Genomic DNA, 57,671 nt, shown 5'->3' with positions numbered 1-57,671 from the left:
TTTGCTTAACTCAAGCCAAATGGAATTGTCATTTGGCCTTAGTTTGCTGAACTCGCGACAAATGGAATCGCCATTCGTCTTTAGTTTGCCTAACTCGCGACAAATGGAATCGCCATTCGTCCTTAGTTTGCTGAACTCGCGACAAATGGAGTTGTCATTCGTCTTTAGTTTTCCTAACTCAAGCCAAATGGAAATGTCATTCGTCTTTAGTTTGCTTAACTCAAGCCAAATGGAGTTGTCATTCGTCTTTAGTTTGGCCAACTCGAGTCAAATGACAGACACATTTGTCTCAAGTTCACATTTTAAATGAGTTGGTTTTGAATATGATATAATTAATTCGCGAGAACAAAGAATTCAAATACAAAGGAGTCGAATTATGACAACTAAAGCTAAAGAATTACTAGCTGAAATAAAGCCGGATACGAAACTAGGCGACTTAAGAAAAATAGCCAAAGAAATTAAAAAAAATCATGATTTAGCACTAGAATTATGGGAGAGTGAAGAGTTTAAGCCAAGACTTTTAGCCATCCTCATTATGGATAAAAAAGAACTTTCAGAAGAAGTCCTGGATGCTCTATGTCTAGATATGGCGATACAAACTTATGATGAGCGTAATAATTTAATGGACTGGCTAATGACAAATCACTTAACAAAAACTAAGCGAGAAAAAGCCATCTTAGAATCTTGGAAAGACAGTTCGATTGTCTTGCAACGCCGCGCTTTCTGGAGTTATCAAGGGCGTCTACGCTGGACAGGAAAGAATATGACGGATGATACTGAAGCGCTGCTAGAAGATATCGAAGAAAGAATTATGGACGAAGATCCAGAAGTTCAGTGGGCGATGAATTTTACTGCAGGTTGGATTGGTGTTTATGATGAAACCTTGCGCGACCGTTGTGTTTCTCTAGGTGAGGAGACAGAATTATACAAAGGTGATTTTGTTTCAAAAGGGTGTACACCAAATTACTTACCTGAATTTATTCGTATTGAAACGGATAAACGTGCAACGAAGTAAACGTCCAATCAAATTAAAGCTTTAAAAATTTATCAATTGAAAATCATATTATTCGAAATACAATAAAACAATTATCGAAAAAATATAATCGAAGTTACTGGTAAAGGTCGATCAACTCGGTATATTTTAAAGTTATCATCAACTGAACAATCATTTGGGATGAAAAAAGTATTGAGATCACTAGAAGGTAATATTCTTTATCAAGACTCAGCTGACTTAAGACTTGAGATAGAGGAATTACTCCAGACAATACTTCAAAAATCTTTAGCAACATGGGCCAGCCAAAATGCCCAGAACTATCTCGAATACATTGATATCGAAGATGAGAGTTTAAAAGACAGCATCATCACAGAAGCAAGTAAAGTGTTAGAAGAACGAATCGAAGCCAAGTTAAGTGCGCATCAACTGCGTCAGACAGGCTTTCTCGCTAACAAGCTAGGCCAACAGTCCATTAATGACATCAGCAAGTTTTCAGTCAATGTCTTTGCTCAAGCCGTGGCAACCGGACATATGCGAGGACACGCGATAGTCTCTTCAGATTATGCGATTAAAGTAGTCAATATTCTCTATCTCCATGATGAACAAGCTGCCATTAACGAAATCATTTTGATAAATCTTTTTACAGGCAAGATCTCTAGAAGGGGTTTTTTATTATTTTCAAACAATCCATTCACATGTTTGGAGGTTAATTGCGCTCAATGATATACTTTTAACTGAAAGGGGCGTTTCATGATGCAAGTTAAAGCAGAACAAGAAATGTTTTTAAGAAGTGGCATAACCTTGGATGTGAAATTTAGAATTAGACAATTAAAACGATTAAAAGAGGCAATTAAGGCGCATGATGTTTTGATTTATGATGCGCTGAAAAAGGATTTAAATAAACCCGTCTTTGAAAGTTATGTGACAGAGTTAGGCTCGGTCTATGGTGAAATTGATTATATGATTAAACATGTAAAAGAATGGGCTAAACCTAAACGCGTTCCAACGTCGTTGGCGCATTTTTATTCTAAAAGCCATATATATCAAGAACCATATGGGCGTGTCTTAATTATTGCACCATGGAATTTTCCTATTCAGTTAAGTTTTGTACCACTTGTTGGGGCGATTGCGGCAGGGAATTGTGTCGTATTAAAGCCTTCCGAATTGGCACCATATACAGCTAGAGTAATTCAACAAATTATTGAATCAGTGTTCGCACGTGAATATGTTGCAGTTGAGCAAGGTGATGGAAAAGTATCTCAGCAATTGCTAAAAGATGACGTCGATTATTGTTTCTTTACTGGAAGTACTCAAGTTGGAAAAGCAATTATGGAGACAGCGAGTCAGACTTTAACGCCAGTAACTCTAGAACTTGGTGGGAAAAGTCCAGTTATTGTTGCAAAAGACACCAATATCAAGCATGCAGCCCAACGGGTTGTTTGGGGGAAATTTACCAATGCTGGTCAGACTTGCATCGCGCCCGATTACCTTCTGGTTGATGAAGTGATTCGTGATGACTTGATCAGCGCCATCATTGAAGTCCTTGAAGAATATTACACGAAGAAACCTTTAGAGAATTCACATTATTCTAAGATGATTAATAAAAGACACTTCAAGCGTGTGAAGAAATTAATGAAAAATCAAAGTGTTATTTATGGCGGAGGCAGTAATAAGGAGATGCTAACTATTGAACCCACGCTGGTCTTGGAACCGGAACTCGATACAGAATTAATGCAAGAAGAGATCTTTGGTCCGATATTACCGATATTAACTTATAGAGAAGTGAGTCAAGCAGTTGAATTTATTCGTTCGAAAGACAAACCGCTTGCTTTATATTTATTTACGCAGGATAAAGCTTTGAAAGAGTATATAATAAATAATCTATCTTTTGGTGGCGCAGCGATAAATGACACGCTGATTCATCAAAGTAATTACAATCTCCCATTTGGTGGAGTTGGTGCGAGTGGGATGGGGCAATATCACGGCAAATATAGTCTCGAAACCTTCTCACATCCAAAAAGCGTCATCGAGAAGACTGACTTGTTTGATATTAAATTACGCTACCCGCCCTATAAAGAGTGGGCCCTAAAATTTATTAAAAAAATTATGTAAACAGGAGTCCAAACGATGCACCATGTACTATTTACTCAGAGGAATCAATATTGGTGGTAAGATTCGAGTGGTGATGGCGTAACTAAGAGAAAACCTAGAAGCGCTTGGATTTACCCAAGTGACTTCTTATATCAATAGCGGGAATCTTTTCTTTAATAGCGATGAAGATATCAATTCGATTAGAGAAAAAGTTCAAACTCATTTAAAAGAGGCATAGGATTATGATTTACTTTCAATCATTATTTGTGCTAAAACTAACAAAGCAGATTACTTAAATTTATGACTGGGTGGAATGAAGAAATTCATTTTGGTGAGTTAGCAGTTTATTTGGGGAAATACGACGAAGCCAATTACAAAAGACGGCGTATGCAAGATACTTAGTGAAGTCTCCATGTTATAAGCAAATGACTGTTCGAAATACAAAAACATACGAAAAGATTTATCAAAAACGAATGGAAAATTAAAGAAAGCAGGTACAAAATGAAATTATTAGTATTAGGTGGAACCAATTTCTTTGGAATGAAGGCAGTACAACAATTATTAGATAGCGGTCATGATGTGACGATAGCAACACGTGGAAATAAACCCAATCCCTTTGAAGGAAAAGCTATGCACATTACTCTAGATGCACGCGATGCGAGCCACGAAGGATGGGCTGAAGTGACTGAGCAAACTTGGGATGCAGTCTTTGACAATATTTGTTACACGGCAGATGATGCGCGAATTATTATGGATAAATTCAAGGATTCTATAGATCATCTTTACTTTACTTCGTCTATGGCGGTTTACAGTGGGGATATTGATGGCTACACTGAAGTGGACTTTGATCCTTTAAATTATCATATTGACCCAAATATTGAAGTAAATTATGGCGAAGGTAAAAGGCAAGTTGAACAAGTATTATTTAATGAAGCACCGTTCAAACTTACAGCATTTCGCTTCCCAATTGTCCTGGATTTAGATGATTATACTGAGCGTCTGCATTTTTATGTTGAGAAAGTAATGAATGACGAAGTTGTTTACTTTACAGATCCAGAAATTAAAGTAAATTACGTCAAAGGAACGAAAGCAGCAGAGTCGATTGTGTGGGCGATTGAGAACCAAAAAGAAGGCATCTATAATATTAGTTCACGCAACGCAATTACTGTCGAAACTTTTATAGCTTGGTTAGAAGAGATGACTGGAAAACAAGTAAAGGTTGAGTATACGAATGACCGGTCACATGAATCGCCATTTAGCACCGTTCATGACCAATATTTGCGTTCAGATAAGATTGAAGCTGAAGGCTTTGAATTAAACAATCTCGAAGACTGGCTGAAACCACTAATACAAGATATTGCACAAGAAGGATAAAGTTGCATGACAATTACAATTAATATTTATTACACAGGCAAGGAAGGCAATGCTTTAAAATTTGCGAAAGAGATGATGTCAAAAGGCGTCGTTGAAAGAATCCAGGCGTCGAAGCCGTTCTATCTGAGAAATTGCCTTTCCTTGAAGGCTTTGGTGCGCCAATCATTGCGAGTGTGGCAGGGTCAACCGAGGAAGATTACATCGAGATGTGCCGTCAGATCTCTACGGCACCTAATGTCAAGGCAATTGAATTAAATATCTCCTGCCCGAATGTTAAAGAAGGCGGTGTAGCTTTTGGTACGAATTCAGAAGTGGCGGCACGCTTAACTAAAGCATGTAAATCTGTGACCAGTCTACCTATCTATGTGAAGTTAACGCCCAACGTAACGGATATTGTAGAAATTGCCCAAGCGGTAGAGGCAGCGGGAGCCGATGCCATCTCAATGATTAATACGATAACAAGTATGGCCTTTGACTTAACGACTGGCCAGCCTATCTTAGGGGGGATCACAGGTGGTTTATCAGGTACCGCACTCAAACACGTTGCCTTAAGAATGGTCTATCAAGTTGCGAAAGCCGTGACTATACCGATTATTGGTATTGGCGGCATCAAGACGGTTGATGACGTGTTAGAAATGTATATGGCGGGTGCTACAGCCGTTCAAATAGGAACAGAGAATTACAATAATCCGATGGTTTGTCCAGAAATTATTCGTGACTTACCAGCAAGAATGGATGAATCGGGGATTGAGTCAATTCAAGCTCTTATTGATCAAGTTAAAAGTAACCGCGCTTCTAATAAATAGGAAAAACAATCATTTGAGTGAATTCAAGCAAAATGGGCATGTCGTTTGTCTTTAGTTGTCCAAACTCAAGCCAAATGGAATCACCGTTTGTCTTTAGTTTAGCGAACTCAAGCCAAATGGAATCGCCGTTTGTGATAAAGCCCATATAATTGTGTAAAAGTAAAAAACCATAATAATCTCTTTGGTACAATGTAGTTGACAGACAAACATTGAAAGGAAGATTATTATGGCTCAATTAAATATTACCTTAAATTTAGAAGAATTAACAGAGGCAGTCATGAATAGCGATATGAATGCGATGATGAAATCATTAGCTGTCACTGTCTTTAACGCTTATATGGAAGTTGAACGTGATCGCTACATTAAAGCAGAGAACTATGAACGGACTTCGGAACGAAAAGATCAGCGGAATGGCTATTACGAACGGGACCTCATGCTAAATATCGGGAGCATCAACTTAAAAGTACCACGGACGAGATCAGGCGAGTTTAAAACAGACGTGTTTAACAGCTACCAGCGGATGGATAAAGCGTTTGTCCTTGGGATGATTGAGATGGTCATTATGGGTGTTTCTACTCGAAAAGTCACGAAAATAGTGGAACAGCTCTGTGGCGAAAATGTATCCAAGTCCTTTGTCTCAGACATCATGCAGGAATTAGATCCACAAATTGAAGCGTTTAAACAACGGTCGTTATCGCACTCTAAATTTCGTTACTTATATGTAGACGCAATGTATATCAAAGTGAGAGAGGACAATCGCGTCGTGTCTAAAGCTGTTTATATCGCCCAAGGTGTTAATGATATAAATAAACGAGAAATCGTCGGTTTTATGGTCTCAGAAGAAGAAACCGAAGCAGCCTGGTCACGCTTCTTTCTAGATTTACGCTCGCGTGGACTACAGACACCAACCATGGTTATTTCTGATGCCCATGCTGGACTGAAAAAAGCGATTCGTAAAGTCTTTGTAGGGACTATTTGGCAACGCTATACATTTCACTTTATTAGAAACATTATTGATGTAATGCCTAAAAAGAACAGTAAAGAAGAAAGAAAAATACTTAGAAAGATCCTCCAAGCACCAACACAACAACATGCGCGTGAGTTGAAACAAGCCTATGAATCGCAACTTAAAGATAATCCCAAGTATACTGAAGCCTTAAAGATTTTAGATAATGGTTTTGAGGATGCCATTCAATATATGTTAGAACCCGAAGCTTTTCATGTTTCGTTGCGCACAACCAATTCAGTTGAGCGTCTGAATCGTGAAATTAGACGGCGAGACAGAGTGATTGGAATTTATCCAAACATAGCCTCTGCAGAGCGTTTAATCGGTTCGATATTAATTGATTTCCACGAAAATTGGGAAAATAACGCTCGGACATTCTTACAAGTGTGATGTGCATGATGACCAGATGATATAACTACATTGAGACTTTTACACAAGATTATGGACTTGACACCGTTTGTCTTTAGTTGCCCAAACTCAAGCCAAATGGAATTGCCGTTTGTCCTTAGTTGTCCGAACTCAGGACAAATGGAACTGCGGTTCGTCCTTAGTTGATCGAACTCAAGCCGAATGGAATCGCCATTTGTCTTTAGTTGCCCGAACTCAAGCCAAATGGAATCGCCGTTTGTCTTTAGTTTAGCGAACTCAAGCCAAATGAAACCACCGTTTGTCCTTAGTTGTCCAAACTCAAGCCAAATGGAATCGCCATTTGTCTTTAGTTGCCCGAACTCAAGCCAAATGACATCGCCGTTTGTCTCAAGTTAACGCACAATCACATATCCCACTGGCAATTTTTTATATCCAAATGTGTTAGATTTTTAACTCAACGCCTTCATTAAGTGACAAGTCCTTTTGATCACGGAAAGTTGGCACGGGTCTGTCGGCATGATTCACCACGCGGTGGCAAGGGTAAGCACCATAGTACCAGCTTGGCTGAGTATCTTTCCGACAAGACGAGCATTTTTCGGACGGTCAATGAGTTTGGCAACTTGTCCCTATGATGCGATTTTTCCTTTCGGTATCTCATCTACAACGGATAGTATTGCATAGATTAAATTTTCTGAAAATTTTGCGACCATGGAAAGTCCTCAGACTATTTATTTTATATCTAAAATAACATAGAGGTTATTTTGTATTTTTAGCAGTTTAAGTTACAATAATAAGGAGAATATAAATCAGTCATTATAGAACACCTACGAAAGGGTGATGACATGATTGAAATTGCTAAGAAATATGGGATTCATTTAAATGAGGATACTTTAGAAGAAGTTAATATTGATTTGGACTTTAAAGTTGTGATTGCTAAAGACGCGAATGGACAAAAGTGGATATTACGCGTACCAAGACGACTTGTGGCCAAAAGAGACCGGCTTTATTCATGGTGATTTGTATCCAGGTCATATGTTGATTGATTCCAATTCAAAAGTCATCGGAATTATTGACTGGACTGAGGCGAAGCATACGGATGTTTCCAATGACTTTACAGCGCATTACTTATTGTTTGGAGAGGCTGAGTTGGAGAATTTAATTCAGGAATATCAAGCAGCGGGCGGATATACATGACCAAAGATGAAAGAGCATATTATTGAAGTTCTATCAACGCAAGCCATTACGATTGCGGAGTTTGCGGAATCGTCTGGAAGTGAAGATTATAAAAAAGCGGCTCAAGATAAGTTGAGTCAAGGCTAAGTTACAATAGAAAGAGTGAATAAATGCAAGAGTATATTAGAATGATAGAGATGATCGGTATCTTATTTATTGGTTTAATGAATGTGTACACGTGTTATCTTTACTACCGTGATAAACAATATTCACGAACTGGACAATACCGAATTTCAGAAAGAAAATTACTACAAGCGAGTTTTCTGTTTGGAGGTCTAGGTGCTTTCTTAGGTATGCGTTTCTTTAGACATAAGACGAAGCATCGTAAGTTTCAATTTTGGATTCCAATTACTGCAGTGTTCACTGTAGGAGTGTGGGCTTGGCTCGTTTCGGAAGTATTACAGTCTATATAAGTATGTAAAAAAACGCCCTTCTTTCAGTGACAAGCACTGAAAGAAGGGCGTTTAATTTTATTTTTAAGATTCTGTATCTGTTGAATCTAGACCCATTTGTTGTTTAAGACGAGATAATTCATCTTCAACAGCAGCGGAAGTATTTGAAGCGTATTTTTCTTCTAAAGCTTTGGCTTCGTCAATCGGTTCCGTATTTAATTCTGACATAGCATTTGCTTCGTCTAGCATACGGTTTGCTTTGTCTTCCATTCTTTCGAAGTTTCCAATCGCATTCTCAGATTGAGTAACGTTACCTGTGGCATCATTAATTGTTTTTTGAGTATTTGCCACTGACATTTTACCTTTAATCATTGCACGACGGTGTTTCAATGTATCGATATCCTTCGCCAATTTGTCATGCATTTGACGCATTTTAACGGCATTTTCATGTGCGGCAGCGTAAGCTGTTGCGTAACCGGCACCGACATTTTCAACTTCTTGTTTCTTAGATAAGAAGATACGTGCGTCGTCTTCGTTATTAGCTTCAAGCGCTTTTTTAGCTAATTCTTCGAATTTCTTAACTTCAGCTTCATTCTCATCGACTTTACGTTTGCTGCGAGTTTCTTCAGCCATCACACTTGCGGTACTTTCTTTTACTTCAGCTAAGTCTTCTAACATATCACGTAAGTATTGGTCGATCATTTTCTCAGGATCTTCCATGCGGTCAATGGTGGAGTTGATATTTGCACTAATAATGTCTTTAAATCTATTTAGTATAGCCATAATGTAATTCCTCCAAATTGTATATTATTTGTCTTCGTATTTTTTTGCTAAATCGTCTGCTTCAGAACTTTTTCCAAAAATGTCTATCGGTTTACTTAACATATCTTCGGTACGTTTGGCTTCAATCGCTTCTTGTTCCTTACGCTTACGCCACCATAAGAATAGGATTCCAACGAGAATCACGCCACCTATTACTAGTAGGACAGGTATCCAAGGTGAAGTTGTTACGTCCATAATTCGATCAGCTGCATCACGGAATGACTTGCTAAAGAATTCAGAAGTGTTGAGATTCATGTCATAGTAATATCGGTCAATGTAATCTAATAGTATGTCCGCCGCTTCTCTATCAATCACTTGGTCAGCTTGGGAACCCGTGACATAATAGGTTGTGTAATTACTTGGTGTACCTTCATAAAACATTAACAATAAGTGAGCTTCATCGGTAAATAATTCATCGTAAAGTTCATTGGTATACTCCTCAACTTCCGACATTGAAGCGTTGCTTGAACCATTAATTTCAGTTGTAATATAGACATGAGGTTGCACACCTGTTTTTTCATAGAAATGACGTAAACCGTCATTCATAACTGTTTGGTTTTCAACCCAGTTGGCGTCATCGGTATAATAATCTGTTTCATTGACTGATCCTGCAGGAAGTGGCTCACGTTCAATGGTTGAGCGCGTTACAGAAGTTTCAGAGTTTGATGAATTATTATTCGAACTCCCCCCCATACCACCAAATATCATTGGTAATATGAACATGATGATTACACCAATAATAATCATTGAGAGGAGTGTGCTTGAACAGCCACCGCCACCTCCGCCTCCGTAAGGGCCACCACCAAAGGAACTTCTTCTACGACGAGAACCCCATGAGGTAAAGATTGGTCCGGTTCGAATGACTGGACGAGAATTGTAACCTCCACCGCCCCAAGAACCGCCACCACCCCAAGAGCCTCCGCCACGACTCCCACCGAATGATCCGCCACCGCGTCCACCAGAACTACTGCGACCACCGCCACCACGAGACCCACCGAAGCCGCCGCTGCGACCACCGCCGCCACCTCCGCGGCCTCCTCCTCTTGCCATAGACATCCCTCTCTTCCATATTTTCCGTCTTCGTTGTCTTGAATTAAATATATCATAAATCGCAATCATCAATCAATTTTGAACCCTTTTATAAAGAAATTATCACAATGTTTGACCATCCAAGCAGTTAAATATAAAATGAATAAGAATAAATAAAGTATACGAGGAGAATGACAGTGAAATTAATTTCATGGAATATCGATTCACTTAACGCAGCTTTAACTAGTGACTCAGCGAGAGCAGAATTATCAAGAGCTGTACTAAAGACAATTAAAGATGAAGACCCAGATGTAATAGCGATTCAAGAAACTAAATTATCAAGTAAAGGACCAACTAAAAAGCATTTAGAAATCTTGCAAGAAGACGTGCCAGATTACACCATCGCTTGGAATAGTTCAAAAGAACCTGCCCGTAAAAGTTATGCCGGGACAATGTTCTTATTCAAAAACTTCCTTTCACCTAATGTTACATATCCAGAAATTGGTGCACCAAGTACCATGGATGCGGAAGGGCGTATTATTACACTTGAATTTGATGATTTCTTTATTACACAAGTATATACACCGAATGCTGGTTCGGGCTTAGTTCGTTTAGAAGAGCGTCAACAATGGGATATTAAATATGCGGATTACTTAGCGAGCCTTGATAAAGAGAAACCTGTGATTGCAACAGGTGACTATAACGTCGCTCACAAAGAAATTGACTTGAAGAATCCTAAGAGTAACCGTCGATCAGCTGGCTTTACGGACGAAGAGCGTGAAGGGTTCACAAATCTATTAGCTCGCGGCTTTACAGATACATTCCGTTATATTCACGGAGATGTGGAAGGCGTTTATTCATGGTGGAATCAACGCGCAAAGACTAGTAAAATCAACAACTCAGGGTGGAGAATTGACTACTGGTTAGTAAGTGATCGAATTGCGGATAAAGTTCAAAAATCTGAAATGATTGATTCAGGAACTCGTCAAGACCACACCCCAACCTTGTTGGAAATTGATATTTAAAATGTATTATAATGACACATCAGTTTGTTTTATAATGGCTGGTGTGTTTTAGTTTAAAATCTTATTGAAAAAGGTTGTCTTACTGAGAAAATTTGAGATAATAGATGAGTAATCTTAATGAAGGAGCTTAAATTAATGAAATTTAAAACTAAATGGCGTTATTTTTTAATGACAGTGGTTGTCTTGATAACTTTACCCGTTAAAAACATTGGAGCGATTGAGTTGATTGATACCGAACTCATTGAACCATTTAAATCTGATTTAACTGTAGAAGAATTAGTTGAAGCCTTGCCAGAGGATGCATCTTTAGATGATCCAGCACTAATGTTGATCAACCGAGAAAACCGTTTGGAAGCAGATTTAGATATGGAATTTGCTTGGACAGGGACGGGGCATGCCTACAACGCAAATATTTTCGAAGAGTTTAATGCTTTAATTACTGCAGCAGAACAAGCAGGATACTACTTTGAAACTGTCTCTGCTCACCGAACAATTGCCTATCAAGCAATGAACTTTGATAGTCGTTATAATATGTATATTGCGGATGGTTATAGTGATGCGGATGCCTTTTATATGACGGACATGTTTATTGCCCCAGCAGATGCGACTGAACATTCGACTGGATTGGCTTTTGATTTACTTGGAACGGATTGGCAAGAATACGGACGTGATTTACACCAAGCCTACGGACAATACGGTTCTGCGATTTGGTTAGCAGAGAATGGCCATGATTATGGCTTTATCTTACGCTACTTAGAAGGAAAAGCACACATCACTGGTTACGAATACGAACCTTGGCATATTCGATATGTAGGAAAAGACCACGCGTCATTTATGTATGAACATGGTTTGACACTTGAAGAGTACTTAGCTTTAATCAATTTAAGAGATACAGCTGAGGTATAATTATTTTCAATAAAAAATAAGGAGGTGCAGAATGGAAAACGTACCTAATTGCCCACAATGTCAGTCGGAATACACGTATGAAGATGGTGCATTATTCGTCTGTCCTGAATGTGCTTACGAATGGACTGCAACTGAACAAGCAGACATCGAGGCTAGCGAAACAATTACAGATTCGAATGGGAATGAGCTTGCGGACGGTGACACAGTTATCGTTGTCAAAGATTTGAAAGTAAAAGGCTTCAAATCAGCGATTAAGCAAGGAACGAAAGTAAAAAATATTAAGTTAATTATTGATCCAGTTGATAGACATGATATTGATTGTAAGATTGATGGTTTCGGAGCGATGAAGTTAAAGTCTGAATTCGTTAAAAAAGCATAAACAATTAAATTTTACCTCACTGAATAAAGTGGGGTATTTAACAAAAATGAAGAGGTGGGCAAGTTGTTCAAGAAAATATCGTTACTAGCTTCCTTGTTTTTATTGGTGGCGTGTAGTACAACTGAAGAATCCGTGCCAGTCATTGAAGAAGAAGAGAAGACTCAAAATGAGTCTGTTATGAGTGAGACAGAGGAGTCTGTGACTGAAGAATTATCACAAGACTATAGTCAATTCACCTCTATGGAAGAATTAGTGACTGCAACAATCCAAGAATTCGGTTTGAATCCAGAGGCTGTTTCAGTTGCCTATCATAATTACCAGACTGACACAGATTTTTTCTATAACGAGCGATTCCCTATGCTTGTCGGAAGTGTGACGAAAGTAGGTGTTGCTAGACTTTACGCTGATTTAATTGCCGATGGTGTGATGACTTTTGAGACAGAGTTACCTTATAATGACGCTTTATTCGAGGCAGGTGCCGGTCCAGTGACGAATGGTGAGAAAAAGGCGTCATATCCTTTATATGAGTTGTTTTACAATTCATTAGCTCTGTCTGATAACACCGCTTTTAATATGCTTTTCTCTTATTACCAGCAAATTTATGGAAATATACAAGAGTCACTTTTAAATTTAAGCGGGCTGTCGTTTGATCAAGCTGAGTATACAACGAATAATATGGCTGACGCCCAGATGATTTTGAATATTTTACTCCCGGTCGCTACCGAAGATAAATACAGTTATATTTTAACTTCACTTAGTGGGAATACCGAAGCAGAATATTTTAAAAAATATATCCAAGAAGGCATGTTCACAAAATATGGTAGTATTGGCGGGTCTCTTCACGATTCTGGCATTTATATGGAGGACGGCGAACCGGTCTATGCTTTAGTTGTCTTAACCAATGGCCAAGGGACGGTGGATGAATTTTTAGCGACGATGAATCTTCGAATGAATGAGTGGAGCAAATTCCAAAAACAAAACACACAAACAGATTAGAATTATGTTAAAATACTATTAAAATTTTAAAACCAGAGGGGGATTTTGTTTTGGATAAAGTTAATTTAATTGTCGCAATGTTAATTGTAGGGTCAATCGGGATTTTTGTTCATTTTATTCCGCTGCCATCTGCGGTGATAGCAATGTTTAGAGCCGTTATTGGAACACTTTTCCTCCTCGGTGTCATGATTTTTAAACAAACTAACATCGATTGGGCTGTCGTTAAGAAAAATGCGAAATACTTAATTATTTCAGGAACTGCGATTGGTTTTAATTGGATTTTCCTATTTGAGGCGTATCAGTATACAAGCGTGGCTGTTGCAACTTTGTGCTATTATATGGCACCAGCCTTTGTGGTATTGCTAGCACCTTTTGTTTTAAATGAAAAAATGACGATTTATAATCTCTTCAGTACCATTTCTGCCTTGTTCGGAGCTGTTTTAATTTCAGGTGTGTTTGGTGGGGTGCAAGTTAACTTAATCGGTGTCGGGTACGGAATCGGTGCAGCTGTACTGTATGCATGGATCATGATTTTAAATAAAAAGACTAAAGGCTTACCAGGATTGGAATTAACTTTCTTCCAATTATTGGTCTCAGCAGTGGTGATGGTTCCATATGTATTCCTGACCGAGGATTTAAGTGGGTTGAGCTTCACACCTTCAGTGCTTGGCCTTTTACTGATTGTCGGAGTTGTTCACACAGGATGGGTTTACCAACTCTTCTTTGAAGCTTTGAATAAATTACCAGCTCAGACGTCCTCACTCTTGAGCTACATTGATCCAGTTACAGCTATTATCCTATCAGCAGTATTGCTACACCAACCTTTAAGCACGATACAAATGGTTGGGACGCTGTTTATTCTAGGCTCAGCGGTTATGAATGAAGTGTTTAACTATAGAAAGCGGTCTGAAGTTGTATTATAGAAGTTGATTAACACTATTCTTGAATGGATAGTGTTTTTTTGCTTAGGGAGCGTCGTGAATTGGCACGACGCCCCGTATTTTCGTTTGCGGATCGTCGTGAAGACTCACGACACTCCGTATCTTCATTTGCGGTCCATCGTGCTGACTCACGACGCCCCGCAAAGTCAAAATTTCACTCGATTCTCCAGTTTCAACTACTGACTATTCTTACAACGAAAACTAGTATTATTTAATTTGTCAATTAAATGATACATGGGAAACACAATATATAAAGATAAAGAATTTTAGAGTTTACAAATGCAAGGGGCACACTAATACATAGTGATGAAGATAATGAATAAATCCATAAAAATAACCGAGTCAGTCACTTTATAATGTGATCTGACTCAGTTATTACTTGTTATATATTATAGTGATTTAACAGCGTCATTCACGGCTTTGTCGCCAGCTAACACTTCAAATTCTTTCTTAATCGTGTTGTCGTTTTCTAATACGGCAACCAGTGTGCGAGCAACATCTTCACGTGGAATCTCATTGATTTCAAAGTCTGTTCCTACTTTGATCTTTCCAGTACCGCTTTCGTCTACAAGAATACCTGGGTGAACGATAGTCCAGTCTAATTCTGTACGGTTTTTCAACCATTCATCTGCATAGTTTTTAGCGATGGTGTATACTTGCAGAGAATTTTCTTTTTCCATTTCTTCGCGTCCAGTACGGAATGTACTTACCATCACGAATCGTTTAACACCGGCATGTTCAGCAGCTGTCATTGCTTTAATTGCGCCGTCTAAGTCAATTTTCACTGTCTTGTCTAAGCCTTTTCCTCCAGCACCTGCACTGAATATTACTGCATCCATGCCTCTAGCTGCTTCGGCTAATTCATCGATGGAGTTCTTAGCTAAGTCGAGTAATACTGTTTCGATACCTCGTTCGCTAAAGAAACTTTCTTGTTCAGCCTTACGTATCATAGCTTTTTCTTGAATGCTTTCATGGTCTTTGACTATTTCAGCAAAGTGTCTAGCAACTTTACCATTTGCTCCTACTACTAATACTTTCATTAAAAAACTCCTTTCAAAAGCTTTTAATCTAACTGTATTTTCTATCTCATCTTAACAACAATCCCCTTTGTTTACAAAGAATCGGCTTGTGTGAAGCAGTTTATTTATGCTGATGAAAGAGAGAATGATTCGGTGACCGCATATTTACGTTCACTCAGCGAATTCATTGTAGCCATGGGACCGTATCTAGTCGTTTACAAAAATACGGTAGAACGTCCTTAGTAATAGCATATGAAAGTGAGAATGGTGAGGTACAGTAGTATTAGGACGATTTTGCGTACTTCAAGCCATAGGAGCGGTAGCGACATATAGATTAAGTAGCAAAGCGAGACGAAAGCTCAATCACAAGGTTTAAGCCGAGGTGATTGACTTAAGGTGATCCACTACGGTGACCGAATCATTCTAGATGAAATAAGTACACTATATCCGAGAACACCCTCATGTTCTAAATAATTCAGTTGTATGTTAAACTATTTAAGGATAAAAAATGATTTTAAAAGAAAGGGCGTATTTTGTGCAGTTAGAAGCATCATTACAGGAGCATTTTGGGTATTCTTCCTTTCGCCCTGGACAAAAGAAAATAATAAATACAATATTATCTGGGCAAGACACAATAGGGATTCTACCAACCGGGGGAGGTAAGTCAGTTTGTTACCAACTCCCGGCTTTAATGTTACCTGGCTTAACCGTAGTAATATCACCATTGATTTCCTTGATGAAAGATCAAGTGGATACGTTGACGCAACTAGGAGTACAAGCAGCTTATTTGAACTCGACTATCAGTAGTGAAGAGTTTCAAGATATCATACAACAACTGCGCCAAAGAACATTGAAGTTGTTATATGTGGCACCTGAACGGTTAGAGCATCCAAGTTTCCAGGAATTTTTAAGTAAACAAAATATCTCACTATTTGCTGTGGATGAGGCGCACTGTGTGTCTCAATGGGGCTTTGATTTCAGACCAAGCTACCGAAACATTACACAATTTATTAACCAATTGCCTCAAAGACCGAGGATGGCAGCCTTTACCGCAACAGCAACGAAACGTGTTCAAGACGATATTGTGGCTCAATTAGAATTAGAAGATCCAGGCATCTTCATAAATTCCTTTGACCGACCAAATATCAAATTCTCAGTCATCGAACCTAACAATCGTCTAGTGACTTTGCATAGTTTAATTAACCATGATGAAGCAATTATTATTTATGCCAACACGCGTAAACAAGTCGACAAGTTGCATTTAGAGTTGAAGCAACAAGGCTATGCCGTGAATAAGTATCATGCTGGGATGGAACACGACCAAAGACAACAATCTCAGTCTGAGTTCATTAATGATGAGTGTAATATAATTGTCGCTACAAATGCTTTTGGAATGGGAATTGATAAGACTGACGTTCGGAAAGTGATTCACTTTAACTTGCCGAAAGATTTAGAAAGTTATTACCAAGAAGCGGGCCGTGCGGGACGTGATTCCCTTGATGCGGAAGCGATTCTTTTATATCACTCTCAAGATATTATGACGAACAAGTTCTTAATTGCGCAAAGTAATGATGAATTGGCTCACCGCCGGTTAGAGATGATGATTCAGTACGCAAGCTTCACGGGTTGTTTGCGGAATTTTATCTTAAGATATTTTGGTGAATTCCCTAATGAAGCTTGTGGAAATTGCTCAAATTGTATGGGTGAGATGCGTCAAATCGATGTGACAAAAGAAGCACAGATGATCTTATCGTGTATGCTTCGAATGAAGCACCAATTTGGGATGACGATGATTATTGATGTCTTGCGTGGAAGTCAGAATCAGCGAGTTCTAGATAACCGCTTTGACGAGCTGTCGACTTACGGCATTATGAAAACTTATTCTGTTCAACAAATCCGCGACATCATTTCAGCATTATTAGCCTATCAGTATATTGGCGTGACGGAACACCGCGGTTTATATGCGACGGAAGCATCTAAGATGCTTTTAATGGGTAAGACGACTTTAACAATTAAAGAACGTAAATACCTTAAAGCTTCAAACAGTCAAAAACGCACAGTATCTAAAGATGTTAATGCGGATCTGTATGAACAATTACGTCAAGTTCGGGCACAACTGGCCAAAGAAGAGGGGATGCCGGCTTATATTATCTTCTCTAATAAATCCTTGGAAGATATGGCGAGTCGTATGCCGAATACTTATGAAGAATTCCTTGATGTTGAAGGGGTTGGATCGGTTAAAGCAGAGAAGTATGCGGGCTATTTCTTACCTGCGATTCAAGAATATTCTTCTTCGAATCCGAATACGACAGTCGAAGCCGAACCACACAGTGAAACTGGTGATCTACAAAGTAGTGGTGAACAATCAAGTTATTATATTAGTGCTCAGTATGCAGAACGTGGCCTGACGCCATTGGAGATTGCGATTGAACGTAATATGACTGAAGCCACTATCTTGTCGCATCTGACACAAGCTGCGGAGCAAGGGGATTTAGAAGTATTTGACGCGGATGTGTCATCATATATTAAGAACCAAATCAAGCAAGCGATTCGAAAAGTTGGGACCGACTCACTGAAAGCGATTAAAGAAGCTTTGCCTGAAAAGATTAGTTATGATGATATAAAATACGTCCTGATTGATTATTTAGTAAATAATATTTAATAATAAGCACGCATCTAAGGAGAAGTAAAGCCTTTAGATGCGTGCTTTTATTTATCAGGCGTTAATTTTTAATAGGTACAAAGAGTTTGTAGGTCGTATTGAAATCATGCATACTATTAAAACGTTGAATCATACTAATGTGAGATGGGGCTGCTTCTTGGCGAGCGATTTTTAAGAAACGGGCGTAATCGGTATTTTAGGCTTCTTCCATTTCGATGAGTTGTCCAGAGTAATTAAATTCAGGGACAAATAAATTAGGAACACCCACTATAAAAAAAGAGGCTGATAGTGCGATTTACGGGCTGGAGTATACCGGGCTATCTTATCTAAGGTACTGATTTAGTGTGAACAGTTGAAATGCTTGGCTCGTTGGTTTCGAATCTTATCGTTGGCGACGTAGTGTGGGTAGACACATCAAATCCATTGAGCTACGGGACTGTTGCTGAATATATTGTTGTTCCAGCAAGAAGTTTAAGAAAATTAAGTGCGGATAAAGCACTGGAAAATGCTGCTTACCAAGTGCCGGCGTTGTTGCATACCAAAATACTCAGTTGTTGAAGCACGTCGAACCAGGAAAGTCAGCCCAAGTTATCGGTGCGAGTGCTCACACAAGGGCTAAACTTATCTAAACTTTGGAACCGAAAAATTCGACCAGTTATTGATCGTGTGATACCATTTGAGAAAGTCGTTGATGGCTTGAAAGTTTTAGAAGGCGGACAAGTCTTAGGAAAGATTACTGTGCAAATGAAATTAATAAAAGAGGCATGAGCCTCTTTTTTTAATTATTCGGAATTACCGCAAAAACTTCAGCTGGGAAACCAGGTGAGTCTTTAATATGTGGAACAGTAACAAAGATAATGCTACCAACGGCAGGGACTTGGTCAAGATTAGCTAATAATTCTACTTGGAATTTATCTTCGGCCAACCAATAGTATTGTGCATCTAAGAAGCCTTGTTCAGCTGCGTCGACACCACTATCCGTGTTTAATGTCTCATGACCGATGGCAGTGACTTTACGTGTGCGACTTAAGAATTCTAAAGCCGGAATTGACCATCCTGGTGTATGCTCAACTCCTTCTTTGTCTTTATTTACGAAAGCATCAGGGTCGTCAAAGCGTTTATACCAACCACTTGAGAAAGCCACAAAGCTGCCTTCAGGAATTTGACCGTATGTTTCTTCAAAGTCTTTAATATCTTCGACAGTCACTGCGTACCCTGGATCGTCTTTAACTTTGTCTTCTAGATGAATGACAAAAAGAGGTAAGAAGCGTTCATTTTGTGGGATATCTTCTAAAGTTCTTTTCCCTTCAACAAAATGACTTGGCGCGTCAATATGAGTTCCATGAGAAGAACCGATAGTATACTCAAGTGAGTGCACGCGGTCTTGTTCCATTTTTGAAATTTGTTTCTCTTGAAGTGGATTAAATGTATGATAAATTGGAATTTGATCATTCACTTCATGAGTTAGGTTCACCCATTTGTAACCTTTTAAATCTTTTAGTAATTGATGTAATGCATGCATTTGTATCACTCCTGTAAATGTTATTTACTTAATTTTACTTATTAACTAAGATTAAAGCAACGCAAACCACTATTGTAGAGAATTGTAAGAAGGGAGGGACTTTAGTATGTCCTATTTAAAAGTTGAAATATTTATACCAGCAGAAAATACGGATGATTTAATCGCTGCCTTGAATGAGGCAGAACTTTTGAAAGACGGTAATTACGATTATTGTTATTCAGCCACTCCTATAAAAGGCCACTTTAGACCCCTAGATGGGGCGAACCCATTTATAGGTGAGGTTGGCGAGATTGAAGAAGTAGATGAGTTGAAAGTTGAGTTCAGGATAAAAGCAGCAGATAGAAAACTTGCCGAGGCGATTATCTTTGAGAAACATCCATATGAAACGCCGGTAGTTAACTTTATTAGGTTGGTTTAAAGGATATTAAGAATATATTCGGGTTTCGTGTCCCTGAGAAAATCTCACGGCCACGAAAAAGCTCAACAACTTGGAACAATCTCCAAAATTGCTGAGCTTTTTTTATATCATTATTTAAATACGTAAGCCAATACTTCCACAGCTTGGGGCAATGTCTCGACTGTCACATTCACTTTATTTGATAACTCTTTAAGAGCTTGAATTAATTCAGTTGGATGTACAATAATCAGTGGCTTGTTTTGGTTTATGGCAGTTGTTGCGTCCATTGCTGTATTCCATTGACGATATTGGTCGCCGAACAGTGCTATAATCCGACTTATTCATCGGCATTTGAGTGCGAAAATTATTAATATCAGAGAACATCATCACGTTAATAGTTATTCGATTGCTCACCTAGGAATTTTTCGCCATAAGAAAGAGGATCCAGGCTGTTTGAAGTTGGTAAAAAAACATATGGACTGTTTAATAAAAGCTGATCTAATACTAGGGGGGTACTGTCACAATCAGGAGAACTCTTAACAAGGATGATATCTCAAATCATGCGGATATAGCGTTATTCACGATGTCCAAAATATTAGACACACGTATATTACTTGGTTATATGTGGCGTGATGAGACGAGGAAACGATTTGCTTTAGGAGCAACGCTACTTTACTTAGTGAATGCTACCTACTTTCATTTTGACATTGTTAGTGAAACACATCTAGCTTTAATGCATTTAGATGAGCAATTTGGCGAAACAGTTCATTTAAAACTATATCCAGATAATTAAATCTTTTATATTAATAAAATTACTAATCCAGCAGATTTGAAGGGGCAAGTGGAAGATTCTGAAAAAATGCTATGCTATTGATGACCGTGAATCAGAGGAAGATGTCTTTTGTGTAGGTGTATCAATAGTGAATCTAATTGACCGCACTCATTATGCGTTCAGTATTAGTATTTCTTATTATCGTCTGACTAATTAAATAAAGATAGAAACTGTACAAAAGTTGTACAGTTTTTTGAGTCGTAATTACCTATTCGGTAAGCACATGCATATGAATGGTAATTTGGACCTATATTTTATAAAATATATTCTGAAGTAATCTGTTTATTGAAGTGCAATTTTTTGAAAAAATGATGTTACTTCCATGTAGGACATAGCTAAGATATAAAAAATCAACAGTGATAGGGGAGGAGACATGATGAGTCGCAGAGAAAATATTAGTTCGATTTTATTTGGCTGCTTTCTAGTTATTTTTGGACTTGCGCTTGTGTTTTTTAGAGCTTCATTTGTTCTCCTATTGGCTGAAATTATTCAATTCATTTTAATTATCATAGGTCTTTGGAAATTATTCTATACCTTAGTACTCAAACGAGGAGAAGATGAGATTCTACCTAGGCTAATGGCATTAGGAAAGGCATTGTTGTATGTAATCTTCGGTTTAATTTTGGCTAATCGAGTTGAATTTACAACCGGTTGGCTAATCTTCTTTATTGGTTTGTATCAGTTTACGGTCGGTATTATTGGTTTCACTTCCTATATTTTATTAGCGCGAGATAAAGTGAGAGATATAAAGAGTCAATTATTTATTTCATTGATCCATTTTCTATTTGGCATCACGAGTATGTTTGGTTCGGAGCGTATTACCAACACGTTATTTCGACTTGGTGTCTACTTAGTGTTTATCGGTTTTACTTATGTTAATGACGGAAGGCAATTAATTACACGCAATGAAAAAGCCAGGAAACTAAGAAATCGCATACGGATACCTTTACCAGTCTTTATTGATGCGATTATTCCGAATAACGTGTTGATTAAATTTAATGAAATGCTGGTAGGTAATGAAGATGCGGTTTCGGAAAGATTTTCTAATAAACTGCCAGCTAAAAATTACGATGAAGATTCAATTGTCCATATTTTAATTCATGTTGGAAAGACTGGCTTTGATAGGATAGGACACGTGGACGTCAGTTATAAAGGGAAAGTGTACTCTTACGGAAATCATGATATTGAAGCTCATATTGCTGCTGGGGCAATAGGGGATGGTGTTCTCGTCGTTGCGGATGAAAAACCCTACTTAGATTTTCTAAAGACTAGAGGAACGAGTGTGTTTCGCTTTGGAATTGGTCTGACAGAAAAAGAGTTAGAAGAGTTAAAATACGAACTCGAGCATATTCTAAAAGATGTGACGCCTTGGGAAGCAACCACTGAAAAACAAAAGAAAAGTTATATCGGAAAAGTGCTTGAAGCGACGAAAGGGCAAGCCTTTAAATTTAAGCGCGGACGTTATAAAACTTATTTTGTTTTAGGAACCAATTGCGTGTTGCTGGCAGATGAATTACTTGGAAACAATGGAATTAATCTGATAAATGTCACAGGAATTTTATCTCCAGGAACTTATTATGACTACTTTAATAAGCAATTCCATACATATGGGTCGAATGTCATATCGAAAATGTTAGTCCATCCACAATTTCAAGAACCATTGGTTGAGGTTAAACCGGTTACAGAAATAGAAAAACGCGCTTAGAAGAGTGAGGGAAGCCTCCGTTTCTAAGCGCATTTTTTATCTTCTAGAGTCGTCATACTCAACAAAATTCAAATAATTGGCTTTAGCGGGTTGGTCTTTATACTCACTAAAGGGCACAGATTGGTGATAGAAGAGCCTACCGTTATCGTAAAAGACAAAGCTAACTTCTTGAGCTCCTGTTGATGGATGAATTGTCGGAATGGCAAGTTGATATCGGTCACTTGGAGTGCCCCAAAATTGAGATACCGCGATGATATTCGGGTTCAATTCAACAAATTGGTTGACTGAATTATATTGATAAAAGTCATAGTCAATTGGTTTAAACATCTCAGGCGTAACTTCATAGAAAATCAAAGTTGCTCCCATCGCATAAATATCATAGATAGGGTAAGACACTTGCATGAATGGTTCTGTTCCATTCGGTCTGTAATAAGGATACGAAATAATATAATTATTACGATGATCCAGTTTAAGCTGCTCAGAAACCGTATAATCAGAGCGATCAATCATTGCTTGAAGATCAGAGGTCTTTGTTCCATCACTACCATTACCAAAGACAGCATTCTCAACAACATATCTAAAATCAGCATAAGCTTCTAAAGCCTCGGGAGAGGTAATCCAATTGAATGCTTCAAATGCTTGGTGAAGCTCAATGACATTTTGATAACTTGATGGTTGACTTGTTGATTCCGCTGACAACTTTTGAAATCGCGTCAAGTTTACATTAAAAGTGATATCATCCATTGAATTACTTTGTGTCTCATGAAAGCTAACTAAATCATAGGAATCTTGGACGTCGTTATAATAAAAATATAGACTGGTGCCTAATTTAATCATATTTGATTGTTCACCAATGTTGCTTTGATATTGGTACGATGCGTATCCCAGACCTTCAGTTCCTTGGTGATCGACACTTCCATCACGATTAAAAGTTAGTTGATGGGAAGTATCAGGTTTGAATGAATCTGAAACAGTGACTTTATTTGAAAGATAGAACACTAAACTTTCCTCTGACCTTTCCAGATAATTATCGTAAGGCATAGTTACGTTTTGTAAACTAATGCTTTGAACTGCAGCAGTAGATTGATAATTCCCAATAAAATCCTGATAAGTTAAGGATTCTGCGCTGGCATTCGAAGCACTATTTCCAGCAGGACTAGCAAAGTGGGCTAAGTATCCCCGGGCATATTCTGTTAAGGACATCTCTGTTGCATGGTCAATCCACCCTGGATAACTATCTTCCAAACTATAAATGATATCTCGAATTTGAGTATCACTTAAAGTCGTTCCACTGATAGCAGAGTTGAATAATGCCTCATCAAAATCATCCATATATTGTCCGCCATCTACCCAACCATTGCCAGATGATAGGGAAGAGCTTAAATAATCAATGAACTCTTGTCGTCCCATCAGGCCTTGTGCCGTGCTAGATTGAAAGCTAAATAATGAGAATGAAGACACAAGTAATAAGCTAACTTTTAAAAATTTATTCATAAAAGGCTCCTATTATTTGATTAGTAAATAGCCAGTTTGAACTCACAGAAACTAGCCAAAGAATCGCTTGATTTCAATTTCAGCAGCTTCAGGTGAGTCTGATCCATGAATCGTATTATAAGTTAAATCAGTCGCAAAGTCTCCGCGTATTGTTCCCGGCATAGCTTCAAAGATATTAGTTGGACCCATCAATGTCCGCATACCTTGAATAGTTTCTTCACCTTCAACAATCATTGCAAATACTGATCCGGATAACATATAAGCTTCCAGTTTAGGATAGAAATTCTGTTCTAATAAATGAACATAATGATTCGCAATTGTCTTTGAATCAAGATTCATCAGCTTTTCTTGAAGGATCTGGTAGCCTTTTCTTTCAATTCGACTAATAATTTCACCCATTAATTGGCGTTGAATAGCGTCAGGCTTCAGCATGATGTAGGTCTGTTCTACCGCCATGTTCTCACACTCCTAAAATATTGGTACTCTCATTATACTTGAATCTTTAAATAATTGTTTTATAACTCACCAGAATCATTATATTTGTCTCTCGTCTTGGATAGCTTTCATACCACCTTCGATAATGATATGTTGAAATCCTAGTGTCTCAAGGTATGAAGCAGCTGCTGTTCCTCGGTTTCCAGAACCGCATAAAGTATAGATGTGTTTAGTGTTATTAAGGGATTGAAGAGACGTAGGTAAATCTTCAAACGGAATGGATTTTAGATTATTTTTAGGTGCGATACGTGTAATTTCGGACGGATTTCTAACATCAAGAAGAGTATAATCGCCTTCAAGGTTTAAGAAAGCCTTAGCAGAGATTGAATCACTTTGTCTAAGTTGCGAATTAGGGATTTCCTCAAACAAAATATAACCAGACAACTCTGTAAAGCCTAATTCTTTTGCTAATAATTGAAGGTTGTCTTAGTGTTGTTAACTGTTATCATCAGTGACAAAGACCATGGGCTCATTAATCGGATAATTGTTGCATGCGTACTTTTTAAAGTTAGCTAAATTAAGATTCAGTGCCTAGCAATGTGGCCAGCTTGAAATGAATGTAGCGAACGTGTATCAATGATGTGTTGCCCATTAAGTGAGCTGTAAACTAATTTTTGCATATAATCATCCTCCGATTATTCTAATTATAGTAAGTATATGGTATAAAAATTAGCGAAGCAAAGGATTATTGATATTTAAAAACAATGCATGAATACTTAATATTTCGAGGGTTAAAAATTTACACAAATTTTACGTAAACTTTACATTAAAACTGCCAAATTTACATCAAATTTACATTACATTGCTATAATAATTCTTGTAATACAATACAAATAATTTATGGAATAGGGGAATTTTGAAAAAATGAAGAAATCTCTTTTAGTATCATTATGTGCTTCTGTATTATTATCAGTCGTATCACCTACATTTGTTTCTGCAAGACAAGAAGAAGGTCAATTTGCTGATCTACCAGTTGTTACTTTAGAAGAAGGTCGCGCTTTAACTGAAGATTTATCACTAGTAAACGAAAACCAAGCAAAATACGTATTCTTATTCATCGGTGACGGAATGGGGAACATCCCTGTATCTGCGGCAGAATATTACTTAGGCCCAGATAATGGTAATGAAGGAAATGGTGTAGCGCAAGCACAACCTTTAAACTTCTCACAATTTCCAGTAATTGGTTTACAAAACCCAACGGATGCTGACCACTATGTGCCAGACTCAGCAGCAACAGCAACTTCATTCGGTAACGGTGTAAAAATTGATTCAAACGTGATTGGTTTAACTCCTGGCTTCACTGAACAAACAGAATCAGTAGCTGAAAAAGCAAAAGCTGAAGGTAAATCAATTGGTATTCTTTCAACAGTTACATTAAACCACGCAACACCAGCAGCATTCTACTCAAACGTTGAGCACCGTAATAACTATTACGAAATCGGTGAACAAATGGCTTTATCTGACTTCGATTATTTCGCTGGGGGATCTCTAGGGGGTCGTACGGGTGAAGAAGGTCAACCTGACTTATACGAAGTAATGGAAGAAAATGGCTATACAGTTGCAGATACACAAGAAGAATTTGATGCAATTACTGCAGAATCAGGTAAAGTATATGCTCCAGCAGCTGTATTATCTGAAGCAGATGGTTCTTCAATGAAATACGCAATGGACCGTGACGAAGGTGAGCAATCATTAGCAGACATGGTTTCTAAAGGGATTGAAGTATTAGGTTCAAACGAAGAAGGATTCTTCATGATGACTGAATCTGGTAAGATTGACTGGGCAGAGCATGCGAATGATGCAGCTGCTACAGTTCACGAAATTATTGACTTCCAAAATGCTATCCAAGAAGCAATTAACTTCTACTATGAGCATCCAGAAGAAACTTTAATCGTTGTTACAGCTGACCACCCAACTGGTGGATTTACAGTAGGTAACTCAGAAACAGGATACAACAGTTACTTCCACTTAATCGATAACCAAGCTGTATCTCAAGAAGAGTTCGATGTTATCTTTGCTGAAGCATTAGAAGAAAATCCAGAAATGACTTTCGAAGATTTTGTTCCAATACTAGAAGAAAACTTTGGTTTCATCATTGATTTAGAAGCAACTGAAGAAGTATTAACACAAGCAGAAGCAAGTGAAGCAGAACCAGAAGAAACTGATTTAATGGCAGTTTCTGCATTAGATTTAGAAGAATTACGCTATGCATTTGAGCAATCTAAATTAGAGTATGATGACCGTAACGCTGGTCAAGCTGACGTTATCAAAGGCTACCACTCTTACTTACCAATCTCTATTGCATCAACTCGTTTAGTAGCTCGTAAAGCTGGTTTTGGATTTACAACGGTTGACCACTCTCCAGAGCGTGTTCCAGTTTATGCAATCGGATCAGGAGCTGCAATGTTCGAAGGAAACTTTGAAAATAACGACATTGCATACAAATTATTAGCAGCAATGGGTATGTACGAAGGTGGCGACACAGCAATTGCACCAATCGAAGTAACTGGTAAAGCATCTGCTGATGAAGCAACTGAAGAAGAGTCAACAGAAGAAACAACTGAAGAGTCTGCAGAAGAAACTTCAGAAGAAACTTCAGAAGAATCAGCTGAATAATCTCTGAGGAATTTAATTAAACAATTTCTTAACGCAGCGTTATTTATTTAACGTTGCGCTTTTGAATTTTAGGAGACATTTATGAAAAGAAATTTATTATTATTTATTGGACTGTTTTTCACTTTAATTGGCCCTAAGAGTAGTGTACTGGCTCAAGTTGAGGAACTAACTTTGTCTGATGTACCTTTTGTAGGGTATTATATAGCACCAGAAGATCATGCGATAGAGGGCTTATTATTCGAAGAAAATCAACTTTTAATTTATATTAAAGACCAACACGATTTAACTAACGAAGCAACTGGGCTAGAAAAGAGTCAATGGTTAGCTGACTTTCATTCTTTTCCATATCCAGATTTATCAAACTATTCTGAAAATGTTCGTGAGCGTTACTTAAGTGAAGATAATTTACCATATGATTTACAAGCGGATTATAAAGAAATTGTCTCTATGATTACACCTGAGATGACACAATTGGACATTTTAAATTTAATCAATAACCGTATTCCGGGCATTTACTATACGGAGAAAGATGGGTATGCTTATTATACAATCGCAAGTCCGACTGTGCTTGAAGAAGAGGATGCGTGGAACATTCAACTATTCGGTGAAGAATTATTCGTACTTGAAGAAGTTGATGGAAAGTTACAAGATCAAGATGGAATCACTTATAAGTATCTTGCCGGAATTACGCCAAATTAATTAATAATTGAAAGGATCAGAAGCCATTGAAAAAATGTTTGACACTACTTTTAACAACTACTTTGTTACTATCACTGAATTCAGTGATGATTTTGGCAGAAGAAGATCATGACCATGATGCGACTGAAACTTTAGCAGCAGATCATCATCATGAACATGGAACGAATTATGCCAATTTCATACCAGCTAATATACTAAATCCAGATGATAGCGTCTATGAAGCGCCAGATGATACCGAAGATTACGTTGGTCTTTATACTGCTCAAACTAGAGTAGAGGATTTGGATGCAGACTTAGAATTAATTCTATCGATTGGCGATGACGGCTTGTTCAACTTAGCTTATTATTTTGTCAATAGTCCGGAACAACAGGGTGTTAGATTTTATGCAAATGAAGAGGCTGAAGTTGAAAGTACTGAAGCAATCTATCAAGATTTGGTCATTCTTACTGGTGCTTTAAGAGAGGGCGAAGGTGGTTTGGGTACAGGCTTAATTGGTAAAACTATTTCACCCGTCGTTCTTTTAGATAAAGATGGGGAAGCTGATCGCTTATATCCATATATGAATTTAGCTTATGATTTGAGAGAGAATCATCAGAACTCACGTGTATACCAAAATGTTGGCCTATACTTAGCTGATGATGTGGTTGCTGTAGATGTGAATCATTTAATCGGACTAGATAGTGAAGAGCAGATTGTGACGCAGTTTTCATCGGTTGAAGAAGGGCATGAAGATGAATTCTTAGTAGAAAGCCACACATATGAATTACTGCAAGAGAGTTTTGATACAGATTTAATAGAGCATAATGATTTCAAGATGGATTACCAATCTGAGAATGAATTCATGCAGCTTGTCCTAGCCATGCATCTGAGAACTAACACAAGTTTTCCACAGGATACCGAAGTTGAATTGATTGACCCTGAAAGTGTTCAACTTAATGATGACTTGGATGCTCAATATGCGATGTTAATTAATGACTCTGTCCTATATGTTTTTGATGGAGAAAGCTTGTTTATGGCCGAAGATGTTGAAGAAATTGATGGTGAATATTCTGCTGAAAATTGGGTAACAAATTAATTAATCGCCTGGAGGTGAATTTTGATGACATTTGAAAAAAATTCTGAAAAAGAAGTGAAACGCAAAGTTTATAACGACCCGCATCACCCAGACCATCCACGTAACCGTGATAAAGATTGCTCAGATAAGCAAGAAGAAGAAAAGCTTGAAGAGTCTCGCGAACAAACCTATGGTGGCGACCCACATCATCCGGATCATCCGAGAAATCGTAAGTAAACAAAATGCAAGGGAAGAACCTGATAAGAAATGGGATTAGGTTCTTTTTTTGTTGGCTAAAGCCAAACCACAATCCCATTTGTCTCAAGTAACCTCAACTCAAGCCAAACCACAATCCCATTTGTCTCCAGTTGCTTCAACTCAAGCCAAACCGCAACCTCATTCGTCTCAAGTTGCCTCAACTCAAGCCAAACGACAATCCCATTCGTCTCAAGTTGCCTCAACTCAAGCCAAACCGCAACCTCATTTGTCTTAAGTTCCATCCCCACAACAAATAATCGCTAAAAAAAGCCTAACCAAACAAAATTTGGTTAGGCTTTTTCGCTTTTACTTATTACTGCGAAAAACAGCTTCTAAACGGTAAATACGATTACCTCTAGATGAGAATTTTTCTTCATATTCTGTCATGACGTTGCCTTCGAAATCTGACTTGTGTAAATCAAGCCAAACTTGCTTAAAGTACATACCATATTCAGACATACTTTCAAGCGAGTGTTCAAACAGACCTTGGTTATCAGTCTTGAAGTGAACTTCTCCGTTTTCAGGCAGGATGCCTTCATATTGTTTTAAAAATAATGGTGAAGTAAGACGTCTTTTAGCGTGACGTGTTTTTGGCCATGGATCACTAAAGTTTAAGTAAAGTAAGCTGATTTCTGCAGGTGCGAAATATTCACTTAAATCACTGCCGTCACCATGTAGGATTTGTACATTTGGTAGAGCTTCTTCAATTTGTTTCTCCAAGATTGATACAATCACACTTGTTTGGATTTCAACGGCAATATAATTTATTTCTGGATGGGCTTTTGCCATATTCATAATGAATTGTCCTTTTCCTGATCCAACTTCAATATGGATAGGTTGCTCTTTTTCAAAGCGGGACTGCCATTTACCTTTATACTTAGTCGGGTCAGTTGGTACGTATTGCGGATATTCATTTAATTTGTCTTGTGCCCAAGGTTTGTTACGTAAACGCATAATTTAATTGCTCCTTAATTGGTTGAATCTTCATAGATAGTTTTAAGTAAAATAATGTATTCATTGGTTTTGTGTTGACGGCCTTCAAGATAATATTGCTTAATTAAATAAAGACAATTCATCATACTATACCAGCGAACGCGTTTGTAGAAAGAATTGTTTATGGGATAGTTATACAATTCAAACCAATCCATCCACTCACTCGGGGCAAAATAATGTACAAGTATCATTGTGATGTCACTTAAAGGATCAGCAACCTTAACACTTTCCCAATCAACGAGATAGAGATGGTCATCATGGCTCTTCAAAAAGTTATTATGATTTAAATCTCCATGGCATACTGTCCGGCGCACATCATAAAAATCTTTGTCAATGGCATCTTCCATATGTCGAATCACTTCGTTTAATAAATGATTTTCTGCAAGTGTAGGTGCCAAGCCAACAAAGTATTGTTCTATAAAGTCCAGCGGATAAAAGTTATGCTCGCCCATTCGCTTGAGCATCAATAATAAACTATCCGATTCATGTATTTGTCGGATTAATTCAATGACTTCCGGAGATCCCATATCTTCTTTCTTTAATAGACGTCCATCTTTCCATTCTTGAGCGGTAATAGTATCGCCAGAGAAGGTTCTTTGCGTCCACATTAATTTGGGAGCAATGCCTTCAGCAGATAATGCTGCGATAAAAGGAGAAGTATTTCGTTTAAAGAATACTTTCTCGTCTGATTTTATGCCCATATAAGCATCACCAGATGCACCTGCAAGTGGGTGAAGCTCCCAATCGCCTTGTTGGTCATACATAGATTATTCTGCCTCCCCCAAAATTAACTTAAAAAAATCACAATATCAAATATTTTACCATGATAAGAATTAGGGTCAATCTTTTTTTAGTTATTTTGATTAATTAAATAATAATCGATAAGTTCACCCGTATAAATATCACTTGCGAATTGATATTGTAAACGACCTTCAGCATTTTCTACAGTGACGCCACCAATGTAAACAAGGGGCTTGTCTTCAAATAAATCATATTCAATTGAATCGTAATCGATCCAAGAACCAACAACGTTGCCATTTTGTCCGAGGCGGTTTTTTGCTGTCTCTAAGACAAGACCTGCTTTTTTAGGACGGTTTTCTTTAATTAGTAACGTAGCTGCTGATCCGATGAGGACACCGGTTGCTAAAAGTAGTCCACCTAAGAGACCGTTATTATCATAATTGTAGTTTTGATTTTTATTGTTTTTATTTTCACGCATGTACTTTCACTCCTAATTTTAGATTCTTAAACTAGTTTAACACGTTGTCTGTTTCATGGCTAAAGAAAACCTTGGAAACCATTATATAAAATGTGTATAATACAAGTTTTGATGAGAGAATTCTCAGTGTAATAATAGTTACTAATAAATTGCATTTTGACGCGATTTGTGCAACAATTAAAGGGATTGTTTACAGATAAATTATATTAGAAGGAGGCAGTTTAACTGCATGACTATTAATGATAATCAATTTAAACGAATTAAAGAATTAACTGAATTACAAGGAATTTCCGGTAATGAGGGCGAAGTAAGAGCTTACCTCAAAGAGAAATTAACACCACTTGTTGATGAAGTTGAGATAAGTGGCTTAGGAAATATCTTTGGAATAAAAAAATCATCAACAGAAGATGCACCTAAATTAATGGTAGCAGCTCATATGGATGAAGTAGGTTTCATGGTAAGCCAAATAAACGAAAACGGAACATTCAAAGTGACACCAATCGGTGGCTGGAATGTTTACGCTGTATCCGCACAACGTTTTACTTTACAAACCAAGCAAGGTAACTATCCTTGTGTCTCAAGTGCAGTAGCGCCTCACTTATTACGTGGAAGCAAAGCTCAATCACTCAAACCATCAGATATTTTATTTGATGCTGGTTTTACTTCCAAAGAAGAAGCAATGTCTTACGGCGTTCGTCCAGGCGATAGTTTAGTCCCAGATGTAGAGACGATTCGGACAGCGAATAATGAATCAATCATTAGTAAAGCTTGGGATAACCGTTACGGAAGTGCTGTAATCTTAGATACATTAGAAAAAATCCAAGGTCAATCGCTTAAGTCAGAATTAATTATGGGCGCATCTGTTCAAGAGGAAGTGGGCTTACGTGGTATTCGTGGAGCAGTTCACCGTTATCAACCCGATCTATTCTTAGCGGTTGATTGCTCACCAGCTGCTGATGCTGAAGGCAAGAAAGATGTTCAAGGTCGCTTAGGCGAAGGCTTCTTACTACGCGTTCAAGATCCAGGAATGATTACTCACAAAGGTTTACGTGAATATTTATTAGATACGGCAGAGACAAACAATATTCCGTATCAATATTTCTTCTCAAAAGGTGGAACTGACGCAGGTGCTGCTCACACGATGAATGAAGGTGTCATCAGTGGAGTTATTGGTGTGCCAGCGAGATATATTCATGGACATCAATCACTCTTTAGAATTTCTGACTATGAAGCTGCACAAGCAATGTTAGAAGCTGTCGTCACAACATTTGATCGTACGACTTACGAAACGTTAGTTCAAAATACTTAATATCGGCTGAAAGAAAGGATATAATAATTATGTGGATTGCATTTTACAATGAGCAAGGTGTTGGAGATGTCTTAATGTTAACTCGTGGGAAAGCCAACGAGAATCATTTATCAACAGAATCAAATAATGGTGTGACAATTGTGAGAGATAGCACTCAAGATAACCAAGTAATGTCAATTAATTTATTTAATATTTCTGAAATATTTAAACCAAATGGTCATGGGAATGTTGATTTAACTGAAGAACAAGTGTCTCAAGTTAATGACAAGATTAAAGAAGCAGGTTTTGACATTGAAGTAGAAGTTGACTCAAAACCTAAATTCGTAGTAGGATACGTTGAATCATGTAAAAAACACGAGGATAGCGACCACTTATCAGTCACACAAACTAATATAGGTGGAGAAGTTTTACAAATTGTTTGTGGTGCAGACAATATCGCTGAAGATATGAACGTACTTGTCGCTCGCCCAGGCGCTATGATGCCAAACGGTATGATTATTTGGCCAGGTGAATTACGTGGTGTTGAAAGTTTTGGTATGATTTGTTCAACCCGTGAATTAGGTTTATCTGATATCGAAGATTTACCAGGTATTTGGGAGTTGAAAGATTCTTTTGAGCCAGGAATGAGCCTAGAAGAAGTTGTCGCATCATACAAGTAATAAAAGTTGATTAAACTAGTAGTCAAGGATGTGTAATAATGAAAAAATACGAAGGACCCGCATTTAACAACCGAAGTGGTCAGTCAGATAAAAGACGCTTCGCTCATCCAACTCAAGGAATGGATTCTGGTAAATCTAAGTTTGAACCAGCCTATCTGAATCAACAAAAGAAAAAGCAACAACCCAAAGATAATCAGCTGGTTGAAGCGAAAGAAACAAAAGAGGACTCACTTCGTGAACCAAAACAGACAACTCAACAAAGTGGACTGGAACATTATGAGATTCCTTTTTTGAAGAAGCAAAATAAACAGACGACATCGTTAAATACACAACAGAGCTTAGAAGAAATTCAATCAAGCGATGATGAAACATCAACGGTAGTCAGTGACTGGGATGCAACTAAACCGTCTCTGAGGTCCAATTATGAACCTTCATTTAAGAAACAAGTGGCAAATACTCATGAAGTTCAAGATGAAGAAGAACAAATTCAAGACAATTCATTTGAAGAGCGACCTTTCAAAGCGACTGAATTACCAAAACCATATAAGAAACCAAAATTAAGCAACCGAAAAGTAGACGAGAATACAAGATTACTAGCTAAAAGATTGCAAAAATCTAAAAACAACTTCTTATTGTTTGAGGACTAGGAGGCAATAAAATATATGAATATGATTAATAAAGAACATAAATATCATTTTGTTGGAATAAAAGGGTCTGGAATGAGTGCATTAGCACTGATTCTTCACGGCGAAGGCTTTGAAGTTCAAGGAAGTGATGTAGGGAAATATTTCTTTACACAACAAGAATTAGAAAACCAAAATATTACGATTCTAGAATTTGATGCTGACAATATTACTGAGGATTTAACAATTATTGCAGGGAATGCATTTAATGATGATCATCCAGAATTAGTTAAAGCCAGAGAATTAGGACTAGAAATTTATCGTTACCATGACTTTATTGGTGGCTTGATTCAAAACTATACAAGTATTGCAGTGACAGGTTCACATGGTAAGACGTCAACAACCGGCTTGCTATCACACACTTTGAAAAACCTAGCACCGACAAGTTATTTAATTGGTGACGGAACTGGATTTGGGGATGAGACAGCGACATACTTTGCACTAGAAGCATGTGAATACCGCCGACATTTTTTAGCTTACAAACCGGATTATACTATTGTTACTAACGTTGATTTTGATCATCCAGATTACTACCGCTCAATTGAGGATGTATTTGAAGCGATTCAAACGTTCTCTAATCAAGCGAATAAAGCAATTATTGCTTGTGGGGATGACGAATATTTATCGCAATTAAAGGCAGAAGTGCCTATTTATTACTATGGACTGACTGAAGATTCACAAGTACATGCAAAAAATATCGACCGTACTGTTGAAGGTTCGGAATTCGACGTTGTGATTGACGGAGAAGTCTTTGGAAGATTTGCGATTCCAATATTTGGTGAGCACAATATCTTAAATGCCTTAGCAGTTATCACTGTGCTTTACTTAGAAGGTTTCAAAGCAGAAGAGATTAAAGAGCATATCGCTACTTTTGGTGGGGTTAAACGCCGTTTCTCTGCGCGTCAAATTCAAGATTTAACTATCATTGATGACTACGCACATCATCCATCTGAGATAACTGCAACCATTGATGCAGCGAAACAACGCTACCCAAATCGTGAAATTGTCGCAATCTTCCAACCGCATACGTTCTCTAGAACAGTGGCGATGTTAAATGAGTTTGCAGAGTCCTTGTCATTAGCGGACAAAGTATATCTTGTAGAGATATTTAACTCAGCGCGTGAAGCGAATGGGGAAGTAACCATTGAAGACCTTGCGAAACTAATCCATCAAAATGTTGAAATCATCTCAACTGATCATTTATCACCTTTAATGGATTATAAAGATGCAGTATTTCTGTTCATGGGCGCAGGAGACATTGATGAACTTTCTCGTCAATTTGAGAAAGCATATGCTAACTTAAGCCCGAACCGATTATAGAATAGATACAACAAGCGGCCAACGAGTTAGAATTCGTTGGCTGTTTGTGCTTAATAATTAAAGATGGAGGAATATTCAATGAGTCAACGTAAAATTATGTTAATTGACGGAAGTAGTCTTGCCTTTCGAGCTTTTTATTCGATCTTAGATTTAGACCGTTTCAAGAACAAATCGGGTTTGCACACGAATGCCCTTTACAGCTTTCATCGAATGTTAGACAGTGTCATGGAAAAATTTCAACCGACACATATTTTAGTCGCATTTGATAAAAGTGAAGTGACTTTCAGAACGGACATGTTTAAAGAATACAAAGGCGGGCGACAAAAAACGCCAAGTGAATTCAAAGAACAAATGCCTTATCTTAAAGTCTTACTCGATGCATATGGAATGAAACACTATGATATCTTGCATTATGAAGCGGATGATGTGATTGGAACACTCGCTCATCAAGCAGATTCGGATGATGAAGTCATTGTTATTTCAGGTGATAAAGACTTAATCCAACTCGCAACAGACAACGTCACGGTGTATATTACTCGTAAAGGTGTGAGCCAATTAGAAGCTTATACGCCAGAGACAGTGATGGAAACATACGGAGTGACGCCAAAGCAGTTTATTGAGCTAAAAGGTTTAATGGGAGATCCATCGGATAATTACCCAGGTGTCACACGCATTGGTGAGAAGACGGCCATTAAATTGATCAAAGAATATCATTCTGTCGAAGAATTGTATGAGCGTCTAGATGAATTAAAACCATCTAAGATGAAAGAAAATTTAACCAATGAAAAAGAAGAAGCGTTCATGAGTAGAGAGTTAGCTGAAATCCTACTGGATGCTCCAATTGAAATTGAGATTGATGACATCACTTATGAAGGAAAAAATATGGAAGAGCTAGTGGAATTTTACCGCCAAATGGAATTCAATAGTTTTCTAAATGAACTTCAAGCGACTTCAGATATTGTTATCACAGCGATAGAGTCAGATGAACCACAACTTGAATATGACGTAAAGTTCGTGGGCGAAATCACTGAAAGCATCTTACCAAAACAGACAGCTTTATACCTTGAAACAGTTGGTGATAATTATCATTTTGATGATGTCTTATATGTTTCCTGGTACGATCAAGTTGAAAATACGGTCTATGTTGCTGAAGCATCTGTGGCTTTAAATGATACTAACTTTAAAGCGTGGCTAGAAGATGAGTCTGTTGATAAAATCTTATTCGATTCTAAACGTGATGAAGTCTTAACAAGTCATTACGACATTCAATTAAAAGGTATTATCTTCGATACATTAATTGCAGCTTACCTCGTTGAAGCGAATCATATGGATGAGATTGCGAACGTCGTCAGAGCTTTAGAAGTGCCAGTGAACGTTGAGTTAGACGAGATAATATATGGAAAAGGCGCGAAACGAAAATTAGCAGAAGACACAGAGGTAACGGTAAATCATGTTGCAAGTAAAGCTATGGCATTGGATGCGTTAGTAGAGCCATTACGTACTCGTCTAGTTGATTTAGAGATGGATGATCTATACGAAGACATCGAAGTGCCAGTGGCACGTGTTCTAGCTCGAATGGAAATCGCTGGAATTAAAGTAGACGGCGCAACATTAGAAGAGAAGAACGAAGAATTAATCGAACGATTAAAACAAATGGAAGCACGTATTCACGAATACGCGGGTGAAGAATTTAACGTGAATTCACCAAAACAGTTAGGTGAAATTCTATTCGATAAGATGGGCTTGCCAGTCATTAAAAAGACTAAAACAGGTTACAGTACAGCTGCCAACGTTCTTGAAAAACTGTTAGATAAGCATCCCATTATTCAAGAAATTCTTGATTACCGTTCTATCAGTAAACTTCAAGGAACTTACTTAGCTGGCCTACCAGGATATATTAAAGAAGATGGGAAGATCCATACGAAATTCGTCCAAACTTTAACGCAAACGGGTCGTTTAAGTAGTGCGGATCCAAACTTACAAAATATTCCGGTACGTTTAGAAGAAGGCCGTAAAATTCGTCAAGCCTTCGTTCCTTCAGAAGAAGGTTGGCAATTATTTGGCGCCGACTATTCGCAAATTGAACTTCGTGTGCTTGCACACATCAGTCAAGAAGAGCATATGACGAATGACTTTATTGCGGGTGAAGATATTCACTCGGCTACTGCAAGACGTGTATTCAATTTAGAATCGACGTCAGATGTTGATAGTAACTTACGTCGCCAAGCTAAAGCTGTAAACTTCGGAATTGTATATGGAATTAGTGATTACGGATTGTCACAAAACTTAAATATTCCAAGACCTGAAGCAAAAGAATTCATTGAACGTTACTTTGAAATGTACCCAGGTGTTCAGAAATTTATGGATGACATTGTTGAAAAAGCTCGAGAAGATGGCTACGTCAGCACATTATTCCATCGCCGCCGATACTTACCTGACATTAAGGCAAGTAACTTCAATATTCGTTCATTTGCAGAACGTACAGCGATGAACTCGCCAATTCAAGGGACAGCAGCGGATATCTTGAAAATCGCGATGATTCGTCTACAAAAAGCTATTGACGATGAAGGACTTCAAGCAAGAATCTTACTACAAGTGCATGATGAGTTGATCTTAGAAGCACCAGCAGAGGAGATGGAACGCTTAAGTGAGCTCGTACCTGAAATCATGGAACACGCCGCTAACTTAGACGTACCTTTAGAAGTTGACTATAACCAAGGGATTAATTGGTACGAACTATAATATTGAATACTTGACTCTCACTCTTAATAGGGTGGGGGTCTTTTGGTGTTTATATGAGTGGTTAACTGGAAGAATAGTAACAAATTGTTCCAGCTACAGCGGTTAACAGGAGGAATAATAAATAATTGTTCCAGTTGTGGTGTTTAACTGGAAGAATAAAAAATAATTGTTCCAGTTGTGGTGTTTAACTGGAAGAATAAAAAATAATTGCTCCAGTTGAGGTGTTTAACTGGGAGAATACTAACAAATTGTTCCAGCTACGCCATTTAACTAGTACAAGCAAAATTTATTCCTCCTAAAGTTCAATCAATTGCTTGAGAACCGAGATTATTCTATACTTAAATTACTGTTAATTGAAATTAATCACAGTCTCTACGGTGAAAGTGGCGAAAATTTCACCGCTAATCACCCAATATCATAAAAGGAGTCGAAGTATGAAAAAAGCAAAAAATATAATTACCTTACTCGTCTTAGTCAGTTTAGTCCTTGTCGGTTGTACATCAGGTGCTTCAAGTGATACCATTAAGATTGGTTCAAAAGATTTCACTGAAAGTTTAATCGTGAGTGAAATTTACGCCTTAGCCTTAGAAGAGAATGGTTACTCAGTTGAGCGCGTACCAAGTATCGCAAGTTCAGTAATACCTAAAGCGATTGAAAATGCAGAAATTGATTTGTATCCAGAATATACTGGGACAGCCTTATTAAGTATCTTCAACTTACCGATGGACACAGATCCTGATAGTGTTGCTGAAACAATTCGTAATGCTTACGAAGAAGGTGGCGAGTTAACGACACTTGAATATGCGCCAGCGAACGATTCACAAGGTATCGCAATTACAACTGCTGCTTCTGAAGAATACGGTATTGATACAATCAGTGATTTACAAGCAAATGCTGAAAGCATTCGCTTTGCGTCTCAAGGTGAATTTGAAGAACGAGAAGACGGCTTAGAAGGACTTGAGGAAGTCTACGGTGAATTCAATTTTGAATCAATCACTGTCTATGATAATAGCTTAAAATATCAAGTCTTAAGTAGTGATGAAGCTGATGCGACACCTGCATACACAACTGAAGGGCAATTATCGAATACTGATATGTATAAAGTATTAGAAGATGACCAAAACTTCTGGCCACCCTATAATTTAGTGCCGATTGTTCGCCAAGATATACTCGAAGCGAACCCTGATATTGAAACAATTATTAATAACATTAACGCAACACTGGATACACAAACTGTTGTAGATTTGAATGCTAGTGTTGATATTGATGGGCGAGACTATATGGAAGTTGCGGAAGAATACTATAATTCGATTCAATAAACTAAGCACACAAATTTTACGCGAGTAGAAGAAAGCTCTCTACTTGCGTATTTTTATTGGAAACAAATATTTTGGGAAAAGTGTCTAAATCATGTAAACTATACAGAAGATGCGACAACAAATTAGAATTGGAGGGAATTGCTTGCTTAAACAAATCATTGAATACTTTCAAACAGACGCTAGTGAGTTCACCGGATACTTGGTCCAACATATTAAACTAAGTCTAATAGCCTTAATTATTGCGATATGTATCGGCATACCCTTAGGTTATTTTAGTTACCGAAATAAGAAGGTAGGTGAGGTCTTAACCACGTCTTCGCAATTACTGCGTATTATACCGAGTCTAGCGGTGCTATTCATCTTAATACCAATCATAGGGGTGGGAGAATTACCGGCACTGATTGCGTTAACGTTTCTAGCCATTCCGCCAATTATTATGAATACGATTCTTGGCTTTAATGAAATTCCGGCGATCACTTTAGAAGTGGCTCGGGGCATTGGGATGAACCAGAAGCAATTACGTAACCGAATTGAATTTCCACTTGCGGCGCCTTACATTTTAAATGGAATTAAACTAGCCTTAGTTGAAATTATTGCCAGTGCAACTTTAGCAACCTATATCGGAGCTGGAGGACTGGGAACGTTAATCTTTACTGGATTAGGACTTTACCGAATGGATTTATTAGTCATCGGTGGGGGAACGGTGGCATTATTATCACTATTAAGTATGGCTTTAATGGATTTATTAATAGAGAAAGTGGGGGAGAACCATGGCTAAGACTAAGATAAAATTCAGAAACATCAACAAATCTTTTGGTAACAAAGAAATCATCAAAGACTTGTCTTTTGATATCGAAGAAGGTCAATTCATAACGATTCTTGGCTCATCTGGGTCAGGTAAGACAACGACTTTAAAAATGGTCAACCGCTTGATCGAACCAAACAGTGGTCAAATTGAAATCAATGATAAAGAAATTAAAGAGTATGATTTAATCGAATTACGCCGACAAATCGGCTATGTTGTTCAACAAATCGGACTTTTCCCACACATTACGATTGAAAAGAATATCGCTACCGTGCCAGAGTTACTTGGCTGGGAACCAGAAAAGATTAAAGAACGCGTGACTGAATTAATGGCTTTAATTCAATTGCCGTATTCCGAATATGCACACCGATATCCTAAGCAATTATCCGGTGGTCAACAACAGCGTATTGGCGTGGCACGTGCACTCGCAGCCAATCCTCAAATTATGTTGTTGGACGAGCCTTTTGGTTCTGTTGATGCGATTACCCGTAAAGAATTGCAGTCACAAATTAAAGCAATCCATGCAGAATTAGACAGTAAAACATTCCTATTCGTTACACATGACATCAATGAAGCCTTCTTACTCGGCGACCGGGTGATGATTATGGATAAAGGACGCATTGAACAATATGATACACCTCAAAATATTATAAAAAATCCAAAAGGTGCATTCGTGAATAGTTTATTAGATACGGTTCGCGAAGAAGAATCATTATGGAGTGAGTTAATATGATCGATTACTTAGTTCGATATAGTGACCGTCTTATTGATGCGACTGTGACCCATCTGCAACTTGTGACGATCTCGTTACTCATCGCCATTGCGATTGCTGGCGTGATTATCTACACTTTAATTCATAACCAAAGATGGTTAAAGCGACTGACTTACTTTTTCTCAGCTTTATATTCCGTTCCAAGTTATGCTTTGTTTGCGCTTTTAATTCCTGTCACAGGCCTAGGTGCATATACAGCAATGATTGTCCTCACTTTGTACTGTGAATATATTTTGCTGCGAACCTTTAGTACAGGAATTCAAGAAATAGACCCTATGATTGTGGAAGCAGCTATCGGGATGGGAATGACGGATAAAGAATTATTCTTTCGAATCTACCTGCCACTTTCTTCTAAAGCAATCTTTACTGGGATTCGACTTGCCATGACTTCGAGTATCGGAATTGCGACCATTGGTGCGACAATTAATGCTGGAGGCTTGGGAACGATTCTCTTCTCAGGTTTAAGAACACAAGACATGGTTCAAATTCTTTGGGGAATGATTTTGACGGTTTTATTATGTATTGCGTGCAACTTTATCTTAATACAAATTGAGAAATTTGCGTTAAGAAATTATGAATTGGGAGGTTAATTTGTTTATAAAATTCTGAAATGACTCGATGATTCCCAAATGTGAAAGCATTTGGGTATTTTAATATTATTCGGTATTTTATGTCCAAAGTATATAGAAATTTTGTTATAATTATCATATGTAGAAAGAGGTGCTTGCATGCCCGAGTTACCGGAAGTTGAAGTAAATCGAAAAGGTTTAGACAAACTAGTCAAAGGTAAAAAAATTAAAAATATTACCGTCTTTTGGAAGCGAATGGTTGTTCAATTTGAAGAGAATCCAAGTGTCCTTCAACCCTTAATTGATGAGACCATATTATCGGTGGACAGACGAGGTAAATACTTATTATTCCGTTTTTCTGATAGTTACTTAGTGTCTCATTTGCGGATGGAAGGAAAGTATTTTTATTTTCCAGAAGAGGAAGTACCACTAACAAAAGACAAACATACGCATGTCATCATTGAGTTTCATGATAAGAGCCAATTACATTATAATGATGTACGGAAATTTGGTAGAATGGAGTATGTTCCAAAATATTTAATTGAAGCATTCTTTGCCGAACGAAAGATTGGTCCAGAACCAACGGAAGCAGAGTTTCATTTAGAGGACTTCAAAGATCAATTAGAGAAGTCAAAGCAACCTATCAAAACAGCTTTGTTATCACAAAAGATAGTAACTGGCTTAGGAAATATTTATGTGGATGAAGTCCTATTCGAAGCGCAGATTCACCCACAAACAGCCGGATCCCAACTATCAGATAAACAGATCAATACCTTGTATCATGCTATAATTAATATAATGAGTAAAGCAGTGGAACTGGGTGGATCAACGATTCGAAGTTACCGCAATACTGTTGGAGAAGCAGGGCGCTATCAGAACGAACTAAAAGTATATGGTAAGACCGGTGAGCCTTGTGTACGGTGCCAAACTCCCATTGAGAAAATACGCGTAGCCCAAAGAGGGACGCACTTTTGTCCCGTTTGCCAAAGATTATAACAGGAGATAAACGTATGAAAGCTATTGCTATAACAGGAAGTATCGCTACTGGGAAATCCACGGTTTCAAAGTATTTAATTCAACAAGGGTATCCAGTGATTGATACAGATATTATTAGTCGTATTGTGGTTGAAAAAGGCACGGTCGGCTTAGAGCGTCTGAAAGAAAATTTCGGTGAAGATATTATCCAAGCAGATGGAACGTTAAACAGAAAAGCTTTAAGCAATATTGTGTTTAATGATGCAGCGAGTAAAGAGAAACTCAATCAGATTTTACATCCGTTAATTTCTAAAGAATCCAAAAAGAGAATGAAAGCTTATAAAGAAGAAGGCCATTCACTGATCTTTGTGGATATTCCTTTGTATTATGAAGTGGATATTGATATTCCAACGGATGCCGTCTGGCTTGTATACGTCTCCCCAGACATTCAATTAGAACGCTTAATGAAGCGGAATCTACTGGGTGAAGAAGATGCACGCCAACTTATTAGCAATCAAATATCGATTGAAGATAAGGCCAAATGGAGCGAAATCGTGATTGATAATTCAAACACACCTGAAGAGACTTATAAACAAATCGATCAGCTATTAAAAGCAGAGAATAACAAGTAATTACTTAAGGAGGTATGTACAATGCAATGTCCTAAATGTCAGGGTCAGTCATCCAAAGTGATTGACTCACGTCCGGCAGAAGAGGGTCAATCCATTCGTCGAAGAAGAGAATGTTTAGAGTGTGGCTTTCGCTTCAATACTCATGAGCGAATCGAGCAATCACCATTACTAGTAGTAAAACGCGATGGTACGCGTGAAGAATTTAATCGAGATAAATTAATGCGAGGCATTGTTCGAAGTGCTGAAAAACGGCCGATTGCGGTGGAGCAGATGAATGAACTTGTGAATCAAGTGGAAGAATCCATTCGAGATGACGCTGACCAAGAGATTGAGACAAGCCGTATTGGGGAATATGTCATGCCTCTTCTTATGGAATTGGATGAGGTTGCCTACATTCGCTTTGCAAGTGTCTACCGTGAATTCCAATCGCGTGAGAGTTTCATGAAAGAATTAGAATCTATGGCAGGTAAGCATGGATCACAGATTGAGGAAGGTCAAGATCAAGATGAGCCTAACCATTAATCCGCTTCAACCCTTTGTTTTAAAAGGGCAAGCAGATATTTCAGCTAATTATCTAGAAAGTTTAACTCATTTATATCAACCAATTATCGGTCCAGAAAGTATTGGTCTATACTTAACGTTAATGTCAATGCCAACAACTGTTCACTTGGATAGTCGCAGATCATTACGGCATCAAATTTTACTACTTCACTTGAACATTGGTATTAAAGAATTGAACGAAGCACGGATTAAACTCGAGGCCGTCGGTTTAATACGAACATATCGCGATATGAAGTCAAATTCGAATCCCATTCACCAAACAATTCTCTATGATTTAAAATTGCCCCTACTCAATCAAGCCTTTTTCCAAGATGCTTTATTAAGTACAGCTTTATTAAATCAACTGGGCGAGAAAGACTACGAAGAGTTAACAACACTTTTAACTGTAGAAGCGATTGATGAGGATCGTTATGCTGAAGAGACATCCACCTTTCAAAAGGCGTTATATCCTATTCAAGTCGATGCAGCTGCTACAAAAGTTATTGACGAACAACCAGATAAAGTGCATAATTATGCACCAGGTTTAGAATATAGTCGCTTTATTTCTTATGTAATTTCTGAAGGAATAAACCATTCAGAATTAACTGAAGAATTGAAAGAACAGATTTATGCAATCCATGATATTTACGGCAACTCAGAAAGCGAGTTAGCTAATCTAGTATACTTAGCTATGGATAAAACTACCGGAAATGTAAATTTAAATGACTTGAAGAAAATTGCTCAAAGACAAAATAAAAAAGCTGAATCGAATTGGCAATCGAATTTGCAACAAGACCAACTTGAGCCAAGGACGAAGTCGAACCGAACGTCTCGAATGTATACGAAAGCCGAAGTAGAAGACCGCAGACAACAATTAAAAGCGCAACATCCGGAATTAGCGCCAGGAGCGGTTCAATTGGTGATTTCGTGTGAACAAATGCCGAGTGATGCATTCTTGAATAAGATGAAGCAAGCGAAGAAAACTTTCACAACCGATTCAGAGCATTTTTATATTAGAGATTTAGCAGAAAAAACACGTTTAAACGAACATGTTGTGAACTTTTTAATCTACTATCTTTTAGTGATTAACGACAGACCGAATATTTATAAAGGCGAATTGCAACGTGTAGCGAGTGAATGGGAACAAGAGGAATTAACGAATATCCCTAAAGCGATGCAATATGTGAAAGAACAACGTAAGAAGAAAGCAATCGAACAGAAGCAAAGAGAAAACCGTTCGAATTACAAGAAACGCGGACAATCCCAACATCAAGAGATTATTCCATCTTGGATGAAGGATAACGAACAGTCCGAGCAACAACAAGCGACTCCTCAAACTGCATCTCAACCGCAATATAGTGAAGATGAGATGCGTAAGCGTCTGAATGAGTTAATAGGGGAAGAAGGTGATTCATAGTGCAAAAAATTAATCAAATACTGACTCGGTTTACGAGAGATCCAAAGTTTCAAGCAGATTATAAAGCGACCGTCGATTATGTCTTAAATCATCCCGATGTCAAAGCGTTTGTGGACCAGTATGAAGACGCGATTTCTCAAGAAATGATTGAAAATTCGCTTTCTAAATTGAATGAATTCGCACGGGAAATGGATCTAATAAGAAGAGGAGAACAAGGACAAAACCCTGGTTTTAAACCAGTTTTGTTCTTAAATTATAATTACATCGATGTGTCATATGTACCAACGAAGGCCTACTATGACAACAAAGAGAAGCAACAACAAAGAAGTTTATTAGACAACCGAATGATGTCTGCGGACGTTAGGGAAGCAAGCTTGACTGAGTATTATGCCAATACTGAGTCGCGTAAGCAGCTTTTAGCCGAAGTGATTAGCTTTTTAGATGAGTATAAGAAGAACCCACACCGTGCTCAAGGTTTATACATTTCTGGGGAATTCGGTGTAGGTAAGACTTATTTACTGGGTGCGTTAGCTAATGCACTGGTGAAGTTGAATAAAAGTGTGACGATGATTCATTATCCAACTTTTACAACGGAGATTAAATCAACCTTTGCGGATAACTCAACACAACAAGTGTTAACAGATGTGAAGTCGGTCGATATCCTAATTATTGATGACATCGGAGCTGAAGCTAACACCGTTTGGGTACGTGATGAAGTATTGACGACCATTCTTGAATACCGTATGAAGGAGTCATTACCGACATTCTTCTCGTCAAACTTTAACTTAAAAGAGATCGAAAGCCACTTAGCTCACTCAAGAGATGGTGGTAACGAAACAATTAAAGCGAAGCGAATTATGGAAAGAATTCGTTACCTAGCCAAAGAAGTCTCTCTTACAGGAGAGAACTTAAGACATAGAAATAGATAAGGAGGGATGATTTGAACCGTAATCCTGAAGAAGAACTCAAACAAAAGCGGCTACTCATGATTTATTTTGGAATCGCCTTAGCCATTCAAGTAATCGTCCTATTCATCTATTATTTTAGAGAAGGACAAACACAATTGGCCTTTCCAATGCTTCTGGGTATTTTTATTACAGGTGCTGGCTTGGTGACGCTTTCTCAGTTTGGTAAGCGACAATAGGACTTGTAATTCAACAAAAGTCATGATATAAATATGATATAGCTTTTGCTTTCATTAGGAAGTGAAAAGCCCTTAAATGAATAAACGACTTTACATGAAGACAACTTTGTAAACTCAATGCTTTCAGAGAGGGATGATTTGGTGCGACATCCTACATTGCTTTATATAAGACCCCTTCATATACTTTTACTCTGAACTCGGTTTCGATATTAGGAGTAGACGCAGACGCCCGTTAAGCTTGAACAAAGTTCATAGAACACTCATTTAGTGTCTCTATGGAAAAAATTGGGTGGAACCACGTATTAAATTTCACGTCCCATTGATTGAGTATACGCTCAGTCAATGGGATTTTTTTGTATATTTTATAAAAAGAGGAGAATGGTCATGGACAAAATTAAATTAACGTTTCCAGATGGAAATGTAAAAGAATTTGACGCAGGTATTACAATTGCTGATGTTGCTGATTCAATTAGTAAATCACTTAAAAAAGCAGCCTTAGCAGGAAAACTAGATGGGGAAATTATTGATTACCATACACCGATTACTAAAGATGGTGCGATTGAAGTTATCACAAACAAAAGCCCTGAAGCTTTAGAATTAATGCGTCACTCATCAGCACATCTATTAGCACATGCGTTAACTCGTTTATACCCAGGGATTCAATTTGGTGTAGGACCAGCGATTGACTCAGGATTCTACTACGATACATATAAAGAAGATCCAATCACTGAGGAAGACTTACCTAAGATAGAAAAAGAAATGAAGAAAATTATCTCAGAAAACCACGACATTATTGGTCGCGTCGTTTCTAGAGAAGAAGCCTTAGAAATCTTCAAAGATGATGCTTTCAAACAAGAATTAATTAAAGAACTTCCAGAAGATGAAGAAATCTCAGTATACCAACAAGGTGAATTCGTTGACTTGTGTCGCGGGGGACACATGCCTTCAACAGGTAAGATTAAAGTGGTTAAATTATTATCATTGGCTGGTGCATACTGGAGAGGGAATTCAGATAACACTATGATGCAACGTGTTTACGGTACTGCATTCTTCAAACAAGATGAATTAGATGAATTCTTACGTTTACGTGAAGAAGCAAGAGAACGTGACCACCGTAAGTTAGGTAAAGAACTCGGCATCTTCATGATTAATCAAGAAGCTGGGCAAGGTCTCCCATTCTGGTTACCAAACGGGGCAACAATCCGTCGTATCATTGAACGTTACATTATGGATAAAGAAATTAACTTAGGTTATGAACATGTGTATACACCAATCATGGCTAAATCAGATTTATATAAAACTTCTGGTCACTGGGATCACTATAAAGATGACATGTTCCCATTAATGGACATGGGTGACGGCGAAATGCTAGCCCTACGTCCAATGAACTGTCCACATCACATGTTAATTTATAAAAATGATATTCATTCATACCGTGAATTACCAATTCGTATTGCAGAATTAGGTATGATGCACCGTTACGAAAAATCAGGTGCCTTATCAGGATTACAACGTGTACGTGAGATGACATTGAACGACGCACATATCTTTGTACGTCCTGACCAAATTAAAGAAGAATTCAAACGCGTACTGAAATTAATTGAAGATGTATACAATGACTTTAATATTACTGATTACCGCTTCCGCTTAAGCTACCGCGATCCAGAAGATAAAGATAAATACTTCGATGACGATCTAATGTGGGAAAAAGCAGAAGCAATGTTAAAAGAAGCGATGGACGAATTAGGTCTAGAGTATTTTGAAGCGATTGGCGAAGCTGCCTTCTACGGACCTAAATTAGACGTACAATTCAAGACAGCCATTGGTCTTGAAGAAACAATGTCTACGGTTCAATTAGACTTCTTATTACCAGAACGCTTTGAATTAACATATGTCGGTGAAGATGGACAAAATACTCACCGTCCAGTAGTTATTCACCGTGGGGTTGTATCAACAATGGAACGTTTCGTTGCTTACTTAATCGAAGAGTATAAAGGGGCATTCCCAACATGGTTAGCGCCCGTTCAAGCCGTATTATTACCTGTAAGTAATGATGCGCATGGTGACCGTATTGAAGAACTTTACCATGATTTAAGAGCGAAAGGTTACCGCGTTGAGATGGACTTACGTAATGAAAAACTGGGTTACAAGATTCGTGAAGCTCAAACGTCTAAAGTTCCATACCAAATCGTTATCGGAGACCAAGAGGTGGAAGACGGCACAGTGAATATCCGTCCATACAGCTCTAAAGATTCTCAAACAATGACTTACGACGAGTTTGTTGAGTACCTTGAGAAGGATATCGCATCAAAAAGTCGTGATGCTGAATAATTTGAATAGTTAATAGCAGAACAGCTCAACCGTTGTGGTTTATGACCATGATTGTTGAGCTTTTTTGCATGAAATGAGGGACTAAAGTGCCGTCCACAATTTGCGTATCTCGTGACTTTACTTTAAGTTAGCGCTAAGCTAATTATATACAGCTTTAAACAACTTAAGGAGGATTATATTATGGCGAAAATACATATTAAAAGAGCTTATGATGATGCTAAAGACCAAGATGGTTACCGCATACTAGTGGACCGTCTATGGCCAAGAGGCATTAAGAAAGAAGACTTACATCATGATGAGTGGTTTAAAGACATGGCCCCTTCATCAGACTTACGTAAAGACTTTGATCATGAAGAGGGTAAATTCTCATGGTTCAAAGAAAAATATGAAGAAGAGTTGAACAATCATGATGAGAAAAATTCTTGGCTAGCTTTGGTCAAAGAAAAATTAGATGATGGTCCTGTAACTTTGTTATATGCAGCTAAAGATAAGGACAATAATAATGCGGTTGTATTAAAAGAATGGACAGAGGATCATCTATAAAAATACTCGATACAGTCATTTTCATTTTACTTTTAACTAATAACATCGCTATAATGGAACGAAAGAGATTAAAAAATTGAGGAGGAAAATAAATGGTTTTTGAAATTGTAGTGATAGTAATATTAGTTATCTTACTCATCAACCAATTTAACTTATGGAATCGCTTTACAGTTTGGTTTAATCAACAATCTGGTAGCGAAGTGGGAGAAAATGGACGCAATTATAAGGGATATATCTTTATCGTACTCATTGGAGCAATCTTCGCTTTCATCACAGCTTACTTTCAAACAGCTAGAGAGATTAACTTTGCAGCAACATCCTTAGCGCTTGAGCAATTAGCAATGAATAACGAAGTGATTGCGGAATCAGCAATGAATGCCCAAACTGCTGCGTTTCAGAATGCCTTTGATTTCACATCATTGTACTGGCAAAAATTCTTTGAAAATGCGACACTGTTTATCCTATTACCAGTCTTAATTAGTTTAGGAATAGTATTCATGCAAGATGAAATGAAGAAAACAAAAGAAGAGTTAGCACAAGTTACGATTGGTGATTCGAAAAACGTCGAACCAGAACCTGAAATAGAAGTCACAGAAACAACTGAACCCACAGAAGAACCCTTAGTCAATGAAGACATCGCTGTATTAGCTGAAGAAGAAAGCAAGGAAGAAGCAGACAGCGACACAACTAAATTGTCATAAAAAAAATGAGTTAGAGAGAAATATCTCACTAACTCATTTTTTTATTTATCTTGTAATCGATTTGTACGTAATTGGTGTCGGTCACTAAAGAATGAACGATACGTTAAGTAAGTTGCGATATAAGTAGAGATTGCTGTAGAGGCTAGCATCATAAACATAACCATAATTTGGTAAAGAATGGCTTTAGCAGGATCAATTCCCGCAAACATCAAACCAGCCATCATCCCAGGTAAAGTCACTATTCCTACCGTCTTCGTATTATCAATCGTTGGTTGTAACCCCCGACTCATTGTTGCTTTTAGAATCGATTTGGAAGCTTGATAAGGTGTCGCACCAAGAGCCAGTTTTTCTTGAACGGCTTGTGCTTGGTCTGTAAACGTCTGTGATAGGGTAGAGAAAGCTAAACCTATCGAACTCATTGAGCCCCCGATAATCATCCCAGTAATTGGAATGAGTTGTGACGGTGTGAATTCTAAACTACCTGAAAGAACAAGCACACTAATCGTAATGGTTGCTGTGGTTAAGATCGCAATTAAAGAATTGATAAACGCATTTTTCAGCCCTTTACCACGTTGTCCCGCATTCCAGCTAGCATTCAATATCATGACTAGCATCATCGCTAGTGTTACAAAGGTGTTATCAACTTGGAAAATTCCTTGTAAAAGGTACCCAACCACAACGAGTTGAACAATCATGCGGACAATCGCAATAATTAACTCTTTTTCAAGTTTTAATTTTTCTCTGTATGAAATAACAATCGCAATAATGACTAAAATAAATGATAAAACTAAAGAAGTTGGGGTTACATTAAGCTGGTTCATGATTTTCCTCACTTTCATCGGAGCCTATCTTATCTAAGGTAATAATTCGGTCAGCTAATTGTTGTTCTTTTTTAATGTGGCTGACTATAATCACTGTAACCTTGTTTTCCTTACGGTATTGATTTAACCATTCCCAGATGATTTTTCGAGTATCTGAATCTAACGCACTTGTAATTTCATCAAGTAAGAGAATATCAGGCCGGAATTGAACGTTACGAATTAAAGCCACACGTTGTTTTTCTCCACCAGATAAAGTTGTAATGTCTTTATCCAAATACGACTCCGATAATTGAACATGTGAAAGTAAATCTTTCGCAAGTTCTTCATCAAAGTCCATATTACGAATATCATAACTAAACCGTAAGTTATCGCGCACCGTCTCACCAAATAAGGTGGGCGATTGGAAACAATAAGAGATATTTTGACGTAATTCAATGGGATCAATGTCTTCGGCATTCTTTCCTTTGAATAAATAGTCACCTGACGTTGTTAAAGCAGGGCTTTGTAATTGCGCAAGATATTTGAGTACGGTACTTTTACCGCTCCCAGAAGGGCCATTAATCGTAAGAATTTCGTTGGGCTGAACGTCGAATGATAAGTTACTTATGATTGTTTGCGTATTTGCTTTTATTGTAAGATTATTAATCTGTATAAGTTCTGACACGGTAATCACCTTTCTTTGAAAAACATATAACCTAATTGTAAGCATTATAATTGGACTTTGCAAGACGTACTAAAAATATATATAAAAACTCTGAGCCAATGTCATGAACTAACACCGGATCAGAGTTGCTTTGTTAATGATTGTTTATTTAATGTTCATTCGGATCGTTTTCTGCATCTGCATGAGTTGGGTGGACTGTTCCTTCTAAGTGATCTGGTCCAGCATATATTGTATATAACTTAAGTGGTTTATCTCCAGTATTCTCGATATTATGCCACATATTTGCTGGAACAAATACAGCATCATCATCAGATACTTCTATTTGTACATTTAAATCATCTTCAGTTGGCCCCATCTTACATAAGCCTTCACCATCTTCAATTCGAATAAATTGATCAATGCCTTCGTGTACTTCTAAACCAATATCATCACCTGGTTGAATTGACATGACAGTTACTTGTAATTTTTCGCCTGTCCAAATTGTAGTACGATAGTTATTATTTTCCTTTGTTGCATCTTCGATATTTATTACATACGGCTTTTTACCATGGTCCTTGTAGTCAAATTCCATATTAAATCCTCCTCGTAATAGTTTACACATCTAAAATACATATGTTACATAGACAATAACGTTTACATAAAATTTTGTCAAATAATATAAATGTTGTTTATAAAAAAAGTATTGAGGGAGCAAAATATATTTATATTAGGTAATGATTTGAAGGGGCATAATGAGAGAGTAGTTTTCAAGATTTAAAGGCAAGCTTATAAAGCAAAGGTATAGTAATTCGAGAATAGTCAACAACAGATAAACGAATCACTTATATAAGCACTACAAGTGAGGGTGACGCGTTGTTGGATCGGTATTATCATTAATATAAAAAAGAAGTTATAAAATCAGTTGATATTCCAGAAGAGAATTTATTGATAACGATCGAAACAATTAATCAACTAAAAAATTGTTTCACCGAAGCTGTTGAAAAAATTGATCAAATAAATAATTCGAATTAATCAGGTACAAGCTATTAAGAGCCCCCTCAAATCCAAACGAGGATTAAAAGGGGGCTCTTATTAAATAAAACTATTTAACTGCTTTAATACTATCCATTAATACTTTAAAGAAAAAGCCAAGACCAATTGTTAGTAGAATATGCCCAATACCAGCAATCCCAGACATCATTGCAGATGATTCCATTCCCATCACAATCATTGATCCATGGATTAACATAATTAGTAAAGATATACCTAAACCAGATTGGTAGAACATAATGAATTTTTTATAATGGCGGTGTGCGCTTAATTTAAATTGGTGTTCAAGAATTAATACAATTAAGAAAAAGAACATTCCTAAAATTAACGTATGTGTGTGTAGAACGCCTAGTTGAGTGTATCCAGTAAAGTCATAAATACGAGCAAATTCACGATCAAATAATCCGAAAGCCAAACCTAAAATCATATAAATCATACTCGTACGTGCTAATTTGTGTTGCATATTACTCTCCTTTTGTATTGTTTATGCCATGAAGTAACCAATAAACCTTTCGTTCGTATTCTAAGAGAAGTGTCTGTGAATCCCATTCATTAGCGATATATTCAGTTAAACTATTTGTAACCAATGACATGACAAAGTATAAAAAGCTGATGGCTTCTTCATTATTTGAGATATCAAGGTGATTCTTCTCTAATATCGTAAACCATTGATCAAACATCTGTGATTCAGATGGAACTTTACGACGTCTCGAGAATATTACTTGATCACTTCCAGTTAAGAATTTGATTTGTTTCCATCGAATATCCTGATGATCGAGGTGACTAATTGCCTTCAAGTAATTCGCAATCCCATCAAATAGGGCATCCTCGCTTTGTTGAATGTGCTGCATAATATCAATATGAATTGCGCGTGCAACAGTTGATATTAAATAATCATTCGCATCAGCCAAATCTTTAAAATACTTATAAAAAGCGCCCCGAGACATATTCATTAAAGAAATGATTTCTGACACCTTCACTTGACTCAGCGGCTGATCATAAAGAACATCCAATAAAATCAATTCAATCTGTACGCGTTTTTCAGCATCTAAATGTAAAAAAGTATCTTTTGGAATATCAAAACCTCCTCTATGGCTTATCAGTGACAGAATGTCACTATGAGAGTATAGCACGAGAGTAACACTTTGTCACTCTGAAAAAAAGGTATTACTTTAATTATAATCCTTATATAGAATAATGCCGGCCCAGCATGTGATAAGAAAATCGGTGTTATGAATCTAAAAGTATGAAAAGAATATTTCGGCATGCTCATTCTAAAAGACGCAGTAGGTAATGTAAGGCAAAAAAAACGTCATCCTTATAAGGATGACGTTTTTTGAATTAAATTAATCTTTTAATAATTCTTTAGCTTCTTGATATTCACGGTCTTGTGATTCAGCAACACCTTCTTGAGTAAGAATACCTTTATAAGTATTAATTCCTGTTAAGATGGTTGAGTTACCTAAAGCTGCTTCTTTAACACCTTTATTGATAATTTCTTGTGCGTAACGTAATGTTACGTTAGTTAATCCTAATGTCGCAGTTCGTGGTACAGCACCTGGAATGTTTGCAACTGTATAGTGAACAACACCATGTTTAATGTATACAGGGTCTTTATGTGTTGTCGCGTGAGTCGTTGTTTCAAAGTTACCACCTTGGTCAACAGCGATATCGACGATCACAGATCCTTCTTTCATCGTTTTAACCATTTCTTCAGTTACTAAGATTGGTGCGCGACGTCCTGGGATTAATACAGAACCAATAGCCACGTCAGCATCTTGGATTACTTTCGCAATATTTTCTTCAGTAGACATTAGTGTTTCAACTTGTCCACCTAATAAGTCTTCTAATTCAGCTAAACGTTGTGGATTAATATCTAAAATTGTTACTTTAGCTCCCATACCAACTGAGAGTCTCGCTGCGTTGTATCCCACGATACCTCCACCAATAACAACAACGTGGGCACTGCTCACGCCTGGTAGACCATCTAATAGAATTCCACGACCACCGTTTTGTTTTTCTAGGAAGTGAGCACCAATTTGTACAGCCATTCGTCCAGCTACTTCACTCATTGGGATAAGTAATGGTAGCGCACCATTCTCAACCATTGTTTCGTATGCGATTCCTGTAACACCTTTATCTAGAAGAGCTTGTGTTAATTTTACTTCTGGAGCAAGATGTAAATATGCGAATAAGATTAATCCATCGTGGAAGTAATCATATTCTTCTGGTAGAGGTTCTTTTACTTTAATTACCATATCAGCGGCCCATACGTCTTTTGCGTCATCTTTGATTTCTGCGCCAGCTTCAATATATTCCTCATCAGTAAAACCTGATCCGTCACCAGCGTGTTTTTCAACATACACAGTATTACCTGCATCCACTAACGTTTGCACGTTACCGGGTGTCATACCAACGCGATCTTCATTTGGTTTAATTTCTTTAGGAATTCCAATTATCATAAATTATTCTCTCCTCTAATTTTTTAAAATTCATAGTTATAAATTTCCGACAAAAATAGTATAACATGAATTGTGAAAAAGTTATAATAATATGCTTAATTTTTTCTAAAAAAGCGTATTATTGGTATTTTCATACTAATAAGCAAGAAAGTATAAAAAAATATTATGTTATTATATAATAAAGTAGTAGACTATTTTATTATATTGCCTAATAAAAGAAAAAAAGCATATAGATTCTTATTCACGAATAGAATGATATACTAGTTAAAAGAAATATTTAGTTAAAGACGAGGTATATAAAATGTGCTTAATAACTTTTCGAAGCGAAGAAGGTGCTCAAGCGCCATTTGTATTAATTGCTAATCGGGATGAAGCTTATCAAAGGGAAAGTTTGCCCATTCATTTTTGGAAGGATCATCCAACTATTCTTGGGGGCCGTGATATGAAGGCTGGTGGTACTTGGTTGGCCATCACAACGACGGGGCGCTTTGCTGCTTTAACCAACCAACCTTTCACGGAGCATGTTCCAGTTGACCCTTTATCACGTGGGGGACTGATTACTGATTTTCTAACAAGTGATGTTAGTGTCTTAGATTACGTTAGGCAATTACGGGCGGACCGCAAGAAGTATGAAGGCTATCATCTGTTGTTTGGGACAATCGATGACTTGTACAGATATGATAATGTGAGAGATGAATTCAAACCTTATAATCAAGAAGTTCACAGCCTTAGTAATACGAAGGATGATCTGTCCAAGTATCGCCAACTTAAATCCGAAGCAGTCTTAGCTGAAACTCTTGCTAAGGAGACAATACCAGAATTAGACAACTTGATTGACTTGTTTCAAGATACAACGCCTAACCCAGATTTGAAAGACTATCCACAAGCATTAGAGAAAGAGGTTGCGTTGAAACATTCGTCCATCTTCATCCAAAGTAACCCAGACTTTGGGACAGTTTCTACGACTGCGATTGTTATCAATAGAGAAGGGCAAGTATCAATGAAAGAAGTACGTTATAGTGCGCAAGAAATCATTCAAGTGACTGAGGAAAAATTTGTCTTAGAGAGGGACTATGGTAGGGTATAACACTGACTAAGTTTGACATTCATAGAAAAAGGTGCTATAATAATTTTGTATCATAGCGGGGATGTCTTGGTTTCGACAGGTATTGTTCGAACTTATGATGCGTCAGGAAGGCAGCGACTTCCTAAAAACGCTACAGTTAAATATAACTGCAAACAATACAAACAATAATTTCGCTTTAGCAGCCTAAGAACTGCGGGTGAAGATCGGCCTGGCATCGCCCATGTGCTCAGATACCGGTCTCAAATTCAGTGGGATACGATTTAACTTTCCGTCTGCAAGTTAAATAAGAGATTACCAGACTCGCGAACTGCGATGCCCGTTTATCGGCTAACAGTGAGCCAAACTTTAAATGGATAAACTATTGACGTAGATTCGTAAGTGGCGAGATATTTGGACAGGAGTTCGAATCTCCTCATCTCCATTGTTGAAATATAGTTATGTCCAGTTAATCTGGGCATGATACAACACCAGCGCATAGTGATTTGGCCATTGCTATGATACGCTGGTGTATTTTTGTATAGGAAAAAGATTATTAATGTGATAAATAGGAATTGAGGGTGTTTGGCCAGGGAATTGAACCCCCTCAACTCCACAATAGCTTTACTAAGGTTTCCTAACAGCTTCTAAAAGCTGGTAGGAAGCCTTTTTTAATTCCCGAACTTTGTTTACAATTGCTATAAACCATTACTAACCATTACCATTTCTATTACTATATGAAAAAATAATGGTTTTAATTCATTAATTTATATTACATATTTTTTCTAAGATATTTTTTATAAAAGTCGTTTTTTTCTTCAGCATATTTATGCTTATTTTTATTATTTAGGTTTGACAATTTAAATTTCAATTTTTCATAATCATCTCTAGCTTTTGGGTTTTCTCTAAGATAGTCTCTAAAGTTTAACTGCTCTAAGAGATACTTATTTCCATGTTGATACATATGAATTTAATGTGTTCTTGGTTCACCTTTAGTAAAATAATACCGATCCGGTAAGATATTGGTTCCATGTGAAGTGTAACCGACAGATTCTAAAGCTGAAATACATTTTTCACCGTCAGTAAATTGATTAAGTTCAATTGCAATGTCAATGATTGGTTTTGAAGTTAAAGTTGGTCAACGTTGGCACTGTGTTTGTATACTCATTGAATTATTTAATCGTGAGATTATTCATTATAGTGCGGTTCCTCATAAGACAGTAGAGTTAATCATACAAGTCTTTGCATCTATAAAATTTAATCTATATAGACTCAAAATATTCCATACTGATCGTTGAAGCGAGTTTAAAGACAAAAATATTGACAAGGCTCGTGAAGCTTTAGTTATTGAGCAATTATTGACCACGATGGCTAAGCCGTATGGCCATACCGTAGCAGAAGCAATCTTTTAGATCCTGAAAACTGAATTTATTAATGTGAGTACTTTGAAATGCAAGCAGATTTGGATTTAGGACTATTTGATTATGACAGTTTGTACAATAACGCTCGTATTAATGGATCACTAGGTTATCTGACTCCAAAGGCATACAAGGATCAAAATATAGCGATTCTTTCTACAGCATGAAAAGCCGTGCACTTTACTTGGAGACGTGAGTATGTAAATGAGGAGCATACAAGCAAAGGATACAAGGCAAGTGACAATGAGTTATTGCTGTTAGCATTGGTATTTACAAATAACTGAGAGTGATTGACAACTAAACAACTTATAAAAAACGTACAGTTTAGTTTGACATGCCGATGATTTAATTAGTATGCATAGACAATATAACCTTGATTAGATTTATATTATAAATATTGAAGTTTTAAAAAAATTCAAATACA

62 protein-coding genes, 1 other RNA gene and 5 pseudogenes are annotated in these 57,671 nt (G+C 37.4%); 48 read left to right on the top strand and 20 right to left on the bottom strand.

The window, feature by feature from the left end:
• The first annotated feature begins 376 nt into the window (after positions 1-376).
• The 8 genes and pseudogenes from HW423_RS01730 to HW423_RS01700 all read left to right on the top strand — a co-directional run bounded on the left by HW423_RS01730 (position 377) and on the right by HW423_RS01700 (position 6,661).
• On the top strand, positions 377-1,015 hold the full coding sequence (locus HW423_RS01730) for a DNA alkylation repair protein (protein ID WP_218930232.1): 639 nt from the start codon (positions 377-379) through the stop codon (positions 1,013-1,015).
• A 171-nt stretch (positions 1,016-1,186) separates the two neighbouring features.
• Positions 1,187-1,717: a putative immunity protein gene (locus tag HW423_RS01725; RefSeq protein WP_218930231.1), complete on the top strand. Its 531-nt coding sequence runs from the start codon at positions 1,187-1,189 to the stop codon at positions 1,715-1,717.
• Between the two features lie 27 nt (positions 1,718-1,744).
• Positions 1,745-3,106: an aldehyde dehydrogenase gene (locus HW423_RS01720; protein WP_218930230.1), complete on the top strand. Its 1,362-nt coding sequence runs from the start codon at positions 1,745-1,747 to the stop codon at positions 3,104-3,106.
• A 94-nt stretch (positions 3,107-3,200) separates the two neighbouring features.
• Positions 3,201-3,323, top strand: a pseudogene (locus HW423_RS11280) (DUF1697 domain-containing protein); the annotation flags it as partial.
• A gap of 263 nt (positions 3,324-3,586) precedes the next feature.
• Entirely contained in the window at positions 3,587-4,459 is an 873-nt protein-coding gene (locus tag HW423_RS01710; RefSeq protein WP_218930229.1) for a Rossmann-fold NAD(P)-binding domain-containing protein, read from the top strand.
• Positions 4,460-4,465: 6 nt separating this feature from the next.
• Positions 4,466-4,573 (top strand): annotated as a pseudogene (locus tag HW423_RS11045) (antibiotic biosynthesis monooxygenase); the annotation flags it as partial.
• Positions 4,555-5,265 (top strand): annotated as a pseudogene (locus HW423_RS01705) (dihydroorotate dehydrogenase); the annotation flags it as partial. The pseudogenes HW423_RS11045 and HW423_RS01705, both read left to right, overlap by 19 nt.
• A gap of 226 nt (positions 5,266-5,491) precedes the next feature.
• The gene (locus HW423_RS01700; RefSeq protein ID WP_218930227.1) at positions 5,492-6,661 is read left to right on the top strand and encodes an IS256 family transposase; all 1,170 of its coding nucleotides are present in this window, start codon (positions 5,492-5,494) and stop codon (positions 6,659-6,661) included.
• 382 nt (positions 6,662-7,043) lie between these two features.
• Here the strand turns inward: HW423_RS01700 and HW423_RS11040 are convergent.
• Positions 7,044-7,350 (bottom strand): annotated as a pseudogene (locus tag HW423_RS11040) (MGMT family protein).
• A 132-nt stretch (positions 7,351-7,482) separates the two neighbouring features.
• Here HW423_RS11040 and HW423_RS11035 point away from each other — a divergent pair.
• The 3 genes from HW423_RS11035 (at position 7,483) to HW423_RS01690 (ending at position 8,286) form a co-directional block, all read left to right on the top strand.
• Complete coding sequence (locus HW423_RS11035) at positions 7,483-7,656, top strand: hypothetical protein (RefSeq protein WP_235956217.1); 174 nt, start codon at positions 7,483-7,485, stop codon at positions 7,654-7,656.
• The gene (locus HW423_RS11030) at positions 7,622-7,834 is read left to right on the top strand and encodes a phosphotransferase (RefSeq protein ID WP_235956215.1); all 213 of its coding nucleotides are present in this window, start codon (positions 7,622-7,624) and stop codon (positions 7,832-7,834) included. Before HW423_RS11035 ends, HW423_RS11030 begins: the two co-directional genes overlap by 35 nt.
• A gap of 149 nt (positions 7,835-7,983) precedes the next feature.
• The gene (locus HW423_RS01690) at positions 7,984-8,286 is read left to right on the top strand and encodes a DUF1294 domain-containing protein (RefSeq protein ID WP_235956214.1); all 303 of its coding nucleotides are present in this window, start codon (positions 7,984-7,986) and stop codon (positions 8,284-8,286) included.
• A gap of 63 nt (positions 8,287-8,349) precedes the next feature.
• On the opposite strand, the gene HW423_RS01685 is transcribed toward HW423_RS01690, so the two are convergent.
• Positions 8,350-9,048 (bottom strand): PspA/IM30 family protein, encoded by a 699-nt coding sequence (locus tag HW423_RS01685; protein WP_218930226.1) that lies wholly within the window; start codon positions 9,046-9,048, stop codon positions 8,350-8,352.
• Between the two features lie 24 nt (positions 9,049-9,072).
• Positions 9,073-10,143: a hypothetical protein gene (locus tag HW423_RS01680; protein WP_218930302.1), complete on the bottom strand. Its 1,071-nt coding sequence runs from the start codon at positions 10,141-10,143 to the stop codon at positions 9,073-9,075.
• A gap of 170 nt (positions 10,144-10,313) precedes the next feature.
• On the opposite strand from HW423_RS01680, the gene HW423_RS01675 reads away from it, so the two are divergent.
• The 5 genes from HW423_RS01675 (at position 10,314) to HW423_RS01655 (ending at position 14,345) form a co-directional block, all read left to right on the top strand.
• Complete coding sequence (locus HW423_RS01675) at positions 10,314-11,141, top strand: exodeoxyribonuclease III (RefSeq protein WP_218930225.1); 828 nt, start codon at positions 10,314-10,316, stop codon at positions 11,139-11,141.
• A gap of 135 nt (positions 11,142-11,276) precedes the next feature.
• Entirely contained in the window at positions 11,277-12,047 is a 771-nt protein-coding gene (locus HW423_RS01670) for a M15 family metallopeptidase (protein WP_218930224.1), read from the top strand.
• A 31-nt stretch (positions 12,048-12,078) separates the two neighbouring features.
• Positions 12,079-12,426 carry a zinc ribbon domain-containing protein YjdM gene (locus HW423_RS01665; protein ID WP_218930223.1) on the top strand — a complete coding sequence of 116 codons (348 nt, stop codon included), beginning with the start codon at positions 12,079-12,081 and terminating at the stop codon, positions 12,424-12,426.
• 63 nt (positions 12,427-12,489) lie between these two features.
• Positions 12,490-13,422, top strand: coding sequence for a serine hydrolase (locus HW423_RS01660; protein ID WP_218930222.1), 933 nt, complete (start codon positions 12,490-12,492; stop codon positions 13,420-13,422).
• 50 nt (positions 13,423-13,472) lie between these two features.
• The gene (locus tag HW423_RS01655; RefSeq protein WP_218930221.1) at positions 13,473-14,345 is read left to right on the top strand and encodes a DMT family transporter; all 873 of its coding nucleotides are present in this window, start codon (positions 13,473-13,475) and stop codon (positions 14,343-14,345) included.
• Between the two features lie 407 nt (positions 14,346-14,752).
• On the opposite strand, the gene HW423_RS01650 is transcribed toward HW423_RS01655, so the two are convergent.
• Positions 14,753-15,403, bottom strand: a complete 651-nt coding sequence (locus tag HW423_RS01650) for an SDR family oxidoreductase (protein ID WP_218930220.1) — start codon at positions 15,401-15,403, stop codon at positions 14,753-14,755.
• A 90-nt stretch (positions 15,404-15,493) separates the two neighbouring features.
• Here HW423_RS01650 and HW423_RS11275 point away from each other — a divergent pair, with 90 nt between their 5' ends.
• From HW423_RS11275 to HW423_RS01640, 3 genes are all read left to right on the top strand, one after another.
• Entirely contained in the window at positions 15,494-15,625 is a 132-nt protein-coding gene (locus HW423_RS11275; RefSeq protein WP_268951453.1) for a hypothetical protein, read from the top strand.
• Between the two features lie 265 nt (positions 15,626-15,890).
• The gene (gene recQ / locus HW423_RS01645) at positions 15,891-18,044 is read left to right on the top strand and encodes a DNA helicase RecQ (protein ID WP_218930219.1); all 2,154 of its coding nucleotides are present in this window, start codon (positions 15,891-15,893) and stop codon (positions 18,042-18,044) included.
• Between the two features lie 600 nt (positions 18,045-18,644).
• Entirely contained in the window at positions 18,645-18,812 is a 168-nt protein-coding gene (locus HW423_RS01640) for a hypothetical protein (RefSeq protein ID WP_218930218.1), read from the top strand.
• 10 nt (positions 18,813-18,822) lie between these two features.
• Here the strand turns inward: HW423_RS01640 and HW423_RS01635 are convergent, their stop codons facing one another.
• Positions 18,823-19,566 (bottom strand): cyclase family protein, encoded by a 744-nt coding sequence (locus tag HW423_RS01635; RefSeq protein WP_218930217.1) that lies wholly within the window; start codon positions 19,564-19,566, stop codon positions 18,823-18,825.
• A gap of 106 nt (positions 19,567-19,672) precedes the next feature.
• Here HW423_RS01635 and HW423_RS01630 point away from each other — a divergent pair, with 106 nt between their 5' ends.
• A complete protein-coding gene (locus HW423_RS01630; protein WP_218930216.1) occupies positions 19,673-19,984 on the top strand; it encodes a hypothetical protein in 312 nt (103 codons plus the stop codon).
• 110 nt (positions 19,985-20,094) lie between these two features.
• Here the strand turns inward: HW423_RS01630 and HW423_RS01625 are convergent, their stop codons facing one another.
• Positions 20,095-20,286: a YtoQ family protein gene (locus HW423_RS01625; protein WP_268951455.1), complete on the bottom strand. Its 192-nt coding sequence runs from the start codon at positions 20,284-20,286 to the stop codon at positions 20,095-20,097.
• A gap of 260 nt (positions 20,287-20,546) precedes the next feature.
• Here HW423_RS01625 and HW423_RS01620 point away from each other — a divergent pair, with 260 nt between their 5' ends.
• From HW423_RS01620 to HW423_RS01610, 3 genes are all read left to right on the top strand, one after another.
• Entirely contained in the window at positions 20,547-20,756 is a 210-nt protein-coding gene (locus HW423_RS01620) for an IclR family transcriptional regulator (RefSeq protein WP_218930215.1), read from the top strand.
• Positions 20,757-20,811: 55 nt separating this feature from the next.
• Positions 20,812-20,952 carry an IclR family transcriptional regulator C-terminal domain-containing protein gene (locus tag HW423_RS11500; RefSeq protein ID WP_218930293.1) on the top strand — a complete coding sequence of 47 codons (141 nt, stop codon included), beginning with the start codon at positions 20,812-20,814 and terminating at the stop codon, positions 20,950-20,952.
• A 219-nt stretch (positions 20,953-21,171) separates the two neighbouring features.
• Positions 21,172-22,500 (top strand): hypothetical protein, encoded by a 1,329-nt coding sequence (locus HW423_RS01610; RefSeq protein ID WP_218930214.1) that lies wholly within the window; start codon positions 21,172-21,174, stop codon positions 22,498-22,500.
• Between the two features lie 36 nt (positions 22,501-22,536).
• On the opposite strand, the gene HW423_RS01605 is transcribed toward HW423_RS01610, so the two are convergent.
• The 3 genes from HW423_RS01605 to HW423_RS01595 all read right to left on the bottom strand — a co-directional run bounded on the left by HW423_RS01605 (position 22,537) and on the right by HW423_RS01595 (position 24,873).
• The gene (locus HW423_RS01605; RefSeq protein ID WP_218930213.1) at positions 22,537-23,994 is read right to left on the bottom strand and encodes a hypothetical protein; all 1,458 of its coding nucleotides are present in this window, start codon (positions 23,992-23,994) and stop codon (positions 22,537-22,539) included.
• A 51-nt stretch (positions 23,995-24,045) separates the two neighbouring features.
• Positions 24,046-24,450: a nucleoside-diphosphate kinase gene (gene ndk, locus HW423_RS01600; protein WP_218930212.1), complete on the bottom strand. Its 405-nt coding sequence runs from the start codon at positions 24,448-24,450 to the stop codon at positions 24,046-24,048.
• Positions 24,451-24,528: 78 nt separating this feature from the next.
• Positions 24,529-24,873, bottom strand: a complete 345-nt coding sequence (locus HW423_RS01595) for a rhodanese-like domain-containing protein (RefSeq protein WP_218930211.1) — start codon at positions 24,871-24,873, stop codon at positions 24,529-24,531.
• A gap of 480 nt (positions 24,874-25,353) precedes the next feature.
• On the opposite strand from HW423_RS01595, the gene HW423_RS01590 reads away from it, so the two are divergent.
• The 4 genes from HW423_RS01590 to HW423_RS01575 all read left to right on the top strand — a co-directional run bounded on the left by HW423_RS01590 (position 25,354) and on the right by HW423_RS01575 (position 29,096).
• Positions 25,354-27,105, top strand: coding sequence for an alkaline phosphatase (locus HW423_RS01590; RefSeq protein WP_218930210.1), 1,752 nt, complete (start codon positions 25,354-25,356; stop codon positions 27,103-27,105).
• 81 nt (positions 27,106-27,186) lie between these two features.
• A complete protein-coding gene (locus tag HW423_RS01585; RefSeq protein WP_218930209.1) occupies positions 27,187-27,804 on the top strand; it encodes a hypothetical protein in 618 nt (205 codons plus the stop codon).
• 26 nt (positions 27,805-27,830) lie between these two features.
• Positions 27,831-28,880, top strand: coding sequence for a hypothetical protein (locus tag HW423_RS01580; RefSeq protein ID WP_218930208.1), 1,050 nt, complete (start codon positions 27,831-27,833; stop codon positions 28,878-28,880).
• A gap of 24 nt (positions 28,881-28,904) precedes the next feature.
• Complete coding sequence (locus HW423_RS01575) at positions 28,905-29,096, top strand: hypothetical protein (RefSeq protein WP_218930207.1); 192 nt, start codon at positions 28,905-28,907, stop codon at positions 29,094-29,096.
• Between the two features lie 56 nt (positions 29,097-29,152).
• Here the strand turns inward: HW423_RS01575 and HW423_RS01570 are convergent, their stop codons facing one another.
• From HW423_RS01570 to HW423_RS01555, 4 genes are all read right to left on the bottom strand, one after another.
• A complete protein-coding gene (locus HW423_RS01570) occupies positions 29,153-29,359 on the bottom strand; it encodes a hypothetical protein (RefSeq protein WP_218930206.1) in 207 nt (68 codons plus the stop codon).
• A gap of 64 nt (positions 29,360-29,423) precedes the next feature.
• The gene (trmB, locus tag HW423_RS01565; protein ID WP_218930205.1) at positions 29,424-30,071 is read right to left on the bottom strand and encodes a tRNA (guanosine(46)-N7)-methyltransferase TrmB; all 648 of its coding nucleotides are present in this window, start codon (positions 30,069-30,071) and stop codon (positions 29,424-29,426) included.
• Between the two features lie 14 nt (positions 30,072-30,085).
• On the bottom strand, positions 30,086-30,874 hold the full coding sequence (locus tag HW423_RS01560) for a phosphotransferase family protein (protein WP_218930204.1): 789 nt from the start codon (positions 30,872-30,874) through the stop codon (positions 30,086-30,088).
• An 86-nt stretch (positions 30,875-30,960) separates the two neighbouring features.
• Positions 30,961-31,329: a hypothetical protein gene (locus HW423_RS01555; RefSeq protein ID WP_218930203.1), complete on the bottom strand. Its 369-nt coding sequence runs from the start codon at positions 31,327-31,329 to the stop codon at positions 30,961-30,963.
• 235 nt (positions 31,330-31,564) lie between these two features.
• Between HW423_RS01555 and pepA the strand changes: the two genes are divergently transcribed.
• From pepA to HW423_RS01465, 18 genes are all read left to right on the top strand, one after another.
• Positions 31,565-32,638, top strand: coding sequence for a glutamyl aminopeptidase (pepA, locus tag HW423_RS01550; protein WP_218930292.1), 1,074 nt, complete (start codon positions 31,565-31,567; stop codon positions 32,636-32,638).
• A 29-nt stretch (positions 32,639-32,667) separates the two neighbouring features.
• A complete protein-coding gene (gene ytpR / locus HW423_RS01545) occupies positions 32,668-33,297 on the top strand; it encodes a YtpR family tRNA-binding protein (RefSeq protein WP_218930202.1) in 630 nt (209 codons plus the stop codon).
• A 38-nt stretch (positions 33,298-33,335) separates the two neighbouring features.
• Positions 33,336-33,944: a hypothetical protein gene (locus HW423_RS01540; RefSeq protein ID WP_218930201.1), complete on the top strand. Its 609-nt coding sequence runs from the start codon at positions 33,336-33,338 to the stop codon at positions 33,942-33,944.
• Positions 33,945-33,965: 21 nt separating this feature from the next.
• Positions 33,966-35,300, top strand: a complete 1,335-nt coding sequence (gene murC / locus HW423_RS01535; protein WP_218930291.1) for a UDP-N-acetylmuramate--L-alanine ligase — start codon at positions 33,966-33,968, stop codon at positions 35,298-35,300.
• 78 nt (positions 35,301-35,378) lie between these two features.
• Positions 35,379-38,042 carry a DNA polymerase I gene (polA, locus tag HW423_RS01530; RefSeq protein WP_218930200.1) on the top strand — a complete coding sequence of 888 codons (2,664 nt, stop codon included), beginning with the start codon at positions 35,379-35,381 and terminating at the stop codon, positions 38,040-38,042.
• Positions 38,043-38,476: 434 nt separating this feature from the next.
• Positions 38,477-39,361, top strand: a complete 885-nt coding sequence (locus tag HW423_RS01525) for a glycine betaine ABC transporter substrate-binding protein (protein WP_218930199.1) — start codon at positions 38,477-38,479, stop codon at positions 39,359-39,361.
• A gap of 142 nt (positions 39,362-39,503) precedes the next feature.
• Positions 39,504-40,139, top strand: coding sequence for an ABC transporter permease (locus tag HW423_RS01520; RefSeq protein ID WP_408014877.1), 636 nt, complete (start codon positions 39,504-39,506; stop codon positions 40,137-40,139).
• Positions 40,132-40,899 (top strand): ABC transporter ATP-binding protein, encoded by a 768-nt coding sequence (locus tag HW423_RS01515; RefSeq protein ID WP_218930197.1) that lies wholly within the window; start codon positions 40,132-40,134, stop codon positions 40,897-40,899. Before HW423_RS01520 ends, HW423_RS01515 begins: the two co-directional genes overlap by 8 nt.
• A complete protein-coding gene (locus HW423_RS01510; RefSeq protein ID WP_218930196.1) occupies positions 40,896-41,528 on the top strand; it encodes an ABC transporter permease in 633 nt (210 codons plus the stop codon). The genes HW423_RS01515 and HW423_RS01510 overlap by 4 nt, the downstream gene beginning before the upstream one ends.
• A 138-nt stretch (positions 41,529-41,666) precedes the next feature.
• Positions 41,667-42,503, top strand: coding sequence for a DNA-formamidopyrimidine glycosylase (mutM, locus tag HW423_RS01505; RefSeq protein ID WP_218930195.1), 837 nt, complete (start codon positions 41,667-41,669; stop codon positions 42,501-42,503).
• Between the two features lie 14 nt (positions 42,504-42,517).
• Positions 42,518-43,114, top strand: a complete 597-nt coding sequence (coaE, locus tag HW423_RS01500; RefSeq protein WP_218930194.1) for a dephospho-CoA kinase — start codon at positions 42,518-42,520, stop codon at positions 43,112-43,114.
• A 21-nt stretch (positions 43,115-43,135) separates the two neighbouring features.
• Positions 43,136-43,636: a transcriptional regulator NrdR gene (gene nrdR / locus HW423_RS01495; RefSeq protein ID WP_218930193.1), complete on the top strand. Its 501-nt coding sequence runs from the start codon at positions 43,136-43,138 to the stop codon at positions 43,634-43,636.
• Entirely contained in the window at positions 43,620-45,071 is a 1,452-nt protein-coding gene (locus HW423_RS01490; RefSeq protein ID WP_218930192.1) for a replication initiation and membrane attachment family protein, read from the top strand. The genes nrdR and HW423_RS01490 overlap by 17 nt, the downstream gene beginning before the upstream one ends.
• Positions 45,071-46,000 carry a primosomal protein DnaI gene (gene dnaI, locus HW423_RS01485; protein WP_218930191.1) on the top strand — a complete coding sequence of 310 codons (930 nt, stop codon included), beginning with the start codon at positions 45,071-45,073 and terminating at the stop codon, positions 45,998-46,000. The genes HW423_RS01490 and dnaI overlap by 1 nt, the downstream gene beginning before the upstream one ends.
• Positions 46,001-46,011: 11 nt before the next feature.
• Entirely contained in the window at positions 46,012-46,215 is a 204-nt protein-coding gene (locus HW423_RS01480; protein WP_197103861.1) for a hypothetical protein, read from the top strand.
• A 384-nt stretch (positions 46,216-46,599) separates the two neighbouring features.
• Complete coding sequence (gene thrS / locus HW423_RS01475) at positions 46,600-48,546, top strand: threonine--tRNA ligase (RefSeq protein ID WP_218930190.1); 1,947 nt, start codon at positions 46,600-46,602, stop codon at positions 48,544-48,546.
• A gap of 180 nt (positions 48,547-48,726) precedes the next feature.
• Positions 48,727-49,089, top strand: coding sequence for a DUF488 domain-containing protein (locus HW423_RS01470; protein WP_218930189.1), 363 nt, complete (start codon positions 48,727-48,729; stop codon positions 49,087-49,089).
• A gap of 92 nt (positions 49,090-49,181) precedes the next feature.
• On the top strand, positions 49,182-49,790 hold the full coding sequence (locus tag HW423_RS01465) for a hypothetical protein (RefSeq protein ID WP_218930188.1): 609 nt from the start codon (positions 49,182-49,184) through the stop codon (positions 49,788-49,790).
• A 41-nt stretch (positions 49,791-49,831) separates the two neighbouring features.
• Here HW423_RS01465 and HW423_RS01460 read toward each other — a convergent pair whose 3' ends face one another.
• The 6 genes from HW423_RS01460 to ald all read right to left on the bottom strand — a co-directional run bounded on the left by HW423_RS01460 (position 49,832) and on the right by ald (position 54,766).
• The gene (locus HW423_RS01460) at positions 49,832-50,611 is read right to left on the bottom strand and encodes an ABC transporter permease (protein ID WP_218930187.1); all 780 of its coding nucleotides are present in this window, start codon (positions 50,609-50,611) and stop codon (positions 49,832-49,834) included.
• Entirely contained in the window at positions 50,598-51,275 is a 678-nt protein-coding gene (locus tag HW423_RS01455; RefSeq protein WP_328803105.1) for an ABC transporter ATP-binding protein, read from the bottom strand. Before HW423_RS01455 ends, HW423_RS01460 begins: the two co-directional genes overlap by 14 nt.
• Before the next feature lie 148 nt (positions 51,276-51,423).
• The gene (locus HW423_RS01450) at positions 51,424-51,846 is read right to left on the bottom strand and encodes a cupin domain-containing protein (protein ID WP_218930185.1); all 423 of its coding nucleotides are present in this window, start codon (positions 51,844-51,846) and stop codon (positions 51,424-51,426) included.
• 510 nt (positions 51,847-52,356) lie between these two features.
• Positions 52,357-52,767, bottom strand: a complete 411-nt coding sequence (locus HW423_RS01445) for a DUF2871 domain-containing protein (protein WP_218930184.1) — start codon at positions 52,765-52,767, stop codon at positions 52,357-52,359.
• A gap of 1 nt (position 52,768) precedes the next feature.
• Complete coding sequence (locus HW423_RS11365; RefSeq protein WP_218930183.1) at positions 52,769-53,437, bottom strand: TetR/AcrR family transcriptional regulator; 669 nt, start codon at positions 53,435-53,437, stop codon at positions 52,769-52,771.
• A gap of 213 nt (positions 53,438-53,650) precedes the next feature.
• Positions 53,651-54,766 carry an alanine dehydrogenase gene (ald, locus tag HW423_RS01435; protein WP_218930182.1) on the bottom strand — a complete coding sequence of 372 codons (1,116 nt, stop codon included), beginning with the start codon at positions 54,764-54,766 and terminating at the stop codon, positions 53,651-53,653.
• Between the two features lie 301 nt (positions 54,767-55,067).
• On the opposite strand from ald, the gene HW423_RS01430 reads away from it, so the two are divergent.
• Positions 55,068-55,853, top strand: coding sequence for an NRDE family protein (locus HW423_RS01430; RefSeq protein WP_218930181.1), 786 nt, complete (start codon positions 55,068-55,070; stop codon positions 55,851-55,853).
• 57 nt (positions 55,854-55,910) lie between these two features.
• Positions 55,911-56,277: a transfer-messenger RNA gene (gene ssrA, locus HW423_RS01425) on the top strand.
• A gap of 324 nt (positions 56,278-56,601) precedes the next feature.
• Here ssrA and HW423_RS11495 read toward each other — a convergent pair.
• Positions 56,602-56,955: pseudogene (locus HW423_RS11495) on the bottom strand (GrpB family protein); the annotation flags it as partial.
• 324 nt (positions 56,956-57,279) lie between these two features.
• Between HW423_RS11495 and HW423_RS11490 the strand changes: the two are divergent.
• Positions 57,280-57,414, top strand: coding sequence for an IS3 family transposase (locus tag HW423_RS11490; RefSeq protein ID WP_218930179.1), 135 nt, complete (start codon positions 57,280-57,282; stop codon positions 57,412-57,414).
• Positions 57,415-57,671 lie beyond the last annotated feature (257 nt).

Origin of the sequence: Ruoffia halotolerans, from assembly GCF_014049385.1 — a bacterium.
GTDB lineage: Bacteria > Bacillota > Bacilli > Lactobacillales > Aerococcaceae > Ruoffia > Ruoffia halotolerans.
Note: the sequence above shows the minus strand (reverse complement) of the source record. Positions and strands in the feature narration are given on the sequence as shown.

What these genes read in the sequence shown, in the direction of transcription:
- HW423_RS01730 (WP_218930232.1), top strand. Translation starts at nt 377, where the DNA reads ATGACAACTAAAGCTAAAGAATTACTAGCTGAAATAAAGCCGGATACG.
- HW423_RS01720 (WP_218930230.1), top strand. Translation starts at nt 1,745, where the DNA reads ATGATGCAAGTTAAAGCAGAACAAGAAATGTTTTTAAGAAGTGGCATA.
- HW423_RS01710 (WP_218930229.1), top strand. Translation starts at nt 3,587, where the DNA reads ATGAAATTATTAGTATTAGGTGGAACCAATTTCTTTGGAATGAAGGCA.
- HW423_RS01700 (WP_218930227.1), top strand. Translation starts at nt 5,492, where the DNA reads ATGGCTCAATTAAATATTACCTTAAATTTAGAAGAATTAACAGAGGCA.
- HW423_RS11035 (WP_235956217.1), top strand. Translation starts at nt 7,483, where the DNA reads ATGATTGAAATTGCTAAGAAATATGGGATTCATTTAAATGAGGATACT.
- HW423_RS01690 (WP_235956214.1), top strand. Translation starts at nt 7,984, where the DNA reads ATGCAAGAGTATATTAGAATGATAGAGATGATCGGTATCTTATTTATT.
- HW423_RS01685 (WP_218930226.1), bottom strand. Translation starts at nt 9,048, where the DNA reads ATGGCTATACTAAATAGATTTAAAGACATTATTAGTGCAAATATCAAC.
- HW423_RS01680 (WP_218930302.1), bottom strand. Translation starts at nt 10,143, where the DNA reads ATGTCTATGGCAAGAGGAGGAGGCCGCGGAGGTGGCGGCGGTGGTCGC.
- HW423_RS01670 (WP_218930224.1), top strand. Translation starts at nt 11,277, where the DNA reads ATGAAATTTAAAACTAAATGGCGTTATTTTTTAATGACAGTGGTTGTC.
- HW423_RS01665 (WP_218930223.1), top strand. Translation starts at nt 12,079, where the DNA reads ATGGAAAACGTACCTAATTGCCCACAATGTCAGTCGGAATACACGTAT.
- HW423_RS01650 (WP_218930220.1), bottom strand. Translation starts at nt 15,403, where the DNA reads ATGAAAGTATTAGTAGTAGGAGCAAATGGTAAAGTTGCTAGACACTTT.
- recQ (WP_218930219.1), top strand. Translation starts at nt 15,891, where the DNA reads ATGATTTTAAAAGAAAGGGCGTATTTTGTGCAGTTAGAAGCATCATTA.
- HW423_RS01635 (WP_218930217.1), bottom strand. Translation starts at nt 19,566, where the DNA reads ATGCATGCATTACATCAATTACTAAAAGATTTAAAAGGTTACAAATGG.
- HW423_RS01630 (WP_218930216.1), top strand. Translation starts at nt 19,673, where the DNA reads ATGTCCTATTTAAAAGTTGAAATATTTATACCAGCAGAAAATACGGAT.
- HW423_RS01620 (WP_218930215.1), top strand. Translation starts at nt 20,547, where the DNA reads ATGTCCAAAATATTAGACACACGTATATTACTTGGTTATATGTGGCGT.
- HW423_RS01610 (WP_218930214.1), top strand. Translation starts at nt 21,172, where the DNA reads ATGAGTCGCAGAGAAAATATTAGTTCGATTTTATTTGGCTGCTTTCTA.
- HW423_RS01605 (WP_218930213.1), bottom strand. Translation starts at nt 23,994, where the DNA reads ATGAATAAATTTTTAAAAGTTAGCTTATTACTTGTGTCTTCATTCTCA.
- ndk (WP_218930212.1), bottom strand. Translation starts at nt 24,450, where the DNA reads ATGGCGGTAGAACAGACCTACATCATGCTGAAGCCTGACGCTATTCAA.
- HW423_RS01590 (WP_218930210.1), top strand. Translation starts at nt 25,354, where the DNA reads ATGAAGAAATCTCTTTTAGTATCATTATGTGCTTCTGTATTATTATCA.
- HW423_RS01585 (WP_218930209.1), top strand. Translation starts at nt 27,187, where the DNA reads ATGAAAAGAAATTTATTATTATTTATTGGACTGTTTTTCACTTTAATT.
- HW423_RS01575 (WP_218930207.1), top strand. Translation starts at nt 28,905, where the DNA reads ATGACATTTGAAAAAAATTCTGAAAAAGAAGTGAAACGCAAAGTTTAT.
- HW423_RS01570 (WP_218930206.1), bottom strand. Translation starts at nt 29,359, where the DNA reads ATGGAACTTAAGACAAATGAGGTTGCGGTTTGGCTTGAGTTGAGGCAA.
- trmB (WP_218930205.1), bottom strand. Translation starts at nt 30,071, where the DNA reads ATGCGTTTACGTAACAAACCTTGGGCACAAGACAAATTAAATGAATAT.
- HW423_RS01560 (WP_218930204.1), bottom strand. Translation starts at nt 30,874, where the DNA reads ATGTATGACCAACAAGGCGATTGGGAGCTTCACCCACTTGCAGGTGCA.
- HW423_RS01555 (WP_218930203.1), bottom strand. Translation starts at nt 31,329, where the DNA reads ATGCGTGAAAATAAAAACAATAAAAATCAAAACTACAATTATGATAAT.
- ytpR (WP_218930202.1), top strand. Translation starts at nt 32,668, where the DNA reads ATGTGGATTGCATTTTACAATGAGCAAGGTGTTGGAGATGTCTTAATG.
- HW423_RS01540 (WP_218930201.1), top strand. Translation starts at nt 33,336, where the DNA reads ATGAAAAAATACGAAGGACCCGCATTTAACAACCGAAGTGGTCAGTCA.
- murC (WP_218930291.1), top strand. Translation starts at nt 33,966, where the DNA reads ATGATTAATAAAGAACATAAATATCATTTTGTTGGAATAAAAGGGTCT.
- polA (WP_218930200.1), top strand. Translation starts at nt 35,379, where the DNA reads ATGAGTCAACGTAAAATTATGTTAATTGACGGAAGTAGTCTTGCCTTT.
- HW423_RS01525 (WP_218930199.1), top strand. Translation starts at nt 38,477, where the DNA reads ATGAAAAAAGCAAAAAATATAATTACCTTACTCGTCTTAGTCAGTTTA.
- HW423_RS01515 (WP_218930197.1), top strand. Translation starts at nt 40,132, where the DNA reads ATGGCTAAGACTAAGATAAAATTCAGAAACATCAACAAATCTTTTGGT.
- HW423_RS01510 (WP_218930196.1), top strand. Translation starts at nt 40,896, where the DNA reads ATGATCGATTACTTAGTTCGATATAGTGACCGTCTTATTGATGCGACT.
- mutM (WP_218930195.1), top strand. Translation starts at nt 41,667, where the DNA reads ATGCCCGAGTTACCGGAAGTTGAAGTAAATCGAAAAGGTTTAGACAAA.
- coaE (WP_218930194.1), top strand. Translation starts at nt 42,518, where the DNA reads ATGAAAGCTATTGCTATAACAGGAAGTATCGCTACTGGGAAATCCACG.
- nrdR (WP_218930193.1), top strand. Translation starts at nt 43,136, where the DNA reads ATGCAATGTCCTAAATGTCAGGGTCAGTCATCCAAAGTGATTGACTCA.
- HW423_RS01490 (WP_218930192.1), top strand. Translation starts at nt 43,620, where the DNA reads ATGAGCCTAACCATTAATCCGCTTCAACCCTTTGTTTTAAAAGGGCAA.
- thrS (WP_218930190.1), top strand. Translation starts at nt 46,600, where the DNA reads ATGGACAAAATTAAATTAACGTTTCCAGATGGAAATGTAAAAGAATTT.
- HW423_RS01470 (WP_218930189.1), top strand. Translation starts at nt 48,727, where the DNA reads ATGGCGAAAATACATATTAAAAGAGCTTATGATGATGCTAAAGACCAA.
- HW423_RS01465 (WP_218930188.1), top strand. Translation starts at nt 49,182, where the DNA reads ATGGTTTTTGAAATTGTAGTGATAGTAATATTAGTTATCTTACTCATC.
- HW423_RS01460 (WP_218930187.1), bottom strand. Translation starts at nt 50,611, where the DNA reads ATGAACCAGCTTAATGTAACCCCAACTTCTTTAGTTTTATCATTTATT.
- HW423_RS01450 (WP_218930185.1), bottom strand. Translation starts at nt 51,846, where the DNA reads ATGGAATTTGACTACAAGGACCATGGTAAAAAGCCGTATGTAATAAAT.
- HW423_RS01445 (WP_218930184.1), bottom strand. Translation starts at nt 52,767, where the DNA reads ATGCAACACAAATTAGCACGTACGAGTATGATTTATATGATTTTAGGT.
- ald (WP_218930182.1), bottom strand. Translation starts at nt 54,766, where the DNA reads ATGATAATTGGAATTCCTAAAGAAATTAAACCAAATGAAGATCGCGTT.
- HW423_RS01430 (WP_218930181.1), top strand. Translation starts at nt 55,068, where the DNA reads ATGTGCTTAATAACTTTTCGAAGCGAAGAAGGTGCTCAAGCGCCATTT.
- HW423_RS11490 (WP_218930179.1), top strand. Translation starts at nt 57,280, where the DNA reads ATGCAAGCAGATTTGGATTTAGGACTATTTGATTATGACAGTTTGTAC.